Genomic DNA, 40,396 nt, shown 5'->3' on the forward strand with positions numbered 1-40,396 from the left:
GAGTGATTCTGCGCGGAAAATACTCGGGCATAAAACGTTTTACCGAAGCTATGGATTCGAAAGAATGGTAGGGGAGCATTGTAGTTGCGCTGAAGGTGTACTGTGAGGTATGCTGGAGCGACTAGAAAAGCAAATGTAGGCATGAGTAACGATAAAATAGGTGCAAGACCTATTCGCCGTAAGACCCAGGTTTCCGATTCTATGTTAGACAGAGTCGGGTTAGTCGGACCCTAAGGAGTAGCCGAGAGGCGAATCCGATGGAAAATCAGTTAATATTCTGATACTTGTATATTGGGCGAAGCGGGGACGGAGTTGACGGTCATCTGCTCACTGACGGAATAGTGGGCTAAAGTGTGGAGAGAGGACAGTAGTGAAGTACGCTGTCTATTTGAAGCACGAAAGTACTTGGATCTCATTAGAGAGAAGAGCAAAGATGTTAGTCAGCTTCCAAGAAAAGCCGCTAAGCATTAACTAATATACAAACCGTACCGCAAACCGACACAGGTGGTCGAGGAGAGTATCCTCAGGCGCTCGAGTGATTCACGGCTAAGGAACTAGGCAAATTGGACGCGTAACTTCGGGAGAAGCGTCGCTCTGAGTAATCAGAGCCGCAGTGAAAAGGCCCAGGCGACTGTTTAGCAAAAACACAGGACTCTGCGAATCCGAAAGGAGAAGTATAGGGTCTGACACCTGCCCGGTGCCGGAAGGTTAAGGAAGGGGGTTAGCGTAAGCGAAGCTCTTGACTGAAGCCCCGGTAAACGGCGGCCGTAACTATAACGGTCCTAAGGTAGCGAAATTCCTTGTCGGGTAAGTTCCGACCTGCACGAATGGTGTAACGATCTGGGCACTGTCTCGGCCGTGAGCTCGGTGAAATTGAAGTATCGGTGAAGATGCCGATTACCCACAACGGGACGAAAAGACCCCGTGAACCTTTACTACAACTTAACATTGTCTTTGAGTAATTGATGTGTAGGATAGGTGGGAGACTATGAAGCTGATGCGCTAGTGTTGGTGGAGTCGTCCTTGAAATACCACCCTTTAATTGCTTAGAGACTAACCCGATGGGGGACATTGTTAGGCGGGTAGTTTGACTGGGGTGGTCGCCTCCTAAAAGGTAACGGAGGCTCCCAAAGGTTCCCTCAGCATGGTTGGTAATCATGCGAAGAGCGTATAAGTACAAGGGAGCTTGACTGTGAGACAGACAAGTCGAACAGGGACGAAAGTCGGGTTAAGTGATCCGGCGGTTCTGCATGGAAGGGCCGTCGCTCAAAGGATAAAAGGTACTCCGGGGATAACAGGCTGATCTCCCCCAAGAGCTCATATCGACGGGGAGGTTTGGCACCTCGATGTCGGCTCGTCACATCCTGGGGCTGGAGAAGGTCCCAAGGGTTGGGCTGTTCGCCCATTAAAGTGGCACGCGAGCTGGGTTCAGAACGTCGCAAGACAGTTCGGTCTCTATCTGTTGTGGGCGCTCGAATATTGAAAGGATTTGACTCTAGTACGAGAGGACCGAGTTGAACAGATCTCTAGTGTACCAGTTGTGCCGCCAGGTGCATGCTGGGTAGCTACATCTGGAAAGGATAAGCGCTGAAAGCATCTAAGCGCGAAGCCAACCTTAAGATGAGTATTCGTTGAAGAGACCTGGAAGATGACCAGGTAGATAGGCTATAGGTGGAAGCACAGTGATGTGTTAGGGAGCCAAGTAGTACTAATTTCTCGAAAGCTTCCTTTTTCTTTCTTTTTTTAAAAGAAAGATCGATAATCAACGCACTTTTAAAATTCTATTACTTTCCGTATGTCATAACGATATAGAGTTTATCCAAAGGGATAGACAAAGATTTAATGGTGGTCATAGCGAGGGGGAGACACCTTTTCCCATTCCGAACAGAGCAGTTAAGCCCCTCAGCGCCGATGGTACTACGAAAGTGGGAGAGTAGGTCACCGCCAACCTAATCTATAAAGCCTGTACAGCAATGTACAGGCTTTTTTTTGTTTAAAAAGGAAGGTTTTGCCCCGCAGGGGCTGGCGGCCTTGCCGCCAAAGAGGAGCGAAGCGAGGACGGCTGAGGGATGGATAAGGGTGGCCGCAGGCCAGACCCAGCTTTTGAGCAGAGCGAAAAAGCGCAGGGCCGAGCAAACCTGCGAGCCCTGACAGAGCCCGACCCGCCCGCAGGGCGGGGCAGCCCCAAAATAACAGCAGCAGAAATAGTACATTCCTGATTTTGAAGCGATTTGGGAAAACGACTCGAAAAATTGGGATAAAATAGATACTTTTGTGGGCCTTTAGGGCCTTTTTTTCGTCTATAAGGTAAAACTACCCTCTTACCGCTGCAGATCAGATAAGCAGCATATAAAAACAGACTCATGGAACCACAGCCAAGAATTAAGAAGCTGAGCATTATTATACCGGCCTATAATGAAGGTCGGACGATACACCGTATTTTGAACAAAGTGAGGGCCGTAGAGCTGCCCCTAGGTATAGCCAAAGAAGTGGTTATTGTTAATGATTGTTCTAAGGATGATACGGAAGAAGCCATCAAGCGGTATCAGGCGGCTCATCCAGACCTTCCTATTCAGTATTTGGCGCATGAGATAAACAAAGGAAAAGGGGCGGCCTTGCATACGGGAATTGAGCATGCTTCAGGGGAGTACCTCATCATTCAGGATGCGGATTTAGAATATGACCCTGAGGAATACAATGATTTGCTCAAGCCGGTGCTTTCTGGTTTTGCAGATATTGTTTATGGCTCTCGTTTTATGGGGGGAAATCCGCATCGTATCTTATTCTTTTGGCATAGCATCGGGAATAAGTTTCTGACCTTTTTGTCGAATATGTTTTCGAACTTAAATTTGACAGATATGGAAACCTGTTATAAATTATTTCGGACCGATATTATTCAGCAAATTGATTTGAAAGAGAACCGTTTTGGTTTTGAGCCAGAGGTAACGGCAAAAGTTGCTCGTATTCCTAATATTAGGATTTATGAAGTAGGGATTTCTTATTATGGGCGGACCTATGAAGAGGGCAAAAAAATTGGTTGGCGAGATGGATTTAGAGCCATCTATTGTATTTTGAAGTACAATATTTTTACTGCTAAGCGAAAAATGTTTAAAAATGGAGTCTTCCAAAGCTAGGCTTAATTTAGCAGAGGCGCTAAGGGGAGCGCAGATTAGAGTGCTTTCAATTGGCTAAGGACTTTAGCTACTGGATAAATCACTGCATAGCGCTCTATTGTCTGTCTTCCTGTTTAGAAAAAGGCAGTGATTTAGGGGCTAATATCTCTCTGCATTTTACTGGGCCCAAGAGGAGTTTTTTTTGACTAATTTGCGGCAGTTGTTTGGCTAAGGCAGCTAGTCCTAGAGGCGATAGATGTTGAGCTGCAAGACTTGGGTTTAATGGAGTAATTTGCTTCTGGTTATGCACTAAACATCTTAGAGCATATAGCCGCAGATCGGCAAGCTTTGGAAAATTGCTATAAATTGATTCGAAAAGGGGGAAATCTAGTTATCTTAGTTCCTGCTTATAAGTTTCTTTATAATGGCTTAGATGAGGCCTTGGCTCATTATACCTCAGCTATTTGGGACTAAAGGTCCTCAAGGCGGAATATTGGAATGCTGTGGTCATAGGCTATTTTGTAGTGGTATGACCAAAGATAGAAAGAGAGGGTTGCCAGCAAGTCCCTTAAAACCTTATAATCAACTTTTACCAATCATTAAGTTCTTAGACTGTTGTCTTTTTTGCAAATTGGTAATTCGGTGCTCATTTTGGCCCTAAAAAATTAAACTTAGTTTAGATACAGCTATTGCTATGAAAATTACGAACGCACTTTCGCATTTTGCCATTGTCGCTATTTTGCTCTTTGCGGCTATACTTTACTTTAAACCAGTTGCCTTAGATAATAAGTCGCTGCCCGAGAGTGATAATAGCCAAGCCCGCGGTATGCAGGCAGAAATCCAAAAATATAAAAAGGCAGAGGGTGATGCTCCCCTTTGGACCGATCAGGTCTTTGTTGGGATGCCTTCTTACCAAATTTATGGAGAGTACAATAATAACGTTATCCAAAAGTTATTTCTCTATGTTGTCCGTTTAGGGACCCCTGTCAATACTCCACACATCATTTTGTTTATGATGATGTTGCTGGCTTATTTATCGTTGATTATGTTTGGGGTAAATAAATGGATGGCCGCAGTAGGAGGGCTTGCCTTTGGTCTGATGACCAATAATTTGGTCCTTTTTGAGGCAGGACACTCAACAAAGTTGCATGCTATGACCTATATGGCGCCTATTTTGGCCGCCGCCACAATGGCTCTTCGAGGGAAGCGGATGCTGCTGGGGGCTAGCCTAATGGGCTTTTTCTTGGCTGGACAGATTTCGGCGAACCACCTTCAAATAACCTATTATACCTTTATGATGCTGGCCTTTATTGGCGGAGCATTTTTGGTCAATGCCTTACTAAAGCGCGAGCAGCTAATGACCGTCGTTAAGGGGGGGAGCTTGCTGATTATTGCAGCGGCCTTGGCCGTAGGAGCCAACTTATCGGCGCTTTGGACTACCTATGAGTATTCTAAAGAAACTATTCGGGGGAAGTCGGAGCTAACCGCCTACACCTTAAATGAAAGCGATGCTCGGACCTTGGCCCAAGAAGGAATGCCAGCCGAAAAAATTGCGCAGTTGCAGCAGGCCAGAATTCTTAATGAGCCGATTAAAACGGAGACAATTTTCATCAATCGATTAAAAAATGTAATTGGTCCTGATTATGTAAATGCAAATAAAGAGCGCATCTTGGCCCTAGCTTCTAGCCAACAACAAGATGGCTTGAACAAAGAATATATCTTTGGTTGGAGCTATGGGAAAATGGAAACCTTTACGCTTTTGGTGCCTCACTTCTATGGAGGCGCTAATGGAATGTACTTTGCCGACGACCAATCAAAGAGTGGGATTCAGCTCAGTAAAGAATCGGCTACCGGAAAGGTGATCCAGAAAATGATGCGCAATGTACAAGACCCCAATCAAAGTCAGCAAATTGCCAATCAATTGCTGCAAATGAGTACGCAGTACTGGGGCGCTCAACCTTTTACTAGTGGCCCAGTATATTTTGGTGCCGTGATTTGCCTGCTCCTGATTTTAGGCCTCTTTTTGGCAGAGGGCCCCTTGCGTTGGGGCCTAGGTTTGGCCTTGCTTTTCCTTACTGTTTTGGCTTGGGGCGATAACTTTAAGGCCTTTAACTATTTTATGGTGGATAATTTCCCCATGTATAATAAGTTTCGGGCAGTGAGTATGGCCCTTTCGGCTGCGCAGGTTTTGGCCGCACTCTTAGCTATTTTGGGCTTGCAAGGGTTCTTTAATTTAGAAGATACGGCCAAGCGAGAGAAGCTGCTTTATCTAGCCACTGGAATTACGGCAGGCCTAGCTGCTTTTGCCCTAGTTTATAGTTTTGTAGGCGACCTTTCGGCTCCCAATGATGCTCGCTTAGAGGCTATGGTAGCTCAGGCTCCTCAGTGGGCCGAATACCTAGAAGCCCTAAAAGAAGATCGGGCTAGCCTGATGCGCTCGGATGCACTTCGCTCTTTGGTCTTTGTTCTTTTGGCTGCCGGAAGCCTTTGGGCCTTTAACAGAGGTTACTTTAAGGAGAAACTGATTGCAGTGGCTATCTTGGGCCTTTTGAGTTTGGTCGATTTGGTGGGCGTAGACCTAAATTATGTCAATAAGGAAAGCTTCCAACGTAAAAAAGATGTGGCTAGCGCTCCGCCTATGACAAAAGCCGATCAACAGGTGCTCTCTGATAAAGATCCCCACTTCCGCGTTTTTGACCTGATTGCTGGCGCCCGCCGTGGCGGCTCTCCCTCAAATTCTTTTGCCAACTCAGAAGGGGCCTATTTTCATAAGGTGATCGGAGGCTATCATGCGGCCAAACCCATCTTGTTGCAAGAAATGGTAGAGGGCTATTTTACCAATAATGAAATTTTGACCGATAAGCGGCATTTGATCGAAATGCTGAACGTGAAGTATGTAATGCAAAGCCCCGAAAATGCGGTCCAAATTGGTAACTTAGGAAATGCTTGGTTGGTAGATCAGGTCAAGCAGCTAGAAGATGCCGATGCCGTTTATACCGCCTTGGCCACTTTTAATCCAAGAGTAGAGGCGATCACAACAAAAGCTAATGCAGCTTATCTGGATGGCTTAGCGAATACAGCAAGCTCTGGGGATTATATCCGCCTGAAAAGCTACCATCCCGAAAAACTCGTCTATGAGTCGCAAACCCAAAATGAGCGCTTTGCCGTCTTTTCTGAAATCTATTATCCCGCTAGCAAGGGCTGGCATCTTTACATTGATGGACAAAGAGCAGATCAAGATTTTATTAAGGTGAATTATCTGTTGCGTGGAGCCAGAATTCCCGCAGGCCAACATAAAATCGAAATGGTTTTTGAACCTAATTCTTATTATACTGGCGAAACCCTGGCCCTAATTAGCTCTTTGCTGATTCTTCTGGCCCTTTTGGGCACTGGCTTTCTAGCCTATCGCCAAGCTCAACTTAAAGCAGAAGAAAGTCTAATCTAAAGACTTTTTAAGCCATAAGAGGATACAAATTTAGGCCTCTACGCTTCAGCGTAGAGGCCTATTATTTTGCGGTCTAGCAGGGCCGAAGGGCCGCAGGCAACAGCCAGATTTAAACGCACTCACTTTTATAGTTTGCAGCAATTTCCCGCTAGTCGGCCCTATTTTCCTCGGCCATAGCAAAGGCTATGCCCTTAAAAAAATAGCTGGCTTAGCAGAAAATTCATAGCAAACCATGGCCAAAGCAGCGCGATTAAATCTGGCTGAGGGATGGATAGCAGTGGCCGAAGGCCAGACCAAGCTTTTTGAGCAAAGCGAAAAAAGCGATGGGCCGAGCAGACCTGCGAGCTGCGACACAGCCCGACCCAGCCGCAGGCTGGGGCAGCCCCAAAAAACTAAATCCTATTGCTTAAAATAAAAATCATCCTCAATAGAAGAGAGCTCCCAAGGAATTTGCACGCCCTCAGAGGCCTTGCGAACATTTCTGCGAACCCTCTTGAAGATGTCTTCTAACTGGATGTTGGGCTGCCGCATCTGTGCCAACAATTCCTCCACATAAAGACTGTGCTCCCCCTTGGGGTTGTTCTTGGCCACCGCCCCCGGAGAGGTCGAAAAGGCAATGAAGGAGTTGTAAGGGGCCGAGTTGATGGAGGCCAATCCGTTGTGGGTGTTGCGGCTGGATTTAAATTCTTTTTTGTAGGGATTGTCCCGACAAGCATCCAAAATGACAATGTTCAATTCATTGTCCGCATAATCCATCTCCACCAAAACACGGCCCAAATCTACCGACTCAAATTCAATGTCTTGGGCCTTGCGAATATCAGCATTTACAGGCACCAAATAGTTGCGCCCATCGGCCTGCAAACCATGGCCCGTATAGAAAAATAGGCCAATGCCGCCCTCTTCCTTGAGCTTTTGTCCAAAATCCCGAATCGCCCGCTTCATGTCCTCTTGCTTGGCATTGGTATAAAGCAGAACCTCAAATCCAGAACGCTGCAGTTCCTCCGCCATAGCCAAAGCATCCGATTGAGGGTTTTTCAACGGCTTGTGCTTGTAGGTCGAATTGCCAAAAACTAGGGCCAAACGCTTTTTTCCCCTAGGGATATTGCTCAGCGCAGGCAAGACCAAACCCTTAATATCACTGGGGTCCAGCTTGTTTTCTGCAAAAGGATCACTGGCCTTGCTCTCAGTCTTGGGCTCCTCTTTTACTAAGGTCGAAATCGTCTCAAATTGCCCATTATTCCAGCGAACTCGAGCCGTAGAACCATCCGCATAGCTGTAAATTCCCTCCCCAACAATCTGATTATTCTTGAAAACACCACTGAAACTCTCGCCATTGGTCCATTTGTAGGTCCCTTCTCCCTCTCGCCAATTATTTAGATATTCGCCAATGTATTGCTCCCCATTAGCATGAAAAAAATGCCCGTAACCATGCCGCTTGTTGGCCCTAAATTGCCCCTTGTAAACATTGCCATTCTTAAAGGTATAATTGCCCCGACCATGCATCTGGCTCTCCTTAAATTCCCCAATGTACTTATCGCCATTGTCAAAAATAAAACGCCCTTTACCGTTCTCACAATCGCCAACAGTACAGCCTTTTTCTTGGGCCAAAAGGAAAAAAGGCAAAAAAAATAAGCTCAAAAGTAGTCTGTGTTTCATAGTAGCTGCAATTTGTAAAATAATCATAATGGGGGGCTTCCCGCAGCCCTTTAATTTGGGGCTGCGGGCGCTATGCTGCGGGGCTCGCTATTCGCTCGGCCCTTCGGCGCTAGCGCGCCTCGGTCTGCCCCTCTGGGGCACCCACTCCGCAGCGCTAAGCCATTTGGCCCTGCGGGCCAGGCGGCTTCGCCGCCCAATAGACCAAAATCGAGCCAAGAGAATTTAACTTATTAAATATAGTTTAAAGTAACTTTAGCCCTTCTTTCTCTAGGAATAAGCCCTTAGATTTATTCTAAATAATGAAATCAATGTCTAAATATACAACAACTTCTTACCTCATAGAGGGAATGTCTTGCGGGGCCTGTGCCCAAAGTGCAGAAAAAATTCTCTCCCGCCAAAAACAACTCAGCCGAGTATCGGTCAATTATGCCAGCAAAAAGGTCCAAATTACCGCAGAGCAATCGCCAGATTTAGAGCAGCTCAATGCCGCCCTCAAAAAAGCAGGTTTTCAGTTGCTTCCCCCCGCTCCCGATCAAAGAGCAGCCGCCCGAGAACGGGCCCAAAAAAAACAAAAACAAAGTTTCCGCCAGTTATTTTTAGCCAGTTTATTTGCCCTTCCTCTTTTTGTCGTCTCTATGCTGATGCCGCCTTTTGCAGGCGATAATTACCTCATGCTATTTTGGGCCTCCATGATTTTGTTTGGCCCCGGACGACAGTTTTTTATCAAGGCTTGGCAACAACTGAAAGTAGGCCAATCTAATATGGATACCTTGGTGGCCCTAGGTACCGGAACCGCTTATGTATACAGTCTTATCGCTACTTTTTTGCCCAATTGGTGGAGCAGCCAAGGCCTTAGCCCCCATGTCTATTTTGAAACAGCCGGCCTGCTGCAAACCTTTATCCTTTTGGGCCGCTATTTAGAAGGACGGGCCAAGGCCAAAGCCTCCAAAGCCTTAGATGCCCTGCTAGATTTACAACCCCCTACGGTCCAAATTTGGCAGCATGAAATCTGGACCGAAATGCCCCTAGCCGCAGCCCAAGCAGGCGACCGCCTGCTCATCCGCCCAGGCGAACAAATTCCCCTAGATGCTACTATCCTCGAAGGCGAATCAGAGGTAGATGAACAGCTATTGACCGGAGAATCTCTGCCCCAACACAAACGAGTAGATGACCCCATTTGGGCGGGCACACTCAACCAAACAGGCCGCTTGGTGGTAGAGGCCAAAAAAGGAGCCGACCAAAGCCGTTTGGCCCAAATTATTGAGCTGGTCGAGACGGCCCAAAGCTCTAAGGCGCCTATTCAAAAATTGGTGGATAAGATTTCGGGGGGTTTTGTGCCTGTTATTTTGGTTTTGGCCCTGCTTACGGCTTTAATTTGGTTCTTTTTTGGCCCAACTCCAGTCTGGAGCCATGCGCTAAATAATATGGTGGCCGTTTTGGTCATTGCTTGCCCCTGCGCCCTAGGACTAGCCACTCCCATGGCCATTATGCTCGGCATTGGCCGAGGGGCCAAATTGGGTTTGCTGCTCAAAGGGGCCGAGAGTCTAGAAGCTGCCCAAACTATAGATGCTTTTGTCTTTGATAAAACAGGCAGCCTTACCGAGGGCCAAATGAAACTCCAAGCAGATGAATGGCGCCAATCTATGGCCCATTATTGGCCCGCACTTTATGCTTTAGAAGAAAATTCAGAACATCCACTCGCCAAGGCGTTACTAAACTTGAGCGAACGCCCCAGCCATTTGCCCAAAGTAGATCGCTTTCAGGCCCGCTCTGGCCGAGGCGTTTTGGGCCAGATTGCTGGACAAACTTATGCGGTGGGCAATCGCCAGTTATTAGTAGAGCAAGGGCTTGCCCCTAAGGATTTAGCCAATGGCCCCTGGCAAGCTTGGGAGGCCGAAGGCCAATCGGTCCTCTTTTTTGCCGTAGAACGGCAGCTCATTGCGGCCTTTGCCTTTTCTGATGTACTAAGAGTAGGGGCCAAGGAAACGGTAGCGGCCCTACAAGCTCGAGGCATCAAAACTTATATGCTGAGTGGAGACCAAAAAGTGGTGGTGGACCGCCTAGCCAATGAGTTAGGTATTGCCCATGCTCAAGCCGAACTCTTACCAGAAGATAAAATCAATTTTATTAAGGAGCTGCAGGCCCAAGGATTAAGAGTGGGCATGCTCGGCGATGGCCTAAATGATGCCCCCGCTTTGGCCCAAGCCGATTTAGGGGTGTCGCTAAATGCAGGAACGGGGGTGGCCTTAGAAGCTGCAGAAGCCTTGTTGCTCAAGAATGAACCCTGGCAGCTGATTCAATTACTTGATTTGGGCCAAGCCAGCATGAAAATTTTGCGACAGAATTTATTTTGGGCCTTTGCCTATAATTTGCTGGGGATTCCCATTGCCGCAGGATTGCTTTATCCTTTTACGGGCTATTTATTAGATCCTATGCTGGCTGGCGCAGCGATGGCTTTTAGTTCGGTTTCGGTGGTGCTCAATAGTTTGCGCCTGCTCTCTTGGCCCATTTCCAAAATGACGGCCTAGCCTTACTGCTGTTAGAGCGGTATTCGTCGCTACGCTCCTCATGCGTTTTCATGACCCGCCCACCCACCCCTCTGCGGGATTCCCTAGGGAATCCCTTGGGGGAGGCTGGGCCATTTTTGCAGCAGACAGGCGGCGAAGCCGCCGCAGGCCTAGCGATGTGCAGGGGGGCGGCGCAGCCGCAGACCGAGGCAGCTTGCTGCCGAAGGGCCGAGCAGACCTGCGAGCCCCGAAACGTAGCGCCGCAGCTTTGCTGCGGAGGCCCCAAAAACCTCAAAATAAGTCGCTCAACAAAAGCGGCTTTTGCAGAACAAGCCTTATATTTGCGCCCAAATTCTATTGCGAAACCGCTCATTGAGCTGCAGAATATATACTAAACATGAAAATCTCACTTAACTGGTTGAAGCGTTACCTAAGCTGCGACCTATCTCTAGATAAAATTAGCGAAAGACTGACCGACATTGGATTAGAAGTAGATGGAGTAGAAACCACAGAAACAATTCCCGGTAGTCTGCAAGGGCTAGTTGTTGGCTATGTAGAAAGCTGCGAAAAGCATCCCGATGCCGATAAACTTTCTCTTACTCAAGTAAATGTAGGAGCCGAGGAATTACTTCCCATTGTTTGCGGCGCACCCAATGTAGCCCAAGGTCAAAAAGTAGTTGTGGCTACTGTGGGCACCACCCTCTATCCCGAAAAAGGCGATGCCTTCAAAATTAAAAAAGGAAAAATCCGTGGTCAAGTTTCTATGGGCATGATCTGCGCCGAGGATGAAATTGGTCTAGGCCAATCTCATGCGGGCATTATGGTTTTGGACCAAGATGCGCCTGTTGGTAGCCCTATGGCTGATTATATCAATGGCATTGGAGGCTATAAAGGCAAAAAAGCCGAAACCGACGCATTGATTGAAATTGGTTTGACCCCCAACCGTTCAGATGCCACTAGCCATTATGGTGTTGCTTTTGACCTAGCTGCCGCTCTTAACTTTGAAGAGGAGGGAAGTGCCAACCTAGAACTACCTGCTGTAGCAGACTTTGCCCTAGGCACCTCAAAATTGGCCATGGGACTAGAGGTGAAAGCAACAGAAAAAGTGGTCCGCTATTCGGGCTTAGTCATTGAAGGAATAAAGGTTCAGGATTCTCCCGAATGGTTGCAGCAACATCTTAAAGCCATTGGGATTCAGCCAACCAACAATATCGTAGATATTACCAACTTCGTTTTGCATGAAATGGGCCAGCCCCTACATGCTTTTGATTACGAGCAGATTAAAGGCGCCAAGATTCAGCTAGATTGCCTAGCCGCCGATACGCCCTTTTTGGCCTTGGATGGCCAAGAATATCCACTGCGCGCCGAGGATCTCATGATCTGTGATGCGGAGGGCCAAGCCCTTTGTATGGCTGGCGTTTATGGGGGAAAAGATTCTGGGGTGAGTGAAAAAACAGTGAACATCTTCCTAGAATCGGCTTGTTTTGATGCTCAAAGCATCCGCCAATCAAGCATGAAGCATAATTTACGGACCGATGCCGCCACTCGCTTTGAGAAAGGCAGCGACCCCAATGCTACTATCTATGCGCTTCAACGTGCCGCCCTCTTAATTAAAGAGTTGGCCGGTGGAGAATTGGGCAGCGAATTGATGGATTACTATCCGCAGCCCGTAGCCCGCCCAGAAGTAAAACTACGCTACAAGCGCCTCAATGGCCTTATTGGCGTAGATATGCCCCAAACAGAGGTCAAAAGAGTATTGGCCCTTTTGGATATGCCTATTGTCTCTGAAGATGAAGAGCAACTCATTGTTGCCGTACCCACCAACAAGACCGATGTCTTGAGAGAAGTGGATATCATTGAGGAAATCCTCCGCATCTATGGATTCAATAAGGTACCCAACTCCGATAAAGTAGCCTACAACCTTAGCTTCCCCAAAAAGCCAGAGAGCCTAAAACTCCGCCATCGCTTGGCCGAAAACCTAGCCGCCGCAGGCTATACCGAAATGATGGCCCTCTCGCTCTCTAAAAATAGCTATTATGAAACCCTCTATCCCATTGCTGCAGCGCAATTGGTAGAAATTCACAATACCTCTAATCAAGAGCTGAGCCTCATGCGCCCCTCTATGCTCATGGGCGGCCTAGAAGCCATCTTGCACAACCAAAATCGCCAACAAGATAACCTTCGCTTTTTTGAGTTTGGCAAAACTTACCGCAGAGATGAACAAGGCGCTTTTGTAGAAACCGAACGCCTAGCGTTCTTCCTCACCGGAAAAAAACAAGAGGAAAGCTGGTTGCAGCCTCAAACCGAATTGAGCTACTACGACCTCAAAGCAGTAGTGGAAAATAGCCTAGCCAAATTGGGCATTGATCTCAACGCCCGCAATATCCAACAGCAAGTTATTGAGGATGAAAAACCTTGGGCCTACGCCCTCCAAGCCAATATCCGTATGGGCAAAACTGCCGACGAACTATTGGTTATGGGCCGAGTAGACCCCGAACTCCTCTATGAATTCGGCATCAAAAAACCCGTCTACTTTGCTAGCCTCAATTGGGATACCCTCATGAAGGTGGTGGCCAAGAAAAAGGTCAAATATCAACCGATTAGCAAGTTCCCCGCTATGCGTAGAGACCTCGCTTTAGTCGTGGATAAGGCTGTTCGCTTTACTGAAATTGTAAAAATTGCAGAAAAGCAGGCAAAAAAATGGCTAAAAGCTGTAAATTTATTCGATATTTATGAAAATGAAAGCCAACTCGGAGAAGGCAAAAAGTCTTATTCTGTTAGCTTCATTTTTCTAGATGAAAATAAAACCTTGAAAGATAAAGAGGTGGATAAGGTAATGAAACAGCTTATGCAGCAGTACGAAAAACAACTGCAAGCGCTCATTCGCCGCTAAACCTCCTAGCCTTATCATTATGAGTCTTTTAGACGAAAAATTAAGCGAAGTTCTACAAAAAGTTCAGCTCTTGTTGCAAGAAAACCAATTGCAAAAACAAGAGCTGCAGCGCCTTCGTCTACAAAACGAAGAACTTCGGGCCCAACAGGATCAACTGCAAGAAGAATTGCAGGCCCAATCGGCCCAAAATGCTGACCAACAACAACTTCAATCACAGGTTTCGAAATATATAGAGGATATTGATTCTGCCATCGAATGGCTGAAAGCACTCGATTAAACTATGTCGAAAGAAAATCTCCATAGCATCAAAGTAGAAATAGCCGGACGTAGCTACCCGCTTTTTGTAACCGACAAAGAGCGAGAGGTCGTCCTGTTGCTCGGAGAAAAAATTAACGAAGAGATTAACGATCTGCATGCTCGCTATGCCAATAGCCTAGTTAAACAGGATATTATGGCCATGCTACTACTTACCTACGGCAAAAAAATGCAAGAATTAGAAGAAAGTACTAGCCTGCCCTCCATAGAAGATAAAATCAATCAACTCCAAAACCTTTTATCCGAAATCCCCCTTGAAGATTAAGCACTTTTTGTAAAATTTCCCTTGTCTAAAAGTTTGTACCGCATTTTGTTGCCCAGCTCGCTGGGCCCTACATACTTTTACTATTCTTTTTAAATTATAACGACAATGGAAATCATCATAGCCCTTCTGGGCCTTGCCATCGGTTCTGGCCTAGGGTACTACCTCGGTACTAAGGTCCTGAACAAAACGGTGCGCGACAAAGAAGAGGACCTGGAATCTAGAATCCAAGATATCCTCCAACAAGCTAAAGATAAAAAAGCCGAGGCCGAAGCCGACGCCCGCCAAGCCGCTTCCAAAATTATTGAGGACGCTAAACGCAATGGCGAAAATATTAAACGCAAGAAAATTAAAGAGGCTAAAGATCTCTATAATAAAAAGAAATCCGAATTCGAGGCCAAGGCCAACCGCCGCGACCAACAACTGAAAAGTGCCGAGCATAAGGCTAAGGAAAAAGAAAACCAATTCCGCCAAGAAGAAGGAAAACTTAAAAAAGAGGCCGAGGCTAATGCTAAACTCCGCCAAGAATTAGAACAGAAAATTCAAGATACTACCGCCAAAGCTGAAGCTATGGCCCAACAAGAAGAGCAGTTCCGATTTGCACTCGAAAAAGTCGCCAAAATGTCGGCCCAAGAAGCCAAAGAAGAACTGATCAAAAATATGCGCGATAAGGCCGAATCCGAAGCTATCGCTCTCGTCAAAGACCGTATCGAAGAAGCTAAGCTCACCGCCAATAAGGAAGCCAAAAAGATTGTGATCCAAACCATTCAACGAATGGCCGCAGAACACACAATCGAAAATACCGTCTCTGTCTTTCACCTCGATTCTGATGACCTCAAAGGCCAAATTATCGGTAGAGAAGGCCGAAATATCCGTACCCTAGAAGCCGCTACCGGCGTAGAGGTGATCGTAGACGATACCCCCGAAGCCATCATTATCTCTAGCTTCGACCCCGTCCGCCGTGAGGTCTGTCGCCTCTCCCTACAACGACTTGTCGCCGACGGACGTATCCACCCCGCCCGAATCGAAGAAGTAGTGGCCAAAACACGAAAACAAATCGAAGAGCAGATTATGGAAATCGGCCAACGTACCGTGATCGATCTCAATATCCACGGTATGCAACCCCAACTTATCCGTATGGTGGGCCGCATGCGCTTCCGCTCCTCTTATGGCCAAAATCTACTCAAACACTCTATCGAAACCGCCAAGCTTTGCGCTACTATGGCCGCCGAATTAGGCCTATCGCCCCGAGAAGTTAAAATGGCCAAAAGAGCCGGCCTCCTACACGATATCGGAAAAGTATCTGAAGAGGAAACCGAACTCTCGCACGCTATCCTCGGTATGAAGCTTTGCGAAAAACATGGCGAAAAAGCACCCGTGATTAACGCCGTTGGTGCCCACCACGATGAGGTCGAAATGAAGTTTATTATCTCGCCCATTATCCAAGCTTGTGATGCCATTTCTGGAGCCCGCCCCGGCGCCCGCCGAGAAATTCTCGAAAGCTATATCCAACGAATCAATGAACTGGAACAACGCGCGCTCTCCTACGATGGCGTCCAAAAAGTTTACGCTATGCAAGCCGGCCGCGAACTCCGCGTGATCGTAGAAGCCGATAAGGTGAGCGACCAAAAAGCCGACGAACTGTCTTTCCTCATCTCTCAACAGATCCAAAACGAAATGCAGTACCCCGGCCAAATTAAAATTACGGTGATCCGTGAAAAACGTGCCGTGGCTTTCGCCCGCTAATAAGTAGCATTTGCTATATCGCCCCTCCGCAATTTGTGGAGGGGCTTTTTTTTTGCCTTTTTTGGGCCCGCGGCCAACTAGGCTTTGCCTAGCTGGCCGCCGCTATGCTGCGCCGCTCGCAAGTCTGCTCGGCCCTGCAGCCGCCGCAGGCGGCCTAGGTCTGGCCCTGCGGGCCACGGCTGCGCAGCGCTGGGCCGCTCATCTTCTGTACTTTCTCTATACGATCTGCTCCGGCCCCCCTGGCCCAAAAAACAATTTTCTAGGCCTGTGCATCAAGATAAAGCATATAGCTGCTTCCCACTCTTAGTTTTATGAGCAATCCTCCCCACCCTATACCGCTTATTAAAAGGCCTGAGCAACTGACTATAGAGGCTAATCTACTGGACCAAGTGCAGGCGGCTTTGCCGCCTGCAAAGGGCCGAAGGCCCAAGGCTGAGGGGCTGTAGCAGGGCCGCCAAAGGCGGCAGACCAAAGCGGCTTTTGCCGCTGCAGGGCCGAGCAGACCTGCGAGCTGCGAAATGGCCCGACCCGCCCAAAGGGCGGGGCAGCCCCAAAAAAACAACAGCAGAATCCAACCCCAACCAAAATTATCAGCCGCTTTAACCTCTAGTTAATAGTAGCTTAGTATCTTGAGTTCACTATCTTAGTCAAAATCACAAGCACCCACCATAAAATAACTGCGATGAAAAAACTTCTCCTCGGCCTCCTGCTCCTGCCTCTCAGCCTAGCCAGCCAAAGCCTTACCGACGATTTTAGCGATGGCGACTTTACAACCAACCCTAGCTGGACCGGCGACCAAGCCCAATATACCATCAATGCCAACAATGAACTAGCCATCAATGACCTCGGCAATAGTAGCAATAGCAGCCTTTATGTGGGCGCCAATATGCAAGATAGTACCGTTTGGGAGTTCCTGATTAAAACAAACCTGACGACCTCTGGACCCTCCAGCTCTAATAAGGTACGCGTCTACCTCCAAATTGACCAAGCCGATGTTAGCGCTAACCTCAATGGCTATTATCTGGAGTTTGGCGAAAGTGGTAGCAATGACGCCCTAGAACTTTACCGAATTACAAACGGCTCTGCCGCTAGCCTGATCCGCGGAACAGATGGCCAAATGGCTGGCCCTAGCAATAATGTCCGTGTCCGCATTAGCCGAGATAATGCCGGCAACTGGGAACTGAGCGCCGATTATAGCGGAGGAACTAACTTCGTCTCGGAAGGATCCACCCAAGATAATAGCCATAATGCAGGCAGCTTCTTTGCTATCCGCACTTATTATTCTTCTACCCAAGGCGACCGCTTTTCCTATGACGATATTTCAATTTCGCCCCTTTTTGTGGACCAACAAGCGCCCAGCCTGCTCTCGGCCTCTGCCGCCTCGGCAACTAGCGTAGCCGCCCTTTTTGATGAGGCCCTAGACCCCACAACTGCCAATAATGCCGCTAACTATAGCCTGAATAACGGCCTGACCGTCTCCGCCGCTCAAATTGATGCCCAAAATCCCAATCAGGTGAACCTGACGGTAAGCAGCATGCAGTCGCAAACAAGCTATCAGCTAAGCGTGAATAATGTGGAGGACCTCTCGGGCAATGCCCTGAGCAACCAAAATACTACCTTTACTTATGTTCAGCTGGTCACGCCCGCTTATCAAGATCTTATCTTCAATGAACTGATGATCGATCCCTCTCCCGTAGTCAATTTACCCGAAGCCGAGTTTATCGAGATCTATAACCGAGGAACAGGAGCCGTGGACCTCAGCAATTATGAGCTGATCCACCGCAGCGCTAGCAGCGGTACCGAAACTAGCCGCAGCCTAGCCAATTATATCCTCTTGCCCAATGAATACCTAATTCTGCACAATGATGCCGCCTATACAACGGCTAGCAATCAACAGCAAATAGCAGGCTTTCCCTCTCTAAATAATACTAGCGCCTACCTGCTGCTCAAAACAGCCGCCGGCCAATTGGTCGATAGCATTTTGTATAGCAACGATTGGTACCAAGATGAGAATAAAGATGCCGGCGGCTGGACCCTAGAGCTAATCAATCCCAATTTGGTCTGTAAAGGCGGCAATAACTGGATCGCCTCCAACGATCCTAATGGCGGAACCCCAGGCGCCCCCAATTCGGTCCTAGATAATACCGTAGATACTACGGCCCCAGTCATTCTTCAAGCCCGTCAGGCCTCTGTGAATCAGGCCGTTTTGGTTTTTGATGATATTTTAGATGCCCTAGCCGCCACCAATATCGCTAACTATAGTATAGATAATGGCCTGAATCTCGTTTTTGCCCAGCTCTTGGACCAATATACCGTTGAACTGACCTTTAATAGCAATATGCAAAGCCCAAACACCTATACTATTACGGCCAATAATGTGGGCGACTGTGTCGGCAACCTGGCCAATAGAACAGCTAGCTTTGTCTATTATGAAGTGGAAGCCGCCGAACATTATGATATCCTAATCAACGAAATCTTGGCCGATGCCTCTCCCTCTGTAGGCTTGCCAGAACTCGAGTTTGTAGAGCTTTATAACCGCTCCAATAAGTATATCAATCTCTTTAATTATCGCTTCAGCGATGGGACAAGTAGCCGAGATGCCGTCTTCCCTTTCTATATCTTGGCCCCCGGCGAATACCTCATCATTAGCGGAGAAGAACAGGGCCAATCTTATAGCAGTTTTGGCTCGGCAATTAGCTTCACGAGCTTTCCAGACCTCAACGCTGGGGGAGAGCTCATTAGCCTGAGCGCAGCAAACGGAAATATTATTGATGCCGTAGACTTTAGCTCCGACTGGTATAGCGAAAGCAGTAAGGCCGATGGTGGCTGGACCCTCGAACGCATCAATCCTAACCGCCCCTGTGAAGGCGCGAGCAACTGGATGGGCTCCATCGCCCAACCACCCAATTATGCTACGATTGGGGGAACGCCCGGACAAGAAAATTCGGTCTATCAAGATAATCCCGACCAATTCGCTCCCGACCTTATCCGCGCCTATCCTTTTGGGGCCAGTGTTGCCGCCAATGGCGATAGCATCCGCCTCTTTTTCTCAGAGGCTTTGGATGATAGCACAGCCGTTAACTTGGCCAACTTTAGTCTGGATAATGGCCTGATGGTCCAAGAGGCCTATCTGGAAGCCCCCAACTACAATACTTTGGTCATTGTTACTGATCAAGGACTAAGCGCTAATACGATTTATACAGTTAGCCTAACTAATGGTCTGACCGATTGCGTGGGCAACCCCATCGGCCTGATCAATAGTACCCAATTTGCCCTGCCCCAAAGCATTGCCGCTGGCGATCTCCAACTCAATGAGGTCCTTTTCAATCCAGCTACGGGCGGTAGCGATTTTGTGGAAATCTATAACGCTTCGGAAAAGGTGCTCAACCTCGGCGACCTCTGGATCGCCAACACCACCGAAGAAAGTACTTTGCTAGATGATGCCAATCGAGTAGTGGGCAATTTGCTCGTTTTCCCCGGAGATTATGCCGTACTCACTGAGGGAGCCGCCGCTCTGGCCCGCCAATATGCCCGCCCAGTGGGCCAACCAACTCCCGATTTAAGCAAGATGCTAGAAACAGACCTGCCTTCTTATAATGATGATGAAGGAACGGTTTTGATTTATAGCGTAACGAATAATCAGGCGGTCTTTGTGGACCAATTTGATTATTCTGAGGATTTCCATAATGAACTGCTCGATGAGGTGGATGGCGTTTCTCTAGAACGCATCGACCTAAATGCGCCTACCAATGATCCTAATAACTGGCATTCGGCTGCGCAGGCCGCTACCTTTGCCACTCCAACTTATGAGAATAGTAGCGCTTTGCGCAATGAGGTCTTGGGCCAAGAATTATTAGAGTTGCCCAATAACACCTTCTCGCCCGATGGCGACGGCTTTGAGGATTTTCTATTGATTAACTATAGTTTGCCCGGCCCCGATTATGTGGCAGAGGTTGCCGTCTATGATGCGCATGGCCGCTTTATTAAGCAGTTGGTGCAGGGCGAAAGTCTCTTGCAAGAGGGCTTTTTGCAATGGGATGGCAGCAATGAAGCCGGCGAAAAGGCCCTTGTGGGTCCCTATGTTATTCTGGCCAAGTTGGTCTCTCCCTCTGGAGATACAAAAGTGGAAAAGAAGACTTGTGTGCTGGCCGCCAAGTTTTAATCTCTAAGCAAAATGAGCCGTTTAGGCGCTAGCTTTAGATAAGCAATTAGTCATTTCTATGGCTAGTTGCTTATTTTTTTGGGGCCCGCGGCCAGCTAGGCTCCGCCTAGCTTGGCCGCCGCTATGCTGCGGGGCTCGCAGGTCTGCTCGGCCCTTCGCTTTTTTTCGCTTTGCTCAAAAAAAGCTCGGTCTGGCCTTCGGCCACCCGCTCCGCAGCGCTGGGCCAATGCCCGCCTGGCCCATAAAAAAGGCTGGGCCTAAAAACAACCGATTTATAGTTATTGTTAAAGGCTAAAGCAGGCTGTACTGCTATTTTGGAGCAAGCAGAAAATAAAAATCCCCTCGCAGGGAGGGGATAGTAAAAGTAATGATAAACGCCTGTTTGTTAGTTAGCTCCAAGGGCTTCATCATCTTCCAACACTTCAACTTCTACCTTAGCAGAGCTGTTTTCAGAATTCTCCAACACCAAGAGGCGATGTCCAAGCGGGAGCTGTAGACGAGCATTTTGGCTGTTATCTAGACGATAAATTTGATCGGGGGTATCTGCCGAATTAGCTACAGTATAATACTGAAGGTGGTCTCCTTCTAGCAGCTGTAGTCGAATAGTTTCTCCACCGGCAAGCAAGCCCTCTAGCTTGACAACTCGGCTTTGGGGGGCGAGATCAAATTCAAAGAGGTCGTAGTTTTCTTCTTCCTCGCTATTGTTGTTGCTGCTGCTTGAGCGGCGACGGAAATACTTCAGTTCGTAGAAGTTGGTCACTCGGTGCAACTCTCTGTAGTAGTGCCCAATTAGGCGACCAAAGGCCCCAAAGAGTACGGTGGCCAATTCCTTACGCAAGGCCTCTAGGCTAGCAGAGTGAATGCTTTTTTGGCCCTCATTTCCTTGCTGTTCTTGGCGCAAAAGCTCTAGCTGCTGCCCAAAAGCAAGGATGTCTCCGCCCAATGTCCCTAGTTGCGGGTCCATGCTAAGGGCTTCTCCTAAGGTCATTACAGATTCAATACGCATTTCATAAGCTCCTTTCTGGAAAGGGGTACGGCCATTAGGCAACAAAGATAGATACTTGCTCCCTTTTGCATCATAAGTCATCTGAATCTCTACATCCCATTGACGGATTTTCTCGCTAGAAAGCAAGGCAGTCATATTTGTAAAATCAAGCGTCTTTAGACGATAAGCATTGATTTGGAGCGTCTTTGCTCGATACTGGCGAACAAAGTTGCTATAGGCGGGCTGCACAAAGGTCAAGATGTCTTGAATGACCGCATCATTCGGGGCCTCTGCCATAAGTTTGTGAATGTGGTCCGTAGACATCAGGTACATTTTCTTTAAGCTGCTTTGAGTAGAGCTATTGACGAAGTTCTCAATCTTGCTCCAGTCTTCTCTATATCCCATAAGTTTTGTGTTTAAATGGGGTTAATAAATAAATTACGTTATAAAACTAGGGATATACTTTTAAGTTGTCAAGCCTTTTGTAAAAAAAAATATAACTTTTTAACATTTGCTGTTTACGCAGCCCTATTTTTTGTAGTTGATCAACCAAATTTAGTACTGTACTATAGTAGAACAGTAGTTTTGAGGCAAGAGCTGAATGACAGCAGGGAAAAAGCTGATGTTTAGCGCTAATTTGCATTTGCAAAAAGGCTCTAAACGATGCCCGGAGCTAATTTGCATTTGCAAAACAGCTCTAAACGATGCCCGGAGCTAATTTGCATTTGCAAAACAGCTCTAAACGATGCCCGGAGCTAATTTGCATTTGCAAAACAGCTCTGAACGATGCCCGGAGCTAATTTGCATTTGCAAAACAGCTCTGAACGATGCCCGGAGCTAATTTGCATTTGCAAAACAGCTTTAAACGATGCCCGGAGCTAATTTGCATTTGCAAAACAGCTCTAAACGATGCCCGGAGCTAATTTGCATTTGCAAAACAGCTCTGAACGATGCCCGGAGCTAATCTGCAGTTTACAAATCCCTCTGGGCATATCTATAATGTCCTATCTTTTTTTTCTGGACCGACCCTACTACAGTTTAGGGATAGGCGCTTAGCAGCGAAATATGGAAGGCGGCTGTATTTTGGGGCTAAACATCCTGCAGTCTAAAGGCCTGTTGGGCCGAGCTGTAGGTTGAAACCTACAGCCAATTAACGAATGCAATTTAATATAGTATGGAAGGTTAAAACCCTCCATAAACAAACATCTTCTAGGCTGCCCAAATCATAAATGCAGCAGTTATGAGGGCCGTTAAAAGCGGTAGAGGATTTTAATCCTCTCCGCACTATAGATGTAGTATATAATTGTTGTATGGCTGTAGGTTTCAACCTACAGTTATCGCCGAAGCGCCAGGACCTCCATTCGGCCTAGCGATGTGAAAGGGGGCGGCGAAGCCGCAGACCAAGGCCGTCAGGCCGCAGGGCCGAGCAGACCTGCGAGCCCTGAAACGTAGCGCCGCAAGGCGAAGCCGCAGCGGAGGCCCCAAAAAAACAACTAAATCATAGCGTCCTTAAATAGGAGAGGGGAGAAAGAGAAAAGAGATAAAACTTGGAGCGGGGCTAGATTGGAACTATTTTAGCGCAAAGAGTAATATTCCCCCAACAACCCCATTAAAGTGAAAAGACTATGTGGAAAAACTATCTTTATTTGGCTTTGGCCCTATTTATTTTGACCGCCTGTAATTCGGATAAGCCGAGCAGCAAACCTGCGGTATTAGTAGACACCGATAAGTCGGTTCAAAGAGGCGAAAGCCTTATATCTGAGGCAGAAGCAACGGCTATGGCGGTACAAACGGCCATCAAAGAAGGCTTGAGTAGTGGAAAAAGCTTTAAGGAAGCAATTCCGGGCTATCAATTTGGTATGCAAGCCGAGGATATCAAGAAGGCGCATAAGAAGTTGGCCCGCAAAGGGAAAGCAGATCGCTTTAAGTCGGGCAAAAGCCGAAAAGAGGGAGCTTATGCCTATCGGTTGCCGGTGGCGGGAGAGGCCTTGCCTATTATTTTTGACTTTGAGTATAGCGAAGAGGCTGGCCTTTATGCGGGCAAGGGGCTAATTCGTTTGGAAGAGGGGCAAAATAGTACAGATGTCTTAAACGTAACGGCTGATTTGTTTAATGAATGGTATGGACAGCCTTCTTTTGAGCTGCCCGTACACAACTATTGTAAGCGTTATTTGTGGGTAGAAGGCAACCGTTTGGTTGATTTGGCCTGTGAGCTAGATGGCGTGCAAGTTTGCTTTTATAATCTAGAAGAAGGTATGCCTAATTTATTTGAGGAAAAAGGCAAAACGCCAGAAAAGTCAAAAGAAGAAATGGAATTGCAGTTAGGGGAAGAGTCTACTCCTTTGACGCAGTAGGATTTAGGCAAAATAGGATGAAAAAGGGCCGATAAGTTGAACTGACAACTTGTCGGTCTTTGCTTTGATTAGCATTGTTTTTGCCCTAGTAGGTTGATTATTTAATTAAACAAAACAAGCATGAAAAAGCTATTATTTTTTGTATTGACACTATTTGCCGTACAGGCACAAGCGCAAATTGGCCAAGGACTATTTGCTGGTGGAGGACTAGGGCTCACTGTAGAGAGTGGTAAGTCGGAGTTTGGCAATCTAAGTGTTGAAGGACCTACAACAACGGGTTATTCTTTTGCTCCAAAAGTAGGGTACTTTTTTACGGACAATATTGGTGCAGGGCTAGAGCTTATGGTATCGGGTGTAAATGTATCACTTGATGATGACAAGACCACTTCAACTATTGTAGGTGTGGGTGTATTTGGTCGTTATGCTATTGGTTTGGGTGAAGAGGAAAAATTTGCCATTGTTGGAGATTTGAATCTTCGTTATATGAGCCAAACTGGAGAAACAAAAACAGGGAATGTTACTGTAGAAGATGATCCCATCAATACAGTAGCTGTAGGAATTGCCCCTAGTTTGTTGTATTTCCCTACGCCTAAGATTGGTCTAGAAATGGGCTTGGGTAATATTATCTCTTATGAGAACCAAGTGGAAAAAGTCAATGGTGGTGATGATAAAATCATTAGCAATACTTTTGAGTTGTTTAATTTGAATAGCTTGAACCTAAACATTGGAGCGAGTTATTACTTCAATCGCTAGGATTAAGGAGGGATTGTTCAGGATTTTGTGTATCTGAATAAAATTTGGGCTTTTAGCTTGACGTTTAAAAGCAGGATTCAGCCAATTATCGCCTAGGGACAAGCCCCTAGGCTAATCTAAATGGAGTCAGTCCTAAGAAGGGCCTCAACGGCTTATATAGAGGGCTTTGCTTAGTTGTTATAGCAGATAATAACCTTATCCAAAGGCCCTCTTTAGAGGGCTGTCCAAAAAAGCTAGCCTAGGGGCTTGTCCCTAGGCAGCAAAAAGGGGAAGCACAAAATCTTAAACCGTCTCGCTAAGGGCAAAAAAAGAAGGGGCTGTCGGATCATCCGACAGCCCCTTTACTATATCTGTATGGCCTTAGTTTTCTTCTACCAAGTCTTTAACTTCGGCCAAAGCGGCGGGGATGCCCGCTGGGTTCTTGCCACCTGCGGTAGCAAAGAAAGGCTGTCCGCCTCCGCCACCTTTAATGTGTTTAGCGGCTTGTTTGATCCATTTGCCTGCATTCCAGCCTTTTTCTTGAGCTAGCTCTCTGCTCATAGAAATCGTGAGGCTAGCCTTTGCGCCATCGGCGGCGGCTAGAGCGACTACGGCTCTGGGCAGTTGTTGGCCAATCTCTTGACAAATCTGTTTGATGGCATCTTTATCGGAAACCGAGAGTTGACCGCTCACGAGCTGCACATCGCCAATTTCTTGGGCTTGGGCCAAAAGGTCTGCCTTTTCGGCTTGAGCTTGTTGGAGCAAGAGCTGTTCTAATTCCTTTTGTAGGGCTTTTTGGTCCTCAAGGAGCTTATCAATAACCGTCAAAAGCTTTTTAGGATTATTAAAGCGGCTTTTCACCTCTGTCAATTCTTGGCTTTCCTTGCGTAGGTACTCTTCTGCCACATCGGCAGTGAGGGCCACAATACGGCGAACGCCTGCGGCTACAGAGCTTTCTTCCCGAATCTTAAACAGGCCAATTTTACCGGTAGCCGAAACATGGCAACCGCCACAAAGTTCTTTAGAATAGCTATCGTCAAAGGTAATTACTCGGACCTGATCGCTGTATTTTTCGCCAAATAGCATCATTGCGCCTTCTTCTTTGGCTTGCTCAATGGGCAAATCTCTTTGCTCCTTAAGGCTGATATTTTCCCGAATCTTTTTATTGACCAAACGCTCTACCTCTACGACTTGCTCGGCGGTCATTTTCTCAAAATGCGAGAAATCGAAACGGAGCAAATCTGCATTGACCAAAGAGCCTTTTTGTTGTACATGATGGCCCAAGACTTGGCGCAAAGCGGCATGCAAGAGGTGCGTAGCCGAGTGGTTGTTTTCGGTGAGTCGGCGTTTGGGGGCGTTAATCTCTGCCCGTACGACTTGGTCCAATTGCTCGGGCAACTTCGTCGTAATAGAAATGATGAGATCATTTTCTTTGAGCGTATTGATCACCGGGATTTTCTCCTCGCCAAAGAAGAGTAGGCCGGTATCGCCTACTTGTCCCCCACCTTCAGGGTAGAAAGGCGTTTGTTCTAGGACCAATTGGTATTGGGTTTTCTTTTTCACCACCAGCTTGCGGTACTTGAGCAAGCGACTTTGGCAGCTATCTTTTTCATAGCCTACAAATTCGGTTTGTCCTTCTTCAAGGATCACCCAATCGGCTACATCTTTGGCGGCATCTGCCTGCGAGCGTTTTTTCTGCTCGGCCAAAGCGGCCTGAAAGCCCTTGAGGTCTACGGTCCAGCCTTTCTCTTTGGCAATGAGCAAGCTCAAGTCAATAGGAAAACCAAAGGTATCAAAGAGTTCAAAGGCGGTTTGGCCGGGCAGCTCATTATTTTGGATCTCCAATTGCTCAATTCGCTTGAGTCCATTGGCCAAAGTGCGCAAGAAGGCCTCTTCTTCCGATTTTACCATTTTGCAAATGAAATCTTCTTGGGCGGCCAACTCTGGAAACACCTCCTTAAACATTTCAGCAACCACGGGCACCAACAAATGGATCATGGGTTCTTGGCGGTTAAGGAAGCTAAAATAATAGCGGACGGCTCGGCGCAGTACGCGGCGGACCACATAGCCGGCCCCAGTATTAGAGGGCAGTTGTCCGTCGGCAATGACCAAAGCCACCGCCCGAACATGGTCGGCAATAACACGCATGGCAATATCGCTCAACGCTTTGGGCGAATAATCATCCTTATATTCAAAACCACTGAGCGCCTCAATCTTTTCGATAATCGGGCTAAAGAGGTCGGTCGTATAATTAGAGGTTTTATTTTGCAGCACCATACAAAGGCGCTCTAGGCCCATGCCCGTATCAATATGTTTATTTTTGAGCGGGACCAATTTGCCATCGGCCATGCGGTTAAACTGCATAAAGACCAGGTTCCAAATCTCAATCACCATGGGGTCGTCCATATTCACCAGCTCCTTGCCATCCTTAGCGGCCCGTTCTTCCTCCGAACGCAGGTCAATATGAATCTCGGCACAGGGGCCACAAGGTCCCTGATCGCCCATTTCCCAAAAATTATCTTTGCGGTCAAAGCGCAGGATGCGATCTTTGGGCACCCATTTCTCCCACATTTTTTCGGCCTCCTCATCGGCGGGGAGATCATCGGCTTCATCGCCGCCAAAAACAGTAATATAAAGGCGTTCGGGGTCAATGCCGTAGCGTTCTGTGAGCAGTTCCCAAGCCCAATCAATGGCTTCTTGCTTAAAGTAGTCGCCAAAAGACCAGTTGCCCAACATCTCAAAAAGAGTTTGGTGGTAGCTATCTCGGCCCACATCTTCCAAATCATTATGCTTGCCCGATACCCGCAAACACTTTTGGGTATCGGCAATTCTGGGCGAGGGACTTTCCTGATTGCCCAAAAAATAATCTTTAAACTGTGCCATGCCTGAGTTGATAAACATCAGGGTTGGGTCATTTTGGTTAACGACAGGAGCGGAGGCTACAATTTGGTGGCCCTTACTTTCAAAAAAGTCTAGAAACTCTTGTCGGATCGCTTTTGCTGTTTTCATAAACGCTCTAAAATACTAGTACTAAGTTTTCGGATTTAGATGATCTACAGGATGATTTGGGGCTGCCCCTCGCCTTTGGCTCGGGTCGGGCTGTGTCAGGGCTCGCTGTTCGCTCGGCCCTGCGCGGGCTTTGCCCGCTTGGTCTGGCCTTCGGCCCCCCTTATCCATCCCTCAGCCTGCGGGCGCTTCGCGCCCTGCTAGACCGTTAAAAAAGACGCCGAAAGATAGGGTTTTTCAGCTCAAAAAAGGCCCTAAGTAGTTAAATCCCTGCCTTAAAGCGCTAAAATTTGTCCTTTAAGTGAATATTCTTAATTTTGCTTGGCATTTTCGCAAAATTAGAAATCATATGTCTAAGGATAAGTATATATATAACCCGCAGACCCTGCGTTACGAGAAGGTAAAGGTCTCTAAGCGCAAGCGGTATTTGCAGTTGGCTCTCTTTTTTGTCATGATTGTCGGTTTTTCTATCGGCATTGTATATTTGGCTTCGGCCAAGCCAACAGATGATAAGCAAGAGGCGCATGAGTTGAAGCTCATTAAGTCTAGGTATGAGGAGATGACTGACCAATTGGACCTGATGGAGGAAGCGCTAGAAAACCTACATGAGAGAGATGTGGCTATCTATCGCCAAGTGTTGGAGCTCGACCCGAATGACGAAGCCTATTGGACAGGAGGGCGAGGCGGCAGCAATAAATATGCGGGCCTAGAAAATCTATCGGATGCAGAGCTCATTAAAGAACTTTTGGAGCGGGTCTTACAAATGCGCCAGCGGCTGGCGCTTATGGCCAAAGCTCAGGAAGAAGTTTTGTTAGCCGCCAAAGAGAAACAAGAACTTCTACAAGCTATTCCCTCGATTCGTCCGCTGCGCAGACTACAGCGCCGCATCGAGTATCTTTCTGGTTTTGGTTACAGAAAGCACCCTATTTACAAGATCTTGAAGATGCATACGGGCATTGACTTTGGGGCACCGATTGGCACGCCTATTTATGCTACGGGCAACGGAAAAGTGGCCAAGGTGGTCCTTAAGCGGACGGGCTATGGTCGTCATGTTATTATTGACCATGGACATGGCTACAAAACCCTCTACGCACATATGTCTAAGGTAGAAGTAAAGGCTGGTGAGAAGGTAAAGCGGGGAGAAATTATTGGTCGAGTGGGCAATACTGGGGCTTCTACGGCGCCGCACCTTCATTATGAGGTGGTATATAAGGGCAAAAAAGTGAATCCCTTGCCCTTTTGCCGAGATGGTCTAGATAATCAGGAGTATAAGGAGTTTATTCGCTATGCTTCGCAGCAGAATCAGGCCCTATCGATACATAAGTAGGTCCTTTTGTTGCGGTTTTGCAGGCCCTTTAGGGCCGCAGGCCACAACAAGCCCTTTAGGGCGCAGTTCGACGACCGAAGGAAGTAACCGATGTGTAGCAGAAGGCGCGCAGCGCCTGGCCTAGCGATGCGACAGGGTGGCGCAGAGCGCCAGACCGAGCCAGCTTGCTGGCGAAGGGCCGAGCAGACCTGCGAGCCCTAAAGCGTAGCGCCGACGACCGAAGGGAGGCGGAGGCCCCAAAAATCTATCATAAAAAAACGATTAGGATGAAGCCCAAGGAGTTAGCAGAAAAGTTAGATGTATCAACGGCCACCTTGCGTAATTGGGCCAGAGAGTTTGCCTTTTTTCTTGGAAAAAAGGGGCGAAAGGCAACGGATTACACCGAGCATGGCGTGCAGCGCATGTTGGTGGTCAAATACCTTTTGCATGAAAAGGGCTTCACGGTAGAGGGGGCCAAAAAAGAGATTCATCGGCGGGCAAATTTGGACCAAAGTCAGAAGCAGATGATCGCAAAGCTAGAGGAGATTCGCCATTTCTTATTGGGCCTACAGGCTGATTTGGCGGCTCAGGAAGGGCAGGAGAAGGGCATTTAGGGCTGTTCTGGCTTGAATATGCGGACTATGGCCGCAGTTGGGCAAAAGATGTTGTTCTTTGTCTGTACTCCCCAAACCTTCAAAAATATCGCTGAGGTGCTTGGGGCTAGCATATTCATCCGCCTCGCCTTGCAAGACAAAAGCGGGGGCTTGAATTTGGGGCAAAAGTGGAGTGATATTCCAAGATTTAAAATCGGCGCGCAGCCAAGTATCGGCCCAAGCCGAGAAAATGCGGGGGCTTTCGGCCCCATGATATTTCCCCAGTTTCTGAATAATTTTCGGAAGCTGGGGATTGTTTTTTACGGCACGAATGCCGGCCAGCGTTAGCTCCTCCACATAAATATGAGCGGCCAAAACGGCCAGGGCCTTCAGTTTGTATTGGGCCGCATAGGCTAGGGCAATGCTGCCGCCATCGCTATGACCGATAAGGATAGGCTGTTGGACCTTTAGGGATTGGAGCAAAGCGTATAGTTCTTCCACCCCATCTTTTTCGAGATAATTTTTGGGGCGGGGGAGAGGCAAGGGATCTGATTGGCCATAGCCTCTGCGTTCGTAGAGCAGGATGGGGCAATCTAGCGCTTTGGCTAGTTCTTGGGGCCAGCCCTTCCAGAGTGGCAAAGCCCCTAGGCCTTCATGCAAGAAGACCAAAAGGGGCTTTTGGGGGGCAAAGTTGCCAATCAGTTGATAATGTAGTTGATAATCTTGGATGGGAAGAAAGGTAGAATGGCTCATTATTGAATAATCGTTTCGATAGAATTGGCTCGTAAAAAGGGGCGTTTTTCGCCTGGGGCGCCCCAATAGATGCGGGTATTGGGTAATATTTTTTTCAGGGCCTTAATGGCCTGTTCATTAACGCCATTTTCCTCTTGCCAGATGAGCACCTTTAGGTGTTTGAAGCGCTCGATGCTTTTGGGGAGGGTTTGGCGGCCTAAGAAAGAGATATCGAGGACCTCTAGATGGGGTAATTGGGCCAACAATTTAAGATTGTTATCTAGGGGGAGTTGGTAGCAGCCGGCAATGCTCAGTACTCTGAGCGATTTCATTTGTTGGACATTTATGGCAAACTGCTGTAGGGGCAAGCGTTGCAAAAGTAGCTTTTCCAGTTTGGGGAGGCGATAAACGGCGCTAGGAAGATAGCGAAAATTATTGTAGGCGCCAGCCATAGAGCGGTGGCTATTGCTGAGGTCTAGGCTGCGCAACTCTCGGAGTTGAGAAAAGCCAGTGGGGAGAAACTTCAGTTTATTATCTCTTAGGCTGAGATTTTCGAGTTTTCGGAGTTGATAAATAGAATTGGGGAGCTCTTGCAATTGGTTAGAGCTAAGGTCTAGACGTTTGAGGGCCTTACATTGGTAGAGGCTAGTAGAAAAGCGTTGGATCTTATTATACTTGAGTAAAAGTTCTTCTAGAGATTGGAGACGGCCCAATTCATAGGGAATCTCTTTGAGTCCACGACTAGAGAGGTTGAGGTAGCGTTTTTGGGCCATAGCGCTGGGGCGCATAGGGATATTCAGGCCCATCAGGTAGCGAATGCGGGCCCTGCGTTTGCTTTCTAGTTGATAGAGAAAGAACTGCACTTCCTCTTCGCTTTTGCCGTAGGGATAATTAAAGTCCTCTTGGCTTTGGAGCAGGGCAAAAATGCTATCGCTATAATTGGGATAGGCATTATGGATGTAATCGGGATGATCGGGGCGCAAAGGGTGCCCTCTCCAAAGGCTATCCTTTGGATATTGGTAGATAGTTGGTTCTTCCACCAAGGCAACGGGCTCGGCAGGGGGGCTGGTTTGGCAGGCCCAAAGGAGCAGGAGCTGGCTAGCTAGCCAGCTCCTGCGGGCCAATCGCTTGATTGTTTTAATTGACTTTCCAGTTTTGATAGAGATTCTTCAAATTACTATTTTCTTCCTTCTCTATAACCGTCTTTAGGGCCTTTTGAATTTCCTCATAGGGCGATTTTTCAAAATAAGCCTTTTGCAAATCGTAGAGGGCGTTGGCTGCGGCATAGCGGTGCCAGAGGTCATTTTTGGGGTTGCTGCCAATTTCTTTTAGTGTTTTGACCTTTTCTAGGGTCAAATTATCATCGGCAATAGCGAGCAGGAGTTTTTGGTATTGGCTAAAAAAGCTAATGGCTCCATAGTTCTCTGTTTTTTTCCAGTTAGTATCAAAGAAGGGCAGATATTGTCGGTCGCCAGTTTGGCCATAGAGCTCGGCAATGCCCATGAGTAGGGTGGGGTTTTGTTCTTGTTCTAGTTCTTTGGCTAGTTCAAGGGCCAAGTTTTGGTCAATTTGCTGAATGGCCTTAAAGGCGCCATAGATGACGCTATAGGCTTCTTCCTGATTGCCCATAATTTTTTTGATGGTGGGGAGAATGCTGGCATCGCCTATGCGGCCAAGTTGTTGGAGGGCGGCCATGCGCACCTGAGAGTGGGGATCTTCCTCGGCCATTTTGCTCAATTTGGCGATCAGGCTTTTTGTCTCTTCATCAGATTGTGCTTTTACATAATCGCAAGCCATAGCGCGGATGGGCCAGGCGGGATCTTGCAGGGCGGTCCAGAAAAGCTTGCGCATATTTTCTTCGCCTTGGTCGTATTTGATCTTTTGCAAGGCATCGTAGCGATCTTGAAAGCGGGGTGAAAAGCGATATTGGGCGGCCCATTCTTCCTTGCTTTGTTCCTCGGCACGTTCGGCTAGGAGCATGCGTTCTTGATCTACGGCCACCCAAGTAGGGGCTTCATCGAGCGGGAACTCAAAGCGCTGCTTTTGTTGGTCCATACGGATCTGCTTAATGATGGGCAAATCGCCAGCAGAAGGGGTATAGATGGCCAGTTCCATGGGCAGGATAAAGACCGTACTTTGGGTATAGTCTTGGGTTTGTTCTAGCTCTAGCACTAGGGTTTTGCTACTATCCGAATAGCTGCGTTTGATATTGAGCTTGGGGTGTCCCGCCTTATAGAACCATTGGTTAAAGAACCAGTTGAGGTCTTCTCCGGTCACTTCTTCAAAGGCGAGGCGAAGCTCATCGGCTTCGGCGGCGCTATATTCATTTTTGTGCAAATAGTGTTTGAGGCCTTCAAAGAAAGCATCATCGCCCAAATATTTGCGGAGCATATGTAAAATGGCCCCTCCTTTATTGTAGCTATGGGCATCAAACATATCTTCTTTATCCTCATAGCCGTAATGGATAAGGGGGTGGGCATCATCTTGCAAAACGGCTTGGTTCATATAGCCACGGACCTCATTCATGCGCTTGTAGTCGGCAAAGTCGCGGCCATAACGGTGTTCAAACCAGAGGTATTCGCCATAGTTGGCAAAAGATTCATTGAGGGGGAGATTGGCCCAGCTCTCGCAGGTGACCAAATCGCCAAACCAATGGTGCATCATTTCATGGGCCACTACGCCTTCATTGCTGGTATTATCGATAAGTTCTCGGCTAGTTCTCTGCATATACTCGCCAAAGATAACGCCGGTGGTATTTTCCATGGCGCCAGAAACATAATCGCGGACCACCACCTGCGAGTATTTGGGCCAGGGGTATTCATAGCCTAGGCGGGCTGAAAAGAAGCTGAGCATTTCTGGAGTTTGCGGAAAAATGGCCTTTGCATGTTCTGCATATTCGGCTTCTACATAATATTCGAGCAGTTTGCCGTTCCATTCTTCGGTACTACGGGCAAATTCTCCAATGGCCATCATAAATAGGTAGGGCGCATGGTCTTGCTCCATTTTCCAGTGGTCGGTTCGGCTGCCGTCTTCATTTTTTCTGCTGCTAATGAGTAGGCCATTAGAGAGGGTCTGAAAACGATCTTGAACGGTAATTTTAATTTCTTGGGTGGTCCTTTCGTTGGGGCGGTCAATAGTAGGGAACCAGCAAGAGCTAGATTCGGTCTCGCCTTGGGTCCAGATTTGCTGCGGTTTATCGGGGTTTTTGCCATCGGGGTTAATAAAGTAGAGGCCTTTGTCTGCCGTAATGGCGGCGCTTCCGCCAATGGGCAATTCATCGGGTTTGGCGGTATATTCTACCAAAATTTGGTAGCTTTCTTCTCGGCTATAACTGCGGTCCAATTGAATAAAGAGGTTCTTTTGGTCCTCATATTTATATTGCAGCTTTTTTTCTTGCCCAGCTTGCAAAATGGCTACATTCTGAATATCAAAGCCCTTGGCATCTAATCGCAGAGAGTCGGTGGGGTAAAAAAGCGGCTTGATGGTCAATTTTGCTTTGCCCAAGAGGTATTTTTTATTCCAATCAAAGCGAACCTCCAAATCGGTATGCAGCAAATCATTGCGGCGGGTATAGCTGGGGTTATAAACGGCCCGATCAAAATCTAGGCGGTTGGCGGTTACTTCTACGGGGGCTAGTTCATAGTCAATGTACTCGACTACTTCTTCTTTTTTTACTTTCGAGCTGGTTTTGCAGCTTGTTCCCATCATGGCTAGGCCCATGAGGCTCCCCCAAAAGAGGGCTTTTTTAGAGATCTGTACCATATTATTTTCTGCACTACTTTTTCAATGCGTTTTGATTTTGCCGTTTTGGCTGCTCTTCAAAGATACAAATTTCTGCAAGAAGTAGATAGGGGCTTTGGGGCCCGCGGCCGCCCCTAAAAGGGCGGGCGGCCGCCGCTATGCTTTGGGGCTCGCAGGTCTGCTCGGCCCTGCGTTTTTTTCGCTGCGCTCAAAAAACTTGGTCTGGCCTACGGCCACCCCGCCGCAGCGCTGGGCCAAAAAAAGGGGCTGCAATGCTTGCAGCCCCCGAGTTCAAAGCGAAAAATGTTGATCCGCTTACTCTTTAGCCCTTTCTTTAAAGGCTTGCATTTCGTCGCCAAAGTCATTAAACTTTTGAAAAATTTCTGGTCCATGCTCATCGGGGCAGTTTTTGGCTAATAAGCTACTCAGAATAGCGGTATACTTTTGTCTTTCTAGGGCAGGATTACCGGCCATTTCTAGTAGTTCTTGTGAAGAGGCAGCGCTTAGATTATTTTTCTTTGCATCTCCAAAACATTGGCTAAAGGGCCGAGTATTTAGCATAATTGTACGTACTTCTAGCAGCCTCTCCTTAGGATTTAGCTCTTCTTTGTTTTGGGCTTCTTGGAGCAAGGCAATTGCTTTGTCTAAGGAAAGTTGTAGCGTTTTCCCCTCTTGCTGTAGGCAGTTACAAATGTCAAGAGCCATGCTGTCTAGTTCTGCTTGGGCGCCTGGACTTAGCTTAGCTATATCTGTTTCAACAGAAGAGCTGTCCTCTTTTTGGGCCAAGGCTTTTTGGGGGCTGGCCAGCAAGAAAAAGCTAATGATCAGGGCTGTAAATAAGAAACGCATAATTGTCTTGGCTTAAGGTATAAAACAAAAAAGGGGCTGCAAGAATTGCAGCCCCTTAATAGGTTTAGGCATAAAGTATATGCTTACTCTTTACCTTTATTCTGAAGCGCTTCCATTTCTTTACCGAAGTCCATGAACTTCTGGAATACCTTCTGTTCTTTGGGGCAGTTTTTACCCAAGAAAGCGTTGATGATTTCCATCTGCTTCTTTTCTTTTACTTTACCGTCAGCGTCTTCGCCGATGATTTTCTTCATTTCTTCGTCTAGAAGCTCTTCGTTAACATTGTCGCCTACTTTCTGGAAACATTCGCCGAAGGCTTTCATTTTGGCCATAGAGCCCATAAGCTTACCCATTACTTCCATGGGGTTAGCATCTTCTTTGGTTTGAGCTTCTTTGAGCAAAGGAAGAGCTTCATCTACAAAAGCAGTGAGCTCATCACCGTGATTGCTAAGGCATTCGCAAGCACCGGTAGACATTTTGTCCATTTCGGCTTTGGCTTCATCGCTCATTTTTGCGATGTCGGGATTGCTAGCTGTGGGATCTCCACCTCCACAAGACATGAGGAAAAAGCTAGTCATAAGAGCGATAAGAAGGCTACTGCTAAATAAACGCATAATTGTAAGAATTAAAATGATAAGATATAATAGGGATTGAGTACAATTAGAACAATGGTTTTGCGCTTGAGCAATCAGCCCAGAAACTCCAAAAACATGGGTGGATAACTGTCTCAGTTTTTAACAAAACCAAATATAAGGCTTTCGGATTATAGCTGCCAGTTTTTTTAAGAAAAGCTTAAATATTATTTTCTAGTCAGCTTTAAATTGAGTAGTTTGTTTTAATTTATTTTGGAATAAAACTCCTTTAAAATCAAAGTTATAGGGAGGGCTATATCTTTAAAAAATGCTTGGGGCAGATTTGGCCTAGCGATGTGCAGCAGTGGCCCGCAGGGCCAGACCGAGCCGCTGAAAGCGGCGAAGGGCCGAGCGAATAGCGAGCTGTGGAACGTAGCGCCTGCCGCAGGCAGGAGGCCCCAAAAAAACAGCAGATAAACATCAGCATATAGGGGGCAAAATAGTTTTGTATAGCCTAGTGAAAAGTCTATCTTTACAAGCTTTTCTATTGTGAACAACCTTGAGCGCTTAGTGGGACAAGCTTTGGGTTCAAGTAAAAGGAAAATTAGACGATGGGCAAAAAGATTGAGATTCGGGCCGACTATGAACTATTTTCTAAGGCGGAGGAGCTGCCAGCGATTGAGGCGGAGCTTTTGGCTAGGGCGCATGCGGCCTGTGACACGGCCTATGCGCCATATAGTGAGTTTAGAGTGGGGGCTGCGGCGCTTTTGGAGAATGGGGAGATTGTATTGGGGAGTAATCAGGAAAATGCGGCATATCCGTCTACCATTTGTGCAGAAAGAGCCGCTGTTTTTGCGGCGGCGGCACAATTTCCGGGGGTAGTTATTCGGGCGGTGGCGATTCGGGTAAAAACGGCTGGGGAGCGGGTAGAGCGTCCTATATCTCCTTGTGGGGCTTGTCGGCAGGTATTATTTGAGTTTGAGTGGCGGCAAGAAGCGCCCATACAATTATTATTGCAGGGGGACAAAGGCGATATTTATCGGATAGCTTCGACCAAATCGCTTTTACCACTTTTGTTTGACCCAAGTTTTTTATAGAAGATGTTAAGTAGAAATTTCCGTATTCGGGAGGGCTTATTGGCCCTAGATTATTCTTTGGCAGATGAGCAATGTTTGCGTTATTTGCAATTTTTGCAGCAGTATGTGCGCATAGATCGTTTAGAATTGATGCATGTGGTAAAAAAGTCGGGCTTTTTTGAGCAACTTTTTGCGGCTGATGCGGAGCGGATGCGGAAACTTTTTCCTTCTGCGGAAGAGCAGCGGCAGCGTATGCAGGCTTTGGCGGAGGTTCATTTGGGGCAGACGAATATTCAGTTGGCCTATGAGGTAGAGAATGGGCAGCCATTGGAGGAATTGTTGGAAGAATTGGAGGAGCAGCGGACAGATTTGTTGGTTTTGGGCAAAAAGCCTTTGGCCCAGGGGGCTGGGGTTTTGAGTCGAAACTTGGCTCGTCGCTCGCCTTCCTCTTTGCTTTTTGTGCCTCCTTTGGCCGAGCAATTGAAGTTGGGCCGTTTTATGGTGCCTGTAGATTTTTCTGAAAACTCGGCTTTGGCTTTGCAGGCGGCTTGTGCTTTGGCTCGACGTCTGCCGCAGCCGCCGCAAATAGACTGTGTGCATGTGTATCGCATGCCCGATCCGCATATATATAATATCAATCAAACGCAGGCGGAGTTTGAGGAGCTGCTTTTATCGAGTACCAAGGAGGCTTATGAGAATTTCTTGGACAGCTATCTGCCTAAAGACATGCCTCGGATGGAGCTGCAATTGATTCAGCGAGGACGCTTGAGTACGGCGGGGCATTTATATGATTGGGCGGAGGATCATCTACCCGACCTCATCTTTTTGGGGGCCAAGGGGCATACTGCGCTCAAGACGCTTTGGTTGGGCAGTGTTAGCGAAAAAATTATTCAACTCAATGAAGCTTTCCCCTGTTTCATTATTAGATAAGTTATTGGATTATGGGCAAACAGATAGATGCCGAGCAGTTGCGGGGGCTTTTGCTCCCTTTGGGTTTTATTGAAGAGCAGGGCACGAAAGAGGAGGCCCTTGTATTTTGGCGCCGATTGGAGAACCGAGATTTGCGTTCTCCCTTTGCGTTTAGTCATGTTCGGGCTTCTTTGGACCAATATGTCTTTCGCTTAGAGGCTTGGAATCAGGGGCGTTTGAAGAAGGCGGCCAAGGCGGATTTGATCGTTTTGGAAAGCCCTGAAGATTTGGAGCCTTATAAAGAAATTATTTTGGAGAAAAGCCGTGCCGCTGCCGAGCAATTGCCTGCTTTTATTGGCTTTTTTGCCCAGCAAATGCAGGCTTTAGAAGAAGAGAAATTGAGTAGCCCAATTTATAAGGCGGCACTCAAAAATTTGGAACTGATGGCTCAAGCGGCCAATCAGGTAGATTTAGAATAAGGAAGTTATGTTATTAGAAATTCATCCCGAGAACCCTCAAGCTCGAAAGATTGAGCAGGTTTTGAAGGTCCTAAAAAATGGGGGCGTGATTATTTACCCCACCGATACTGTTTATGGTTTGGGCTGTGATATTACCCAGCCTCGGGCCATCGAACGCATTTGCCGCATCAAGGGGATTCAGCCCAAAAAGGCCAATTTATCATTTATTTGCGCCGATCTTAGCAATATTTCTAATTATTGCCGCCCTTATTCTACCAGCATTTACAAATTGATGAAGTCGGCCCTGCCTGGTCCTTTTACCTTTATTTTGGAGGGGAACAGCAGCTTGCCCAAATTGCTCAAAAACCGCAAGAAAACCTTGGGGGTTCGGGTGCCCAATAGTCCCATTGTACGTGATTTAGTCTTGGGCCTTGGCCAGCCTTTGCTCTCTTCTTCCATCAAAAACTTAGATGAGGAAGATGAGATTAGAGAATACCCTACGGATCCCTACGAAATCCATGAACAATATGAGCATCTGGTCGATTTGGTGATTGATGGTGGCATTGGTGGCCATCAGCCTTCTACGGTAGTGGATTGTACGCAAAACCCGCCCGATTTGATCCGCCAGGGTTTGGGCAAATTGAACTTCTAAGTCATGAAAAAGGAAAAATGGATTTTGGGCCTTGGGGCCATTTTTGGCGCTTTGGCCGTTATTTTAGGTGCTTTTGGGGCGCATGCACTCAAGGCGCAAATTACGCCCGATCGTCTAGAGATTTATCAGTTGGGGGTGAGCTATCAGTACTATCATGCCTTGGCCCTTTTGGCGACTGGCCTTTGGGCGCGTTTGGCTGGAGCTCCAGCATTAAAATGGGCGGGCATCAGCTTTGCCATGGGCATTTTGCTTTTTTCGGGCTCGCTTTATCTCTTGGCTTTGCGCGATGTAATGGGCATTTCGGGCGGGGTATTGGCCGTTATTGGCCCATTAACTCCTGTTGGCGGCCTCTTTTTTATTGGCGGCTGGTCGGTACTGGCCATTAAAGCGTTTAAGTAGTTTTTTTTGGGGCTGCCCCAGCCTTTGGCTGGGTCGGGCCATTGCGCAGCTCGCAGGTCTGCTCGGCCCTGCGCGGGCTGCGCCCGCTGGGTCTGCCGCCTGCGGCGGCCCTGCTACAGCCCCTCAGCCTGCGGCGGCTTTGCCGCCTGCAAAACCGTTTAGAAGTGGTATTGCTTATCAATGAGATATAAATGAGGGTTGAAACCCTCATGAATTTAAACTTAGGTTGAAACCTACAGCCAGATGTGGTATTGCTTCGCAATCTTATATAAATGAGGTTACTGCAGCCTAAAGGCCGCAGCCAATCTTGCTGGTCCTCATTTTTCTTGCCGCAGGAGCTTAAAAGCGCCTGCTTCTGATGTTATGGAGGACAACTGTTTTTAAGTCCAGCGGCTTTTGGAATGCAGGAATGGCCGAAGGTCCAAAAAGAACAAAGCCCCAAACTCTCGTTTGGGGCTTTGAGACTATCTAAGTTTTTTGCTAATAATTACATTGGTAGAGCTAAGAATTTGAGGCATAAGTAGTATAGGGCTATCCTTATCAAGTATTTTTGATGAGAATGAGAGACTGACAATTTCATCTCCAGCATCATTTAGGCCCTTATAAACTGATTGAAGGTCAATTTGAAAATGAGCTATACTTTGCTTTTGTTGGCTCGGCTCTATTTGGCCCCTTAGCTCATCCATTTCTCCCTCTGAGGCCTCTCGAATTAGATATTCTTCTTTTTTTTGCTTGATGACAAAATCCGTCTTCTTCTTGCCTTCAATGCCTTTTATCACATTATCCGTGGCAACTTCTTCATTTGTGGGATCTCGTTCAATGGCTTCTTTAATTTTAACCACTGTAGCTTGTTCTTTGTACTTTTGCTTTTCTGTGGAAAAAACCTGGGCCAATGGCTCATTGATTATGATGGTAAAAGAACTGCTTTCGGTAATTATATTTCCCTTTTCTTCTACAGAAAAGGTTGTGGGTGTACTAGATGGCAACTCATACTGCTTACTACTGGCTTTGTCGCCAGCTTTTGTGAGCATCATGCTTAGTTTGGCGGCTTTAAAATAAGGCTTTTGTTTAGCTGCTGGAATAAGAAGACTATCTATGCTGATAGAATAGATCTGGCCCTCAGCAGTAGCAAAATGAATATGGAACTGTTGCTCTCTTTGAAAGAAACTCCTTTTTGGAGGAAGTGTAGCTTGTTTAAAAGCATCTTTGTAGGAGTCTATGGCCAGGAAAGCGGTATGCGCCCGACCACTTAGGTTGCGCCAATTCTTGGAGTTGTGTTTAACGGCTTCTTTATAGTATAGTGCCTCTATTTTTTTGTCATCAAACTGGCTTAATTCGGCTAAAAGGGCGGCCTGTAAGTCTGCTCTTTTGATCTCTTTAGCTAGTTTTTCTACGGCCTTGGCAAAGGCTAGGGGAACAGCACTTTCTAAGGGGCCAACAATTTCGGCCAAAAAATACAACTGCTTAAGGCAGAAGCAGACGATCCATTTCTTTGGGAATCTCTTTTGAAGCGATGAGCTTTTCTAAGGATTTTATCGCAGGATGAATCTGCTCTTTCCATGCTGTTAATCCGTAGCTAAATCCTAGGTGTTTAACTTTTAGGCCAAGACCATTGATTTCTTCTTGAAATTGATAGAAGGTAAATGCATACCCTAACTCTTTTTCTGCTGCTCTAAGCGAGTTATTTACTTTGACCTTAGCTAAACTTTGAGCAAAGCAATCCTCAATAGTATTGAGTTGAATGAGCCCTAGTTGAGCTCCCGATAGCTGTGCAATTAAACCCTCAATTAGTGCTTTAGCCATAGGACTTTGGCTAGCTTTAGCTAAGCTATTTAAGCTGTCTAAAAGCTCTGCCTTTTGCCAAATAAAATCGGCCAGCGACAAAGTACTATCAAATTCTAGTTTAACCTGGGCTAAATATTCCTCTTCTTCT

General features: G+C 47.2%; 26 protein-coding genes, 2 rRNA genes and 1 pseudogene (1 of these 29 only partly in view). 19 read left to right on the forward strand and 10 right to left on the reverse strand.

What is annotated here, in order from left to right; translation table 11 throughout:
• The 4 genes from SAPGRDRAFT_RS12230 to SAPGRDRAFT_RS12250 all read left to right on the forward strand — a co-directional run.
• A 23S ribosomal RNA gene (locus SAPGRDRAFT_RS12230) occupies nucleotides 1–1,732 on the forward strand; it begins 1,081 nt to the left of the window's first position.
• Nucleotides 1,733–1,841: 109 nt separating this feature from the next.
• Nucleotides 1,842–1,950: ribosomal RNA gene (rrf, locus tag SAPGRDRAFT_RS12235) — 5S ribosomal RNA — on the forward strand.
• 413 nt (nucleotides 1,951–2,363) lie between these two features.
• The gene (locus SAPGRDRAFT_RS12245; RefSeq protein WP_002659541.1) at nucleotides 2,364–3,134 is read left to right on the forward strand and encodes a glycosyltransferase family 2 protein; all 771 of its coding nucleotides are present in this window, start codon (nucleotides 2,364–2,366) and stop codon (nucleotides 3,132–3,134) included.
• Between the two features lie 673 nt (nucleotides 3,135–3,807).
• Complete coding sequence (locus SAPGRDRAFT_RS12250) at nucleotides 3,808–6,558, forward strand: hypothetical protein (protein WP_002659542.1); 2,751 nt, start codon at nucleotides 3,808–3,810, stop codon at nucleotides 6,556–6,558.
• Between the two features lie 399 nt (nucleotides 6,559–6,957).
• Here the strand turns inward: SAPGRDRAFT_RS12250 and SAPGRDRAFT_RS12260 are convergent, their stop codons facing one another.
• Nucleotides 6,958–8,214, reverse strand: coding sequence for a caspase family protein (locus SAPGRDRAFT_RS12260; protein WP_002659543.1), 1,257 nt, complete (start codon nucleotides 8,212–8,214; stop codon nucleotides 6,958–6,960).
• Between the two features lie 308 nt (nucleotides 8,215–8,522).
• Between SAPGRDRAFT_RS12260 and SAPGRDRAFT_RS12270 the strand changes: the two genes are divergently transcribed.
• From SAPGRDRAFT_RS12270 to SAPGRDRAFT_RS12310, 6 genes are all read left to right on the forward strand, one after another.
• Nucleotides 8,523–10,742, forward strand: a complete 2,220-nt coding sequence (locus tag SAPGRDRAFT_RS12270) for a heavy metal translocating P-type ATPase (RefSeq protein WP_002659544.1) — start codon at nucleotides 8,523–8,525, stop codon at nucleotides 10,740–10,742.
• Between the two features lie 376 nt (nucleotides 10,743–11,118).
• Nucleotides 11,119–13,614 carry a phenylalanine--tRNA ligase subunit beta gene (gene pheT / locus SAPGRDRAFT_RS12280; RefSeq protein ID WP_002659545.1) on the forward strand — a complete coding sequence of 832 codons (2,496 nt, stop codon included), beginning with the start codon at nucleotides 11,119–11,121 and terminating at the stop codon, nucleotides 13,612–13,614.
• 19 nt (nucleotides 13,615–13,633) lie between these two features.
• Entirely contained in the window at nucleotides 13,634–13,891 is a 258-nt protein-coding gene (locus tag SAPGRDRAFT_RS12285) for a hypothetical protein (RefSeq protein WP_002659546.1), read from the forward strand.
• A 3-nt stretch (nucleotides 13,892–13,894) separates the two neighbouring features.
• Entirely contained in the window at nucleotides 13,895–14,194 is a 300-nt protein-coding gene (locus tag SAPGRDRAFT_RS12290; RefSeq protein WP_002659547.1) for a cell division protein ZapA, read from the forward strand.
• A 105-nt stretch (nucleotides 14,195–14,299) separates the two neighbouring features.
• Complete coding sequence (gene rny / locus SAPGRDRAFT_RS12295) at nucleotides 14,300–15,937, forward strand: ribonuclease Y (protein WP_002659548.1); 1,638 nt, start codon at nucleotides 14,300–14,302, stop codon at nucleotides 15,935–15,937.
• A gap of 682 nt (nucleotides 15,938–16,619) precedes the next feature.
• Complete coding sequence (locus tag SAPGRDRAFT_RS12310; RefSeq protein WP_002659549.1) at nucleotides 16,620–20,099, forward strand: lamin tail domain-containing protein; 3,480 nt, start codon at nucleotides 16,620–16,622, stop codon at nucleotides 20,097–20,099.
• Between the two features lie 385 nt (nucleotides 20,100–20,484).
• Here SAPGRDRAFT_RS12310 and SAPGRDRAFT_RS12315 read toward each other — a convergent pair whose 3' ends face one another.
• Nucleotides 20,485–21,489, reverse strand: coding sequence for a hypothetical protein (locus SAPGRDRAFT_RS12315; RefSeq protein ID WP_002659550.1), 1,005 nt, complete (start codon nucleotides 21,487–21,489; stop codon nucleotides 20,485–20,487).
• A 1,220-nt stretch (nucleotides 21,490–22,709) separates the two neighbouring features.
• On the opposite strand from SAPGRDRAFT_RS12315, the gene SAPGRDRAFT_RS12320 reads away from it, so the two are divergent.
• Together SAPGRDRAFT_RS12320 and SAPGRDRAFT_RS12325 are read left to right on the forward strand one after the other, a co-directional pair.
• Entirely contained in the window at nucleotides 22,710–23,438 is a 729-nt protein-coding gene (locus tag SAPGRDRAFT_RS12320) for a hypothetical protein (RefSeq protein WP_002659551.1), read from the forward strand.
• 120 nt (nucleotides 23,439–23,558) lie between these two features.
• Nucleotides 23,559–24,191 carry a hypothetical protein gene (locus SAPGRDRAFT_RS12325; protein WP_002659552.1) on the forward strand — a complete coding sequence of 211 codons (633 nt, stop codon included), beginning with the start codon at nucleotides 23,559–23,561 and terminating at the stop codon, nucleotides 24,189–24,191.
• 360 nt (nucleotides 24,192–24,551) lie between these two features.
• On the opposite strand, the gene alaS is transcribed toward SAPGRDRAFT_RS12325, so the two are convergent.
• The gene (alaS, locus tag SAPGRDRAFT_RS12330; protein ID WP_002659553.1) at nucleotides 24,552–27,179 is read right to left on the reverse strand and encodes an alanine--tRNA ligase; all 2,628 of its coding nucleotides are present in this window, start codon (nucleotides 27,177–27,179) and stop codon (nucleotides 24,552–24,554) included.
• A 346-nt stretch (nucleotides 27,180–27,525) separates the two neighbouring features.
• Between alaS and SAPGRDRAFT_RS12335 the strand changes: the two genes are divergently transcribed.
• Both SAPGRDRAFT_RS12335 and SAPGRDRAFT_RS12340 read left to right on the forward strand, forming a co-directional pair.
• Nucleotides 27,526–28,503: a M23 family metallopeptidase gene (locus tag SAPGRDRAFT_RS12335; protein WP_002659554.1), complete on the forward strand. Its 978-nt coding sequence runs from the start codon at nucleotides 27,526–27,528 to the stop codon at nucleotides 28,501–28,503.
• A 266-nt stretch (nucleotides 28,504–28,769) separates the two neighbouring features.
• The gene (locus SAPGRDRAFT_RS12340; RefSeq protein ID WP_002659555.1) at nucleotides 28,770–29,096 is read left to right on the forward strand and encodes a MerR family transcriptional regulator; all 327 of its coding nucleotides are present in this window, start codon (nucleotides 28,770–28,772) and stop codon (nucleotides 29,094–29,096) included.
• Here SAPGRDRAFT_RS12340 and SAPGRDRAFT_RS12345 read toward each other — a convergent pair.
• The 5 genes from SAPGRDRAFT_RS12345 to SAPGRDRAFT_RS12365 all read right to left on the reverse strand — a co-directional run bounded on the left by SAPGRDRAFT_RS12345 (nucleotide 29,049) and on the right by SAPGRDRAFT_RS12365 (nucleotide 35,011).
• Entirely contained in the window at nucleotides 29,049–29,828 is a 780-nt protein-coding gene (locus SAPGRDRAFT_RS12345; RefSeq protein WP_002659556.1) for an alpha/beta fold hydrolase, read from the reverse strand. The genes SAPGRDRAFT_RS12340 and SAPGRDRAFT_RS12345 overlap by 48 nt on opposite strands.
• Nucleotides 29,828–30,931 carry a leucine-rich repeat domain-containing protein gene (locus tag SAPGRDRAFT_RS12350; RefSeq protein ID WP_002659557.1) on the reverse strand — a complete coding sequence of 368 codons (1,104 nt, stop codon included), beginning with the start codon at nucleotides 30,929–30,931 and terminating at the stop codon, nucleotides 29,828–29,830. The genes SAPGRDRAFT_RS12345 and SAPGRDRAFT_RS12350 overlap by 1 nt, the downstream gene beginning before the upstream one ends.
• 13 nt (nucleotides 30,932–30,944) lie before the next feature.
• Nucleotides 30,945–33,569: a M1 family aminopeptidase gene (locus SAPGRDRAFT_RS12355; protein WP_002659558.1), complete on the reverse strand. Its 2,625-nt coding sequence runs from the start codon at nucleotides 33,567–33,569 to the stop codon at nucleotides 30,945–30,947.
• 294 nt (nucleotides 33,570–33,863) lie between these two features.
• Nucleotides 33,864–34,397, reverse strand: coding sequence for a hypothetical protein (locus tag SAPGRDRAFT_RS12360; RefSeq protein ID WP_002659559.1), 534 nt, complete (start codon nucleotides 34,395–34,397; stop codon nucleotides 33,864–33,866).
• A gap of 83 nt (nucleotides 34,398–34,480) precedes the next feature.
• Entirely contained in the window at nucleotides 34,481–35,011 is a 531-nt protein-coding gene (locus SAPGRDRAFT_RS12365) for a hypothetical protein (RefSeq protein ID WP_002659560.1), read from the reverse strand.
• Between the two features lie 569 nt (nucleotides 35,012–35,580).
• Here SAPGRDRAFT_RS12365 and cdd point away from each other — a divergent pair.
• Genes cdd through SAPGRDRAFT_RS12395 form a run of 5 tightly spaced genes read left to right on the forward strand, consistent with a single transcriptional unit; the run spans nucleotide 35,581 to nucleotide 38,463 of the window.
• Nucleotides 35,581–36,066: a cytidine deaminase gene (gene cdd, locus SAPGRDRAFT_RS12375; protein ID WP_002659561.1), complete on the forward strand. Its 486-nt coding sequence runs from the start codon at nucleotides 35,581–35,583 to the stop codon at nucleotides 36,064–36,066.
• A gap of 3 nt (nucleotides 36,067–36,069) precedes the next feature.
• Nucleotides 36,070–36,975: a universal stress protein gene (locus tag SAPGRDRAFT_RS12380; protein WP_002659562.1), complete on the forward strand. Its 906-nt coding sequence runs from the start codon at nucleotides 36,070–36,072 to the stop codon at nucleotides 36,973–36,975.
• Nucleotides 36,976–36,986: 11 nt separating this feature from the next.
• The gene (locus tag SAPGRDRAFT_RS12385; protein ID WP_002659563.1) at nucleotides 36,987–37,433 is read left to right on the forward strand and encodes a hypothetical protein; all 447 of its coding nucleotides are present in this window, start codon (nucleotides 36,987–36,989) and stop codon (nucleotides 37,431–37,433) included.
• Nucleotides 37,434–37,440: 7 nt separating this feature from the next.
• Complete coding sequence (locus SAPGRDRAFT_RS12390; RefSeq protein ID WP_002659564.1) at nucleotides 37,441–38,064, forward strand: L-threonylcarbamoyladenylate synthase; 624 nt, start codon at nucleotides 37,441–37,443, stop codon at nucleotides 38,062–38,064.
• 3 nt (nucleotides 38,065–38,067) lie between these two features.
• Nucleotides 38,068–38,463 carry a DUF423 domain-containing protein gene (locus SAPGRDRAFT_RS12395; RefSeq protein WP_002659565.1) on the forward strand — a complete coding sequence of 132 codons (396 nt, stop codon included), beginning with the start codon at nucleotides 38,068–38,070 and terminating at the stop codon, nucleotides 38,461–38,463.
• 464 nt (nucleotides 38,464–38,927) lie between these two features.
• On the opposite strand, the gene SAPGRDRAFT_RS23510 is transcribed toward SAPGRDRAFT_RS12395, so the two are convergent.
• Together SAPGRDRAFT_RS23510 and SAPGRDRAFT_RS23515 are read right to left on the reverse strand one after the other, a co-directional pair.
• Entirely contained in the window at nucleotides 38,928–39,914 is a 987-nt protein-coding gene (locus SAPGRDRAFT_RS23510) for a hypothetical protein (RefSeq protein WP_002659566.1), read from the reverse strand.
• Nucleotides 39,915–39,927: 13 nt separating this feature from the next.
• A pseudogene (locus SAPGRDRAFT_RS23515) lies at nucleotides 39,928–40,396 on the reverse strand (hypothetical protein); the annotation flags it as partial.

Source organism: Saprospira grandis DSM 2844, assembly GCF_000275825.1.
GTDB lineage: Bacteria > Bacteroidota > Bacteroidia > Chitinophagales > Saprospiraceae > Saprospira > Saprospira grandis_A.

Excerpts from the sequence above, each read along its gene's own strand:
- SAPGRDRAFT_RS12355 (WP_002659558.1), bottom strand. The coding sequence starts at position 33,569 with ATGGTACAGATCTCTAAAAAAGCCCTCTTTTGGGGGAGCCTCATGGGC.
- SAPGRDRAFT_RS12385 (WP_002659563.1), top strand. The coding sequence starts at position 36,987 with ATGGGCAAACAGATAGATGCCGAGCAGTTGCGGGGGCTTTTGCTCCCT.
- SAPGRDRAFT_RS12325 (WP_002659552.1), top strand. The coding sequence starts at position 23,559 with ATGAAAAAGCTATTATTTTTTGTATTGACACTATTTGCCGTACAGGCA.
- SAPGRDRAFT_RS12345 (WP_002659556.1), bottom strand. The coding sequence starts at position 29,828 with ATGAGCCATTCTACCTTTCTTCCCATCCAAGATTATCAACTACATTAT.
- SAPGRDRAFT_RS12245 (WP_002659541.1), top strand. The coding sequence starts at position 2,364 with ATGGAACCACAGCCAAGAATTAAGAAGCTGAGCATTATTATACCGGCC.
- SAPGRDRAFT_RS12365 (WP_002659560.1), bottom strand. The coding sequence starts at position 35,011 with ATGCGTTTATTTAGCAGTAGCCTTCTTATCGCTCTTATGACTAGCTTT.
- alaS (WP_002659553.1), bottom strand. The coding sequence starts at position 27,179 with ATGAAAACAGCAAAAGCGATCCGACAAGAGTTTCTAGACTTTTTTGAA.
- SAPGRDRAFT_RS12260 (WP_002659543.1), bottom strand. The coding sequence starts at position 8,214 with ATGAAACACAGACTACTTTTGAGCTTATTTTTTTTGCCTTTTTTCCTT.
- SAPGRDRAFT_RS12390 (WP_002659564.1), top strand. The coding sequence starts at position 37,441 with ATGTTATTAGAAATTCATCCCGAGAACCCTCAAGCTCGAAAGATTGAG.
- SAPGRDRAFT_RS12320 (WP_002659551.1), top strand. The coding sequence starts at position 22,710 with ATGTGGAAAAACTATCTTTATTTGGCTTTGGCCCTATTTATTTTGACC.
- SAPGRDRAFT_RS12315 (WP_002659550.1), bottom strand. The coding sequence starts at position 21,489 with ATGGGATATAGAGAAGACTGGAGCAAGATTGAGAACTTCGTCAATAGC.
- SAPGRDRAFT_RS12335 (WP_002659554.1), top strand. The coding sequence starts at position 27,526 with ATGTCTAAGGATAAGTATATATATAACCCGCAGACCCTGCGTTACGAG.
- pheT (WP_002659545.1), top strand. The coding sequence starts at position 11,119 with ATGAAAATCTCACTTAACTGGTTGAAGCGTTACCTAAGCTGCGACCTA.
- SAPGRDRAFT_RS12395 (WP_002659565.1), top strand. The coding sequence starts at position 38,068 with ATGAAAAAGGAAAAATGGATTTTGGGCCTTGGGGCCATTTTTGGCGCT.
- SAPGRDRAFT_RS12285 (WP_002659546.1), top strand. The coding sequence starts at position 13,634 with ATGAGTCTTTTAGACGAAAAATTAAGCGAAGTTCTACAAAAAGTTCAG.
- SAPGRDRAFT_RS12380 (WP_002659562.1), top strand. The coding sequence starts at position 36,070 with ATGTTAAGTAGAAATTTCCGTATTCGGGAGGGCTTATTGGCCCTAGAT.
- SAPGRDRAFT_RS12290 (WP_002659547.1), top strand. The coding sequence starts at position 13,895 with ATGTCGAAAGAAAATCTCCATAGCATCAAAGTAGAAATAGCCGGACGT.
- SAPGRDRAFT_RS12250 (WP_002659542.1), top strand. The coding sequence starts at position 3,808 with ATGAAAATTACGAACGCACTTTCGCATTTTGCCATTGTCGCTATTTTG.
- SAPGRDRAFT_RS12340 (WP_002659555.1), top strand. The coding sequence starts at position 28,770 with ATGAAGCCCAAGGAGTTAGCAGAAAAGTTAGATGTATCAACGGCCACC.
- cdd (WP_002659561.1), top strand. The coding sequence starts at position 35,581 with ATGGGCAAAAAGATTGAGATTCGGGCCGACTATGAACTATTTTCTAAG.
- rny (WP_002659548.1), top strand. The coding sequence starts at position 14,300 with ATGGAAATCATCATAGCCCTTCTGGGCCTTGCCATCGGTTCTGGCCTA.
- SAPGRDRAFT_RS12310 (WP_002659549.1), top strand. The coding sequence starts at position 16,620 with ATGAAAAAACTTCTCCTCGGCCTCCTGCTCCTGCCTCTCAGCCTAGCC.
- SAPGRDRAFT_RS12360 (WP_002659559.1), bottom strand. The coding sequence starts at position 34,397 with ATGCGTTTCTTATTTACAGCCCTGATCATTAGCTTTTTCTTGCTGGCC.
- SAPGRDRAFT_RS12270 (WP_002659544.1), top strand. The coding sequence starts at position 8,523 with ATGTCTAAATATACAACAACTTCTTACCTCATAGAGGGAATGTCTTGC.